The sequence below is a fragment of the Caldicellulosiruptor acetigenus genome (assembly GCF_026914305.1).
Lineage (GTDB): Bacteria > Bacillota > Thermoanaerobacteria > Caldicellulosiruptorales > Caldicellulosiruptoraceae > Caldicellulosiruptor > Caldicellulosiruptor acetigenus.
This window is the reverse complement of sequence record NZ_CP113866.1, coordinates 115,343-173,013: the sequence shown is the minus strand read 5'-3', so window position 1 is coordinate 173,013 and position 57,671 is coordinate 115,343. Positions and strand designations below refer to the sequence as shown.

General features: G+C 34.6%; 43 protein-coding genes (2 of these 43 running past the window's edge). 14 read left to right on the top strand and 29 right to left on the bottom strand.

Annotated elements, in window-relative coordinates:
* Positions 1-1,392, top strand: the 3' portion of a protein-coding gene (locus tag OTK01_RS00650) for a response regulator transcription factor (protein ID WP_029228938.1). 144 nt of this gene lie to the left of the window's left edge; the window shows 1,392 of its 1,536 coding nt (coding positions 145-1,536); its start codon lies off the left edge, out of view; the stop codon is at positions 1,390-1,392.
* Positions 1,393-1,408: 16 nt separating this feature from the next.
* Positions 1,409-2,452 (top strand): sugar ABC transporter substrate-binding protein, encoded by a 1,044-nt coding sequence (locus OTK01_RS00645; protein WP_029228937.1) that lies wholly within the window; start codon positions 1,409-1,411, stop codon positions 2,450-2,452.
* A gap of 42 nt (positions 2,453-2,494) precedes the next feature.
* Here the strand turns inward: OTK01_RS00645 and OTK01_RS00640 are convergent, their stop codons facing one another.
* The 3 genes from OTK01_RS00640 to xylF all read right to left on the bottom strand — a co-directional run bounded on the left by OTK01_RS00640 (position 2,495) and on the right by xylF (position 6,289).
* Positions 2,495-3,616 (bottom strand): sugar ABC transporter permease, encoded by a 1,122-nt coding sequence (locus tag OTK01_RS00640; RefSeq protein WP_029228936.1) that lies wholly within the window; start codon positions 3,614-3,616, stop codon positions 2,495-2,497.
* Between the two features lie 2 nt (positions 3,617-3,618).
* Complete coding sequence (locus OTK01_RS00635; protein WP_013433583.1) at positions 3,619-5,136, bottom strand: xylose ABC transporter ATP-binding protein; 1,518 nt, start codon at positions 5,134-5,136, stop codon at positions 3,619-3,621.
* A 100-nt stretch (positions 5,137-5,236) separates the two neighbouring features.
* Complete coding sequence (gene xylF, locus OTK01_RS00630) at positions 5,237-6,289, bottom strand: D-xylose ABC transporter substrate-binding protein (RefSeq protein ID WP_084694644.1); 1,053 nt, start codon at positions 6,287-6,289, stop codon at positions 5,237-5,239.
* 214 nt (positions 6,290-6,503) lie between these two features.
* Here xylF and OTK01_RS00625 point away from each other — a divergent pair, with 214 nt between their 5' ends.
* From OTK01_RS00625 to OTK01_RS00605, 5 genes are all read left to right on the top strand, one after another.
* The gene (locus OTK01_RS00625; RefSeq protein ID WP_029228934.1) at positions 6,504-7,478 is read left to right on the top strand and encodes a sugar ABC transporter substrate-binding protein; all 975 of its coding nucleotides are present in this window, start codon (positions 6,504-6,506) and stop codon (positions 7,476-7,478) included.
* A 10-nt stretch (positions 7,479-7,488) separates the two neighbouring features.
* Positions 7,489-8,976 (top strand): sensor histidine kinase, encoded by a 1,488-nt coding sequence (locus OTK01_RS00620; protein ID WP_029228933.1) that lies wholly within the window; start codon positions 7,489-7,491, stop codon positions 8,974-8,976.
* Positions 8,973-10,526: a response regulator transcription factor gene (locus tag OTK01_RS00615; RefSeq protein WP_029228932.1), complete on the top strand. Its 1,554-nt coding sequence runs from the start codon at positions 8,973-8,975 to the stop codon at positions 10,524-10,526. The genes OTK01_RS00620 and OTK01_RS00615 overlap by 4 nt, the downstream gene beginning before the upstream one ends.
* 23 nt (positions 10,527-10,549) lie before the next feature.
* Positions 10,550-11,644 (top strand): sugar ABC transporter substrate-binding protein, encoded by a 1,095-nt coding sequence (locus OTK01_RS00610; protein WP_029228931.1) that lies wholly within the window; start codon positions 10,550-10,552, stop codon positions 11,642-11,644.
* A 92-nt stretch (positions 11,645-11,736) separates the two neighbouring features.
* Positions 11,737-12,477, top strand: a complete 741-nt coding sequence (locus OTK01_RS00605) for a DUF72 domain-containing protein (protein ID WP_029228930.1) — start codon at positions 11,737-11,739, stop codon at positions 12,475-12,477.
* Between the two features lie 171 nt (positions 12,478-12,648).
* Here OTK01_RS00605 and OTK01_RS00600 read toward each other — a convergent pair whose 3' ends face one another.
* The 10 genes from OTK01_RS00600 to OTK01_RS00555 all read right to left on the bottom strand — a co-directional run bounded on the left by OTK01_RS00600 (position 12,649) and on the right by OTK01_RS00555 (position 24,253).
* Positions 12,649-13,989 carry a glycoside hydrolase family 30 protein gene (locus tag OTK01_RS00600; RefSeq protein WP_029228929.1) on the bottom strand — a complete coding sequence of 447 codons (1,341 nt, stop codon included), beginning with the start codon at positions 13,987-13,989 and terminating at the stop codon, positions 12,649-12,651.
* A gap of 216 nt (positions 13,990-14,205) precedes the next feature.
* The gene (locus OTK01_RS00595; protein WP_029228928.1) at positions 14,206-15,750 is read right to left on the bottom strand and encodes a DUF3502 domain-containing protein; all 1,545 of its coding nucleotides are present in this window, start codon (positions 15,748-15,750) and stop codon (positions 14,206-14,208) included.
* Between the two features lie 80 nt (positions 15,751-15,830).
* Complete coding sequence (locus OTK01_RS00590; protein WP_029228927.1) at positions 15,831-16,742, bottom strand: carbohydrate ABC transporter permease; 912 nt, start codon at positions 16,740-16,742, stop codon at positions 15,831-15,833.
* A gap of 42 nt (positions 16,743-16,784) precedes the next feature.
* Positions 16,785-17,717: an ABC transporter permease gene (locus OTK01_RS00585; RefSeq protein ID WP_029228926.1), complete on the bottom strand. Its 933-nt coding sequence runs from the start codon at positions 17,715-17,717 to the stop codon at positions 16,785-16,787.
* A 25-nt stretch (positions 17,718-17,742) separates the two neighbouring features.
* Complete coding sequence (locus tag OTK01_RS00580) at positions 17,743-19,203, bottom strand: glycoside hydrolase family 30 protein (protein WP_051129964.1); 1,461 nt, start codon at positions 19,201-19,203, stop codon at positions 17,743-17,745.
* A 170-nt stretch (positions 19,204-19,373) separates the two neighbouring features.
* Positions 19,374-20,384, bottom strand: a complete 1,011-nt coding sequence (locus OTK01_RS00575; RefSeq protein ID WP_029228924.1) for a LacI family DNA-binding transcriptional regulator — start codon at positions 20,382-20,384, stop codon at positions 19,374-19,376.
* Between the two features lie 208 nt (positions 20,385-20,592).
* Entirely contained in the window at positions 20,593-20,979 is a 387-nt protein-coding gene (locus tag OTK01_RS00570) for an S-layer homology domain-containing protein (RefSeq protein ID WP_029228923.1), read from the bottom strand.
* A gap of 117 nt (positions 20,980-21,096) precedes the next feature.
* On the bottom strand, positions 21,097-21,939 hold the full coding sequence (locus OTK01_RS00565; protein ID WP_029228922.1) for a carbohydrate ABC transporter permease: 843 nt from the start codon (positions 21,937-21,939) through the stop codon (positions 21,097-21,099).
* A 21-nt stretch (positions 21,940-21,960) separates the two neighbouring features.
* Positions 21,961-22,848: a carbohydrate ABC transporter permease gene (locus OTK01_RS00560; RefSeq protein ID WP_029228921.1), complete on the bottom strand. Its 888-nt coding sequence runs from the start codon at positions 22,846-22,848 to the stop codon at positions 21,961-21,963.
* Positions 22,849-22,930: 82 nt separating this feature from the next.
* The gene (locus tag OTK01_RS00555; protein ID WP_029228920.1) at positions 22,931-24,253 is read right to left on the bottom strand and encodes an ABC transporter substrate-binding protein; all 1,323 of its coding nucleotides are present in this window, start codon (positions 24,251-24,253) and stop codon (positions 22,931-22,933) included.
* A 322-nt stretch (positions 24,254-24,575) separates the two neighbouring features.
* Between OTK01_RS00555 and OTK01_RS00550 the strand changes: the two genes are divergently transcribed.
* Both OTK01_RS00550 and OTK01_RS00545 read left to right on the top strand, forming a co-directional pair.
* Complete coding sequence (locus tag OTK01_RS00550) at positions 24,576-26,366, top strand: sensor histidine kinase (protein WP_029228919.1); 1,791 nt, start codon at positions 24,576-24,578, stop codon at positions 26,364-26,366.
* Positions 26,367-26,404: 38 nt separating this feature from the next.
* Positions 26,405-27,994 carry a response regulator gene (locus OTK01_RS00545; protein ID WP_029228918.1) on the top strand — a complete coding sequence of 530 codons (1,590 nt, stop codon included), beginning with the start codon at positions 26,405-26,407 and terminating at the stop codon, positions 27,992-27,994.
* Positions 27,995-28,001: 7 nt separating this feature from the next.
* Here OTK01_RS00545 and nagA read toward each other — a convergent pair whose 3' ends face one another.
* From nagA to OTK01_RS00525, 4 genes are all read right to left on the bottom strand, one after another.
* Complete coding sequence (gene nagA, locus OTK01_RS00540) at positions 28,002-29,144, bottom strand: N-acetylglucosamine-6-phosphate deacetylase (protein WP_029228917.1); 1,143 nt, start codon at positions 29,142-29,144, stop codon at positions 28,002-28,004.
* A gap of 34 nt (positions 29,145-29,178) precedes the next feature.
* Positions 29,179-30,813, bottom strand: coding sequence for a beta-N-acetylhexosaminidase (locus OTK01_RS00535; protein ID WP_029228916.1), 1,635 nt, complete (start codon positions 30,811-30,813; stop codon positions 29,179-29,181).
* A 39-nt stretch (positions 30,814-30,852) separates the two neighbouring features.
* Positions 30,853-31,821, bottom strand: coding sequence for a GNAT family N-acetyltransferase (locus OTK01_RS00530; RefSeq protein WP_029228915.1), 969 nt, complete (start codon positions 31,819-31,821; stop codon positions 30,853-30,855).
* Positions 31,822-31,991: 170 nt separating this feature from the next.
* Complete coding sequence (locus OTK01_RS00525) at positions 31,992-33,725, bottom strand: glycosyl hydrolase family 18 protein (protein WP_029228914.1); 1,734 nt, start codon at positions 33,723-33,725, stop codon at positions 31,992-31,994.
* Between the two features lie 631 nt (positions 33,726-34,356).
* Between OTK01_RS00525 and OTK01_RS00520 the strand changes: the two genes are divergently transcribed.
* From OTK01_RS00520 to OTK01_RS00510, 3 genes are all read left to right on the top strand, one after another.
* Entirely contained in the window at positions 34,357-36,756 is a 2,400-nt protein-coding gene (locus OTK01_RS00520; RefSeq protein ID WP_029228912.1) for a glycoside hydrolase family 94 protein, read from the top strand.
* 42 nt (positions 36,757-36,798) lie between these two features.
* The gene (locus OTK01_RS00515) at positions 36,799-38,214 is read left to right on the top strand and encodes a phosphoglucomutase/phosphomannomutase family protein (protein WP_029228911.1); all 1,416 of its coding nucleotides are present in this window, start codon (positions 36,799-36,801) and stop codon (positions 38,212-38,214) included.
* 124 nt (positions 38,215-38,338) lie between these two features.
* On the top strand, positions 38,339-40,117 hold the full coding sequence (locus OTK01_RS00510) for a sensor histidine kinase (protein WP_269011627.1): 1,779 nt from the start codon (positions 38,339-38,341) through the stop codon (positions 40,115-40,117).
* A gap of 28 nt (positions 40,118-40,145) precedes the next feature.
* On the opposite strand, the gene OTK01_RS00505 is transcribed toward OTK01_RS00510, so the two are convergent.
* The 5 genes from OTK01_RS00505 to OTK01_RS00485 all read right to left on the bottom strand — a co-directional run bounded on the left by OTK01_RS00505 (position 40,146) and on the right by OTK01_RS00485 (position 45,247).
* On the bottom strand, positions 40,146-40,934 hold the full coding sequence (locus OTK01_RS00505; RefSeq protein ID WP_029228909.1) for a response regulator transcription factor: 789 nt from the start codon (positions 40,932-40,934) through the stop codon (positions 40,146-40,148).
* An 86-nt stretch (positions 40,935-41,020) separates the two neighbouring features.
* Positions 41,021-42,058: an SIS domain-containing protein gene (locus OTK01_RS00500; RefSeq protein WP_029228908.1), complete on the bottom strand. Its 1,038-nt coding sequence runs from the start codon at positions 42,056-42,058 to the stop codon at positions 41,021-41,023.
* A 63-nt stretch (positions 42,059-42,121) separates the two neighbouring features.
* The gene (locus OTK01_RS00495; RefSeq protein WP_029228907.1) at positions 42,122-42,967 is read right to left on the bottom strand and encodes a carbohydrate ABC transporter permease; all 846 of its coding nucleotides are present in this window, start codon (positions 42,965-42,967) and stop codon (positions 42,122-42,124) included.
* 20 nt (positions 42,968-42,987) lie between these two features.
* On the bottom strand, positions 42,988-43,860 hold the full coding sequence (locus tag OTK01_RS00490; RefSeq protein ID WP_029672190.1) for a carbohydrate ABC transporter permease: 873 nt from the start codon (positions 43,858-43,860) through the stop codon (positions 42,988-42,990).
* Between the two features lie 106 nt (positions 43,861-43,966).
* On the bottom strand, positions 43,967-45,247 hold the full coding sequence (locus tag OTK01_RS00485; RefSeq protein ID WP_029228905.1) for an ABC transporter substrate-binding protein: 1,281 nt from the start codon (positions 45,245-45,247) through the stop codon (positions 43,967-43,969).
* A gap of 184 nt (positions 45,248-45,431) precedes the next feature.
* Between OTK01_RS00485 and OTK01_RS00480 the strand changes: the two genes are divergently transcribed.
* Together OTK01_RS00480 and OTK01_RS00475 are read left to right on the top strand one after the other, a co-directional pair.
* Complete coding sequence (locus tag OTK01_RS00480) at positions 45,432-46,721, top strand: response regulator (RefSeq protein ID WP_232841708.1); 1,290 nt, start codon at positions 45,432-45,434, stop codon at positions 46,719-46,721.
* Positions 46,711-48,444, top strand: coding sequence for a sensor histidine kinase (locus tag OTK01_RS00475; RefSeq protein ID WP_029228903.1), 1,734 nt, complete (start codon positions 46,711-46,713; stop codon positions 48,442-48,444). Before OTK01_RS00480 ends, OTK01_RS00475 begins: the two co-directional genes overlap by 11 nt.
* 2 nt (positions 48,445-48,446) lie before the next feature.
* On the opposite strand, the gene OTK01_RS00470 is transcribed toward OTK01_RS00475, so the two are convergent.
* The 7 genes from OTK01_RS00470 to OTK01_RS00440 all read right to left on the bottom strand — a co-directional run.
* The gene (locus OTK01_RS00470; protein WP_029228902.1) at positions 48,447-49,454 is read right to left on the bottom strand and encodes a cache domain-containing protein; all 1,008 of its coding nucleotides are present in this window, start codon (positions 49,452-49,454) and stop codon (positions 48,447-48,449) included.
* Positions 49,455-49,582: 128 nt separating this feature from the next.
* The gene (pgmB, locus tag OTK01_RS00465; protein ID WP_029228901.1) at positions 49,583-50,257 is read right to left on the bottom strand and encodes a beta-phosphoglucomutase; all 675 of its coding nucleotides are present in this window, start codon (positions 50,255-50,257) and stop codon (positions 49,583-49,585) included.
* Positions 50,258-50,261: 4 nt separating this feature from the next.
* Positions 50,262-52,541 (bottom strand): glycosyl hydrolase family 65 domain-containing protein, encoded by a 2,280-nt coding sequence (locus tag OTK01_RS00460; RefSeq protein WP_029228900.1) that lies wholly within the window; start codon positions 52,539-52,541, stop codon positions 50,262-50,264.
* A gap of 8 nt (positions 52,542-52,549) precedes the next feature.
* Positions 52,550-54,847, bottom strand: a complete 2,298-nt coding sequence (locus OTK01_RS00455; protein WP_029228899.1) for a glycoside hydrolase family 65 protein — start codon at positions 54,845-54,847, stop codon at positions 52,550-52,552.
* 54 nt (positions 54,848-54,901) lie between these two features.
* Positions 54,902-55,780, bottom strand: coding sequence for a carbohydrate ABC transporter permease (locus tag OTK01_RS00450; protein WP_029228898.1), 879 nt, complete (start codon positions 55,778-55,780; stop codon positions 54,902-54,904).
* A gap of 25 nt (positions 55,781-55,805) precedes the next feature.
* A complete protein-coding gene (locus OTK01_RS00445) occupies positions 55,806-56,705 on the bottom strand; it encodes a carbohydrate ABC transporter permease (RefSeq protein ID WP_029228897.1) in 900 nt (299 codons plus the stop codon).
* Positions 56,706-56,823: 118 nt separating this feature from the next.
* On the bottom strand, positions 56,824-57,671 hold the 3' portion of the coding sequence (locus OTK01_RS00440) for an ABC transporter substrate-binding protein (RefSeq protein ID WP_029228896.1). The gene runs 574 nt beyond the window's last position; 848 of the gene's 1,422 nt are visible here — the last part of the coding sequence; the start codon falls outside the window, past its right edge; the stop codon is at positions 56,824-56,826.

Sequence of the window (57,671 nt, the reverse complement as noted above, 5' to 3'; positions counted from 1 at the left end):
TATCATGTAGTTTTCATAGACATACAAATGCCAGACATGAGCGGAATAGAAGTAATGGAAGAAATCCGAAAAGTAAAAAAAGAACCTTTTCCTCTTTTCATTATTATCTCAGCCCATGACAAATTTGAATATGCAAGAAAATCGGTTGAACTTGGCGCTTTTTCTTATATACTAAAACCCTACTTGGTATCAGACATTGTTAATGTTACCAAAAAAGCTTTTGAAGAGATTGACAACATTTTGTCTAAGCAAAAAGAAGAAATGGAGAGGAAAAAAAAAATTAAAGCTATGCAAGCTTTAATAGAAAATGGGTTTTTGTTTTTTATCTTGAACAACAAACTATTTTTTGATTTTAACTTAAAACAATTAGAACAGTTCCTTGATATTCAAAACCTTCAGTATGGTATTGTTGCAATTTTGAAGGTAGAGCAGGAAAATTCGTTAAATAATATAGACATTTTAAGTGAACTTAAAACTGAAATTAAATCAGCTTTCTCAAACAAATGCATTGTATCTTTTTTATCGCCAAGCTCTCTTTTATGTATATTTTCAGCCGAAAGTGAGACTTACAAAGAAGTTTTAAAAGATAAGTTAAAAAAGACAATCAAATCTAAAACAGATACCGAAATACAAATAGGTTTGAGCAACTTATGTAATCTTTACGATGATTTTGAAGAAGCATTTTATGAAAGTTACAGTAATATAATCTCTGAAGATAACCAAGAAACAACAGATTTATATGTGGAGCTTGAAATATTGGAAAAAAGATTGCTAAATTCACTTTTAAAGACCACCAATATTATTCAAAAACAGCAGCAGATTTCAGAGCTTATAAAAAAATATATTTTGGCATATGGAATTAACCAAGCGCGATACAAGATAATTTTGTTTGTCATCCAGTTATTAATTGAAATTAACATTAAAGAAAATGCAAAAGTCATATACGCAATGGAAAAATTTTTAAAAGATATTATTTCAATTGACAATGAAATGGAGATAATCCAAAAATCATTTGAAATAATCCAAATAATTATCAGCGAAGCAGCAATACAAAAGAAAACATACAGCTCAAGCAATATAGTTTCACAAGCTCTTGAATACATTAAAAACAATTTTAAAAGAAATATCTCTTTAGAAGAGATGAGCCAAGTATTAAATATCAGTCCTTATTACTTTAGTAAAATCTTTAAAAAATCAGTTGGTATAAACTTTAAAGAATACCTAATAAAACTGAAAATAGAGCACGCACAAAAACTTTTGACACAAACAGATATGCTAATAAAAGAAATAGCATACGAAATTGGATTTGATGACCCTAATTATTTCATCAAAGCATTTAAAAAATACACTGGTTTTACACCTGCTTCGGTTAGAAATAACAGAAATAAATAAAGGTGAGGAAACAGTAATGAAAAAGATATTAAATTTTAAAGTAATCATAATAGGATTAGCTATTGTATTGACATCTATTGCCATCTTTTTGTTTGCTTATATTCACTTTTTAAAAAAGAACAATTTCAATCGACCGTTTAAAATTGGATTTGCAATGAGCACACTAAAAGAAGAAAGATGGTTTTTTGACAGAAAATATCTCATTGATGCTGCAAAAGAGAAAGGTTTTGAAGTAGAGTGGACCAACGCAAACGAAAATGATATGACCCAATATCAACAGGTTAAATATCTTATTTCAAAAGGTATAAACTTGCTTATTATAGTTCCCAGCAGTTATGACTCTGCAAAAAATGCAATTGAACTTGCAAACCAGAAAAACATCCCTGTCATATGTTACGACCGAATAGCTTTAGATGCAAACATAGATGCCTATGTAGGATTTAACAATCAAAAGATTGGCGAAATTATGGCAAAATACTTACTAAAACAATCACCTTCCGGCAACTATGTTTTTATTCTAGGAAATCCAAAGGATTATAATACCCACCAAATAAAAGAGGGATATAGAAAAATCTTGACTCCATATATAAACTTAGGTAAAATCAATATCCTTCTTGAAGACTATTGTTACAAATGGAAAAAAGAGTATGCATATGAATATGTGGCAAAGCTGCTTCAGGCAGGAAAGCGTATTGATGCAATTTTGGCACAAAATGACTCTTTAGCAGAAGGAGCTATTTCTGCTCTGGCTGAAAAAAGGCTTGCAGGGAAAATTCCGGTTGTTGGGCAGGACGCTGAGCTTAGTGCTTGCAGAAGGATTGTAAATGGATATCAGCTCATGACAGTATACAAACCAATTAGAAAGCTTTCTGAGCTTGCAATAGAAATTTCTGAAAAGCTTATTAAAAAAGAAAAACTGCCTTCTTCAAAAAACTTCATTAATAATGGTTACAAAATGGTTCCAGCGTATTTGGTCGAACCGATTGCTGTTACAAATAGAAACATGAAGTTAATAATAGAGGAAGGCTATCACTCATATGAAGAGATTTTTGGCAAATAAAAAAGGCTGCCCCACAAAGCTTTTTTGGACAGCCTCTTTTTTTTACGCTTTCTTTCTTGACATAATATCAAGCCATACTGCAAAGACAAGTACAAGACCTTTTACAATCAGCTGATAAGAATACTCTAAGTTCAAAAGGCTCATGCCATTGTCGATACTTGCCATAATTAAAGCACCGATTATAGCACCTGGTACTGTTCCTTCACCACCCAAGGTACTTGTTCCACCGAGGATTGCTGCCGCAATAGCATCAAGTTCCATGTTCGTTCCTGCACCGGATGTTGCAGCGTCAAGTCTCGATGTAAGCACAATCCCTGCAAGTGCTGATAAAAATCCCATCAGAATAAATATCTTCATTGTAACATTCTTTATGTTAATACCTGAAAGTTTTGCAGCTTCTTTGTTTCCACCTATCGCATAGACATACTTACCAAAAGTTGTGTTCTGTGAAACAAAAGTCAGCAGTATTGTAAATATCACTAATATAAGAACCGGAATTGAAATACCCTCATAGCTTATCATGACACCTGTAAATGCTGCAATCAATGCAATTACAACGGCTGCTTTTGCTACTTCCAATCCTATCGGCAGAACCTCTAAATTGTATTTTTTTCTTCTATTTCTCTGACTGATTGTCAGCAGTAAATATCCTACTATCAGTACGGCACCAAATACCACACTCAATGCTTTGTTAAGATACCCTTGCCCAATAAAAGTAAAACTCTCTTTAAAAGGTGAGATTGTAATACCTCTGCTTGCTAAGAGTACTCCACCTCTGAACACAAGCATTCCCGCCAAAGTAACAATAAACGCTGGAACACCTCTGTATGCAACCCAATATCCTTGCCATATTCCAATTAAAATACCAATTATCAAAACTGCAATGACTGTAGCAGGAGTTGACCAACCATTCCACACCTGAAGCACACCAGCAATTGCGCCTGTAAAACCAACAACAGAACCTACTGAAAGGTCAATGTGCCCTGCAACAATTACAAATACCATTCCGATTGCAACAAGCGCTGTAATTGCCATCTGTCTTGCAAGCATTGAAAGATTTCGCGGAGTCAAAAAGTTTCCATCGGTTAATATTGTGAATATTGTCCATATAAGAAGAATGGCAATTATAAGAGTATATGTCCTCAAATTCTTTTTCCAATTCATCCTTACCTTCCTCCTGTTGCCAAAGTCATTATCTTTTCTTGTGTTGCTTCATCTGCAAGAAGCTGCCCGGCAATTCTGCCTTTTTGCATAACAAGAATCCTGTCGCTCATACCCAAAATCTCTGGTAGTTCTGAAGAAATCATTACAATACCCACGCCCTGTTCTACAAACTGGTTCATCAGATTATAAATCTCATATTTTGCGCCAACGTCAATACCTCTTGTTGGTTCATCCAAAATCAAGATTTTAGGATTTGCCAAAAGCCATTTTGCAATAATAACCTTCTGCTGGTTACCACCGCTTAGGTTTTCAACCCTTTGAAAAGGCGAAGCTATTTTTATCCTCAGTTTCCCTACATAATCTAAAGCAGTGCTGAGTGACTTTGGTATATTTATGATACCTCCATTTGCAAACTTTTGGTAATTTGGTAGGAGGATGTTGTCTTTAATATCCATCATGAGCACAAGCCCATATCGTTTTCTGTCTTCAGATAGATAACATATTCCATATTCAATTGCCTGTCGGGGATTATCTATGTTAATTTTTTTGCCTTCAAGCCAAATCTCTCCTTCTTTTCTGCCAGGATATGCTCCAAATATGCTCATAAACAGCTCTGTTCTTCCAGCTCCCATAAGCCCTGATACACCTAATATCTCGCCCTCTTTTATCTCAAAACTTACATTGTCAATTATCTTCTTTTCAGGATTGTCTTTGTCATATACAGAAAAATTTCTAACTTCCATAATTGTTCTTTTTGCTCTGTGAGGGACTTTCGGATATCTTTGAGTAAGTTCACGACCAACCATTCTTTTTATTATCTCATCCTCTGTCAAAGCTGATATTGGATCTGTTGATATTGTTTTGCCGTCTCTTAAAACTGTTACTGTGTCTGCAATTTCAAAAATTTCTTCCAATCTGTGAGAGATATATATGCATGTAACACCGTGGTTTTTTAAATCTTTCAAGATTCTGAAAAGCTGTCTGGTTTCGCTTTCTGTTAAAGCTGCTGTAGGTTCGTCAAGAATTAAAATCTTACTGTCTTTTGAAATTGCCTTTGCTATCTCAACCATCTGCTGCTGACCTATTCCTAAATTCTCTACTTTTTCATACACATCTATTTCTATATTTAGCTTTTCAAAAAGCTTTTTCGAATCAGCATAAACCTTATTCCAGTTTATAATTCCGTTCACAACCGGCTCTCTTCCAAGAAAAATGTTTTCGCCAACAGTCATTCCTTTGACAAGCGTAAGCTCCTGGTATATTATAGCTACTCCCGCATGCTCACTGTCTTTAATGTTTCTAAAGTGCTGTTTTTTTCCTTCTATAAAGATATCACCGCTGTATGTGCCATGCGGATAAACCCCGCTCAAAATCTTCATAAGCGTTGATTTGCCTGCACCATTTTCACCAACAAGGGCGTGAATTTCTCCTTTTTTCACTCTAAAAGTTACATCATCTAATGCCTTGACACCTGGAAATTCTTTTGTTATGTGAACCATTTCAAGAATATATTCGCTCATTTCAAAAACCACCTTCACCCCTTCAAAATTAAATTTCTGAGAAGGGGCACATACCTCCCCTTCCCAGAAAATTCAAACCCACATCTTTTCAAAAAAGCGATTATTTCTTTCCATATACCTGTTCTCTTGTGAACCAACCACTCTGAATCAGTACTTTGTCAATGTTTGACTTGTCAACTGCAACAGGTGTGAGGAGTATAGATGGAACGTTCAGCTTACCATTGTAAACTTTTCCGTTAACGTCTTTGAGCTGAGAAACTTTCTTGCCTTTTGCAAGTTCAACTGCAACCTCAGCAGCTTTCTTTGCAAGGAGTCTTACATCTTTAAACACTGTCATTGTCTGTGTTCCTTCAATAATTCTCTTAACAGCTGCAAGGTCAGCATCCTGACCTGTTACAACAACTTTTCCTGCAAGTCCTTGAGCTTTGAGTGCCTGAATAATTCCACCTGCTGTTCCATCGTTTGGTGCCAAGATTCCTTGAACGTTGTTCTTTGCTGCAGTGAGTGCATTTTCACAAAGTCTTAATGCCTCTTCTGGTTTCCAGTCTTTTACTGGCTGGTCAAATAATACTTTTACTTTGCCGCTCTTTACAAGTGGAGTGATGTATTTCATAGCACCTTGATAGAAGAGTGTAGCGTTGTTATCGGTTGGAGCACCTCTGAAAACAAAGTAATTTCCTTTTGGAACTTTTGTTGTGAGATATTTTCCTTGCAACTCACCAACTTTAATATTGTCAAACGAAATATAGAGGTCAACATTTGCGTTTCTTATCAATCTGTCATATGAAATTACTGGTATTCCTGCCTTGTGTGCTTCATCAATTATTGATGTGAAAACTTCTGCATTGTTTGGAACAATAACCAAAACGTCTACACCTTGGCTAATAAGATTTTCACACTGTTCTTTTTGTTTCACGTCGTCCATATTTGCAGCTTGCACATATACTTTTGCACCCAGTTTTGTAGCTGCCTTTACAAATTCATCTCTGTCTTTGTGCCATCTTTCCTCCTGCAATGTTGCAAGAGAAAGTCCAATTTTGATCTGTTTTGACGATTTAGCTTTTGCATATTTTGGAACAACCGCAAAGCCTATACCAATCACAAATGCAATCGCAACAAAAATGGCAATAAATCTTAATAGTGACTTTTTCATTACAACCTGACCTCCTTAATCAATTTTTTTGTTTGTTTTGCAATATCATTTTAACAATAAACATTTACATTGACACTATTATTTTTTGTCTTGTTAGTGGAATTATTAAATATGTCTTATAAAGTGAATAGTAATTTTTTGAAATCAAAAAATTACTATGGGTAAGTTGCAAACAAAATGTTATAATGAGACGTAAGGGAGGCAGCAATAAAAGATGAGGACAAAACTGCAAAAATTCAGTTTTCGAATCATGGTGGCTGTTAGTGTAGTAATATTTGTAGCAATTGTTTTATACGATATCTATAATATACGATTTATAAATACCTCTACCAAAAAGGTTAATTTAAAAAGCTCCACACGTGTAATGATGATACTTCCTCAAAACCAAACATATTGGAACTGGTTTTTGGACCAATTTGAAAAGATGTCCGAAAAACAAGGAATATTACCTGATATTGTGTTTTACAACACTTCCTCAGAGGCGTATAAGTTTTTAAAGCTCGCTGAGGTAACAAGACCGGATGCTATCGTAATGTGCAATATATATAACTCTAAAGAAATAGCCCAGGCTCTATCTTCTTTGAAAAATAAAGGAATTTTTATAGCTTCTCTATTTAACGATATGTTATTTAGATATGAAGATGTATTTGTTGGTATTGATTATTATTACAAAGGAAAAATTGCAGGGAAGATTATATATAAAGTACTAAATGAAAAGAAAAGTATTCCATCTAAATTGAAAATTGCAATTGTAAACCCTCTTTACACAACCATTGGTGGCGCTCTTGAGGTAAAGGGACTTGTAGATTTTTTAAAAGCAAAAGGTATAAAAGACATAGCAATAAAAAACTTCAATTTTGAGTATCCCTCTTTTCCACCTGAAGAGGTGGCAAGACAACTAATACTTGAAAATGCTCAGAAATTCAATGTCATTTATGTTGGAAGTGAAACTGATACCATGACGGTAGCTCAGAACATTTTAACATTCAACAAGCTTGACCAATTTATAGTGATTGGTGCTGGAACCAACGAGAAGTTACAAAAGTATGTAAGAGAAAAAATAATCAATGGAATTATAAACGATAACGGACAGCTAATAGCCCAAAAGCTATGTGAAGCTCTGCTGAGCTGGAAAAAGTTTGGTCATGCTTCTTCTTACATCTCAACTAACTTTGAAGTGATTGAATAAGGTGAGAAATATGAAGTTTTTTTCTGTTCAAAGCAAACTGCTTGCGTTTTTCTTTATTTTAATAGCTTCTCTGTTAGCAATAGATATTTTAATTCAATACAACAATAACTATCTCATAAGCTTAGTAAATGAAACCTTTGACACCATTAATACCATTAATAGAACAAAACAAGATATAAATATGCTCAACTCTAATATCCAGAGGTATTTAGTTGCAGGTGATTCAGATTCAATGCTTGCAGTTTACGGCTGCATAAACTCAATAGATGAAAAACTTTCTATGCTGGAAAACAAAATACTTGGAAAAGAAGAATATCTATACTACACAAATCTTTCTGCTATTTTTGAGTATTTAAGTAAATTAGTTGAAAAACTTGTGATTTACAAAAAAGGTAATCTCCCTCTTGCAAAAGTCTACTCTGAATATTTGGATTTTTCGGGATTTTTTAAGGAATACCTTGAAAAGTTCAGTGAACAAAAAGTAAAATTTACCATGGAAATTCATATCAAAGTGCAGCAGCAGCTAAATACCATAAGAAAAATCAACATAGCCGTGATTCTCATATGGACATTATTTGCTTCACTTTTGAGCATTGTGTTCAGCAGCACATTTACAACTCCTATAATAAATCTTTCAAAAGTTGCCAACAAGATAGCACATGGCAATTTGGAAGTACAGCTTCCTTCTTATTCTGCCAATGATGAGGTGGCTATTTTGTATAACTCATTCTCTAACATGATATCTAACATAAAAGAAATGGTGAAAAAGCTGGAAGAAAAAGCTGATTTAGAAAGAATGTATGCTCAGCAGAAAATTGAAGCAATCAAATACAAGCAGGCTCTGCAAGAGGCAGAACTCAAAAATCTTCAAGCGCAGATTAATCCTCATTTTCTCTTTAACACTTTAAACACAATCCTCCAGATAGCAATGTTCGAAAATGCTAAACAAACATATGAAATTCTTTTGAGAACTTCTAATTATCTGAGATATGTGGTACACAACATAAACAGAGTTGTAAAGCTGCAGGAAGAAATAGACAATGTAAAGAATTATATGTATATCTATTCGATGAGATTTGGTGATAGAATAAGATTAGAGATAGAAATAGAAGAGGAATTAAAAGATCTTCTTGTTCCATGCATGATATTGCAGCCACTTGTGGAAAATGCTATTATTCATGGGTTTAAGGAGAAGGAATGTGGCGAAATTAAAATTAACGCCAAGAAAATACAAGACCAAGCAGTGATTGAAGTTGTAGACAATGGTCAGGGAATTGACATTGAAACCATCGAAAATCTCAAAAATTCGTCTTTCGAAAAAAACAAAACCACGGGAATTGGACTTAGTAACATTGCCAAGCGGCTTTCTTTCTTTTACAATATTCAAAATCCATTGTCTATAGAAGCAAATCCACAGGGCGGTACAAAAGTAACAATAAAAGTGCCCTTTATAACAGAAATTTCCCAGCTTCCAAAACAAGAGGTGGATACTATATGATTTATAAAATCTTAATTGCTGATGATGAAAAAATTGTTGTAGACTCAATTAAATTCATTCTTGAAAATAACCTTAAAGAAAATATCGAAATTACAACATTCCTATCTGGCCGGGAAGCTTTAGAAAATTTATTATTTTATCAATACCATATAGTATTTATTGACATAAAAATGCCAGATTTGGATGGTCTTGAACTTATAGAAGAATATCGCAAATTGAGAAATTCTGAATTTCCTCTTTTTATAATAGTCTCTGCTTATGATAAATTTGAGTTTGCCAAAAAAGCAATAAAAGAAAAGGCTTTTGCATATATCCTTAAACCTTACTCAATAGATGACATACTATCAACCATAAAATTAGCCATGTCTCAGGTAGAACAAATATTAGCAAAAACAAGAGAGAATATAGAAAAAAATGCTCAATTGATTGTGATGAGAAATCTTCTTGAAAATAGTTTTATCCCCACCCTTATTTTTAAAAATGCTTTTGATATAGTTGACATCAACCAGTACGAAAAAATTTTTGGGATAAATTTGAAAAGTGGATTTTTGTGTGTTTTAACGCTTAAGGATAAAAGTGATTTTGTATTGAACTTTCGGGAATTAGACAATATAAGAAAAGATATGAGGATTTTATTTGAGCACAAAGCTTTAATTTCAATTGGTATGGGAGAATATTTAATATGTTTTTTCCCAGCAAAAGACCAAAAAGAAGCAGATCTTCTAAAGGAAAAAGTTCAAGAAATTCTAAAACAAAAGCCTTACTGGAACAACATAAAAATTGGGTTCAGTGACCTTTATTACTTAGAAGAAGGATATGAGAATGCTTTCTGGGAGGCATATTATAACATCCTTGATTTAGATACACCAGATGACAAAGAAGAAAATGAGCATTCATTGCTTTTGATTGAAAACTTGGAAGCAAAATTAATACATTCCATCAACAATCCTACACAGGTTCCACTAATAGAAAACTACATCAATCAACTTCACAAACTTTATGTTGAAGTGTTTGGTGAAAATAATTTAAAATACAAGATGATAAAATTAATTATTATGTTACTTCTCGAAACAGGGGCAACAAACAAGGAAGAGTCTTTCGATATAGAGAAAGTAATTACTGAGATACTAAATGCCGATGCTCACCGCATTCTTGAAATATCCAAAAGGGCAATACTTGCTCTTTTTGGTAAAGCAAAAGTAAACCACGAGCAAATTATAAATAACGATTCAATAAACAAAGCCATAGATTTCATCAACCAAAATTACAATCAGGAGATATCTCTTGCACAAATAAGCGCTACTTTTAACTTCAATCCATATTATTTTAGTAAACTTTTCAAAAAATATGCTGGCGTGAGTTACAAGACTTATCTTACAAAATTGAGAATTCAAAAAGCCTGTGAACTTTTAAAGAATTCATCAAAAAGTATAAAGGAAATAGCTTTTTTGGTTGGATTTTCAGACCCAAACTACTTCATTAAGGCTTTCAAGAAATTTGTTGGCGTTACACCCTCGGTCTTCAGAAACATGCCAGAACAACTAATTTAATTTTTATAAAGAGGGATGATTTTATGAACCGGACACTATTTAAAAAAACAAATAAGATAATCAGAAAAAACTACCTAAATACTATTGTCTTGATATTAATCTTTATCACTTTACTGGTAGTATTTGCTATTTATATGTTATACTTTTTAAAGTTTGGTAATAAAACACAAACCACTGTTAAACCATCGAAAGTTGTAATTGGCTTTGCAATGGGAACATTAAAAGAGGAAAGATGGTTCAAAGACAGAGACATCCTAATTGCCAAAGCTCACGAGAAAGGCTATGAGGTTGAATGGGTGAATGCAAACGAAAATGATGTGGAACAAATAAACCAGGTGAAGTACCTTCTCAGTAAGAATATCAATATTTTGATAATTGTACCTAACAATTATGAAAAGTGTAGTAGTGCTGTAAGCTTGGCTAAAAAGCGCGGTATCAAGGTTATTAGTTATGACAGGCTTGTAAGAAATAGTGATATAGATGTATATGTGTCGTTTAACAATTATAAGGTCGGAGAACTCATGGCAAAGTGGCTTATAAAAAAGGTTCCTCAAGGTAACTATGCATTTTTGCTTGGTGACCCAGGCGATTACAACGTTCAGATGATAAAGGAAGGATATCACAAAGTTTTAGACCCTTTCATCGAAAAAAAACAAATCAACAATGTGCTGGAGAAGTATTGTTACAACTGGAGAAAAGAATATGCTTACAATTATATCAACAACCTGTTGGAACAACACAAAAGAATCAACGCCGTCTTAGCATCCAATGATTCTCTTGCGGAAGGAGCCATTATGGCACTTTCTGAAAAAAGATTAGCTGGAATTGTTCCTGTCACTGGACAGGATGCAGACATATCTGCTTGTCAAAGAATTGTCAAAGGTACTCAGCTTATGACTGTCTATAAGCCCATCGATAAACTTGTCGATTTGACCCTTGAAATAGTAGATAGATTGATTAATAATAAAAGCCTTAAGCCATCTTTAATGCTGAACAACGGTTATAAAAACGTCCCTACCTTTTTTATTGACCCAATTGCTGTAGATAAAAACAACATAAATGAGACGGTTATAAAGGACAATTTCCATACATGGGAAGAGGTTTATATTGTAAAATAAGTTAAAAATAGAGCTGCCAGAAGGATGATGACCAGTCCCTTAAAAATATACTTTGAGGCAAGGCCTATAAGTTCAATGGGAGGAATAGAAGGATGGGTAAAAAACTTTATATAGGAACATCTGGCTGGTCATATTCTCACTGGAAAGAAATTTTTTATCCTGTTGACCTTCCTTATGAAAAAAGGCTTGAGTTTTATTCGAAACACTTTGCTACTTCTGAAGTAAATTCTTCATTTTACCATCTGCCACAGGAAAAAACTATAATAAACTGGTATAATTCTACTCCAGAAGGTTTTATATTCTCTGTTAAGGCTTCACGGATTATAACACATTTAAAGAGGCTATCTGATGTAGATGAAGAATGGGAGAACTTTATAAAGAGGATAGATTTGCTCAAAGAAAAACTTGGTCCTATTCTCTTGCAATTCCCTCCAAGCTTTAAAAAAGATGAGGAAAATCTGCAAAGATTAATAAGCTTTTTAAGAGGAAAAGAAGCGTATAGATTTGCGCTGGAGTTCAGGCATAAAAGTTGGTGCGATGAAGAAGTATATGAGATTTTGAAAAGTTTACACACGGCTTGGGTAATAGCAGATTCTTCCCGATATCCTAAAGCAAAAGTTATAACAGCAGACTTCGCATATATCAGAATGCACGGCCCTGAAGCCTTATTTAGTTCTTGTTACTCAGAAGAACAACTTGAAGAATTAGCAAAAGACATAGAAGAATATCTTAAAATCTGCAATGAAATTTACGTGTATTTTAACAACGATGTAAATAGCTGTGCGGTTCAAAATGCCAAAACTTTAATAGAGTTTACAGCGCATATGCTTTAAAAAATTTTTTCTTTCTTTAGATCTATAATCATACATTGACTTTTTTGTTTTAAGAATCACCTTTTAATTTTGCCTATGTTAATAATTCTCAAGTATTTGATAATACAGAACTTTTTATAATTCTCAAAATTAAAAGTGGGCTTTTAACGCCCACCCTTTTTATTTCATATTTTACCTTTCCAGAACAATGGTCAATATAGACCTTGCTGGAGACTTTCCACAGAATATTTTCTCTCCAATGACCATACAAAACTCTATTTCCTCTGGGTTTTTATTAAAGACAACCACTGCTAAAGTATCGTCCTGGTTCTTTGCTGCCAAAACCTCAAGTCTTGCATCACTGCAGCTGCTTTTGACTATTTTAGATCCCGGCCTTATGAATTTTGAAAAATGCCCTATATAATAATATGCATTTTGATAGTAAATTTTTTTCTGGTCTTTATCAACTATTATTGGAGCGTCGCAAAAGTTCCCTACATGATTAGGTCCACCCATTGTGTCAAGGACAATATTCCAATCCATAAATCCAATTGTGTAACTGTTAAAATCACCAATTATCTCATGAGCATACCTTTCTCCAAGCTCCCAGGAACCAAGCTTTACTCCACCTTCCTGACAACCTTCGGTAAACACCAAATTGACATCAGGAAACTCTTCTTTTATTTTTTTGAGTTGGTCAAAATGGTCTCCTCCATACCAGTGGAATGCAACTCCCCACACATACTTGGCAGCGTCTTTGTCACTCAAAATTGTTTTTACCCTGTCATATATGATGTCTTTGTTGTGATCCCAAATAAGTATTTTTATATCGCTAAGTCCTTCTTCCTCAAGAGTCGGCCCCAAATAATTCTTCACAAAATCTCTTTCTTCTTCAGCTGTGTATATGCACGACTCCCACACTTGAGTTGCCATCGGCTCATTTTGAACTGTTACAGCCCATATATCAATCCCTTCTTCTTTGTATGCTTTTATGAATTTGCAGAAAAACCTTGCCCATGTTTTTTTATACTCATCTTTTAGCTTTCCACCATGGCACATATCACCATTTGTTTTCATCCATGCAGGCGGACTCCATGGCGAAACGAGGATTTTGAGGTCTTTGCAATATTCCTTTATTCTTTTTAAAAGAGGAATTACCATCTTTTTGTCTCTTTCAATGTTAAAATGTTTTAGATCGGTATCACCTTCAACATCATCACAGCTGTAGCTGCCTGTACAAAAATCACAGCTGTTCATGTGGATTCTACAAAGCTTATAGCCAAGCCCTTCTTTGGGGTCAAAGTATCCTCTTAAAATCTCTTCTTGCTGGTGTGGTAAAAGTGACAGTATATTTACCGCGGCAGCCTCTGTAAGTGCTCCACCAAAGCCTATTACCTCTTGAAATGTACTGGATGGCTCAATTGTTATAACAGACTCTTTTGCTACTTTTTCACACTCTTTTACATTGTCTACTTGCTGAAAAGGACTATTGTAATCCTTTGCGGTTATGTAACATGCAATTTTTTTGAACATCTTTAATTCTACCCCCTTTTGGATTTCTAATTAAATGAGTTAGTGCTGGAATATATATTCATTCTACTTCAAGAGCTTTTTTCGAGTAAATACACTGAATTTTAGAAAAGGTCTCAATTTTGTTGAAAAAAATAGGCACGGGACACCCGTTAAAAGTGTCCCGCTACAAAACCAATTAATACCATTTGAATGTAATTGCTGATTTTGCCGGGACCATTATTTGCCTGTTTCAAGTTTCTTAAACTCTAATAGCTGGCGTTGAATTTCCTTAAATACCTTATCATAACCTGCTCTTTTGAGTTTTGCTCTATATTCTTCTACAGCTTTTACTGGGTCATTTACCTTTCCAAAACTTATAGCTGTTCCCAAGGTGCTTGTTACATTAGACAATGCAGCAATTTGGGGTTGAATTGATTTTAAATCAAGTACAAGTCTTCCATATGGATATGGTTTTGCAATTTTGTTGTATCTTGCATAGTACTCCTTAAGACCTTCCCATTCATTTATTGACGGTAGCACGAAAGCATCTATCCTTGTTCCCCATGCATTTGTCCAAAAACCATATTTATTTGAATCAAAGTTTGGAGGAGTATAATATTTCCCATCTTTAATCCAATAGTTTACACCTTCACGGCCATAGTGCAAAAGCCTATAAACCTTTTGATTAGTTCTAATTTGTTCAAGCACCATCAATGCCCTGTCTGGATACTTGCTATATCTTCCCACTGCAATAGCATCCTGGGTTATTGGCTGTTTTACAAGGTTGTTTCTTGTATCACTAAACGCGAAGAACTGCAAATCAGAACCAGGTTGCCTCTTGTCCATTTCTCGCCTTAAACCACTAAATGAATCGGGATGAGCTCTTTCAGCACCGGTCTTACCTTCATATAGCAGCTGTGTAGTATCACCCTTAAAGTTCAAAACATCTTCGCGCCAGAATCCTTTGCTTGCCCACTGTTTCATAAGTTTTGCATATTCTTCAAATGTCTTGTCAAATACTGGTGAATAAAGGGTATATTTATCCTTATACGACTTGCCCCAAAATAGTTTGTGACCACCTGTGTCAATTGGAAGCTCAACTGCATCTGTATTTGATATTACCCAGCCGCTAAATAACTCAGACGCTTTGCTTGAATTTCCAGTTACATCATAAGGAATTACACCAGGTAGATTTTTCTTTATACCTTCTAAGTACTTTCCAAAAGTATACCAATCTTTGATAGGAAGCTTGATGCCAAACTTTTTAGCCCAGTCTCCTCTGTAGACAAATCCATTGTTGACATAGTGAGTAAATAAATTTTCTGGCACAGCAATTATTTTACCTTTATACCTTACCTGGTCCCACTCTTCAGGCTTTACTTGCTTCCATAGTTTTGGAGCATATTTTGGAAGTAAATCATCTAATTCTTTAAAAGCACCTTTTTGAGCATTACCCCACATATTAAGCCATGTTGAGGAAGTATAAACTAAATCGAGAGGTTCTCCTGATGCAAGAAGCAGATTATATTTTGTGTACCAATCAGCCCACCCAATAAATTTAATTTCCATTCCAGTATTAATTGTCTGTTTCAGTATCTTGTTCCACTCTTCCTGAGCTTTTTGCACCTGGTCATTTTGAGGTGGGTCGCCCATTACGTAATACTTAATTACAACATAGGTAGAAGGTTTTTTAACACTTCCCAAAACATTGACATTTGACAATACAACTATAGTCAAAAATGCTAAAACAACGAAAATTCCCACAAGCTTTTTAATCTTCATTAAATAACACCTCCTGTAAGTATTAATTTTATAATTTATTTTCAATTCCCTCAGCCATTCAGGGAATTGAAGCCAATACCTTAACCTTTTACAGCACCAATAGTAATACCTTTTATGAAATATCTCTGAACAAATGGATATGCAAGCACAATCGGACCTGTCGCAATAACAGCAGTTGCCAATTTTGCAGTTTCTGTCGGTAGATTTTGTGGTGGAATATACTTGCTTGCAGGTGTATTTCTGAGCATATCTGCTTTGGTGATAATTTCATATAAGTAAAGCTGCAAAGGCTTGTATTTCATTGTTGTGGATAAAAAGAGCATTCCATTGAACCACTCATTCCAATATCCCAGTGCTAAAAACAGTCCAACAGTTGCAAGAGCAGGTTTAGCAAGAGGAAGTATTAGCTTGATAAATATTGTAAAGTCTCCTGCCCCATCAATTTTTGCCGATTCAGTTATTTCATGTGGAATTGACTTCATAAAGTTTTTCATTAGAATAATAAGCCATGGATTCATTAGACCAGGAATTAAAAGCACCAAATAATTGTCTTTTAGATGCAATCCTCTTGTTATCAGCAGATAGTATGGTACAAGTCCACCTGAAAAAAGTGTAGTAAAATAAATGTAAAATGATATAGCATTTCTATATGCATAGTCCGGTCTTTGTAGAACATATCCTGTCATTGATATCAAAAATAGTCCTATTGTAGTCCCAAGCAGGGTGTTGCAAATTGTCAAGATATAAGAACCAATGAGTCTATCAGGGGCACTGAATATTACTTTATATGCTAAGAGCGAAAACTTGCGCGGAAATAAACAATATCCGTTTTTTATAATGTCGCTCTCTAAATTAAAAGAAGATGAGGTCATAACAACAAATGGAATAAGGCATATCAATGCAAAAATTCCCACAACTGTATATGCTAAAATTTTTAAGTTTATATCTGATGCTGACATTTTATATGATGCAGATTTTTCTATTCTCTCCATTTTTATTTTCCTCCTGACCAAGAGCTAATAAAGATTTTGCTCTTAGAACAACGCATAATCAGGTTCAATCTTTTTAACAAGCCAGTTTGTAAATACTACTAAGAAAAATCCAAATACTGACTGGAAAAAACTTACTGCACTTGCCATGGAAAAATTGAAATCATTGACCAATGATCTAAAAACAAATGTTTCAATAATATCTGTTTTTTCATACAAAAGCGCATTTGTAGCACCTACAACATTATAGAAGAGTCCAAAATCTCCCCTCAAAATCCCACCAAGAGAAAATAAAAGTAAGATAACAAAAGTAGGTCTGAGCAATGGAAGCAAAATATATCTTATTTTCTGGACATGAGATGCACCATCAATCATAGCAGATTCGATAATCTCTGGATCAATAGATGTCAATGTTGCAAAATAAATAATAGAACCATACCCTGCATTTTTCCATAGATTTACTGCAACAAGCACATACGGCCATATATCTGGATTAGAATAAGTAGGAATAGGATTTAAACCCACTTTCTTTAATAAAATGTTTAACAGTCCATAATCATAATTCATAACATTGTAGACAAAAAGTCCTACCAGCACATATGAAATAAAATGCGGAAGAAGCATAAAAGATTGTGTAATCTTTCTATACGTTCTATTATTTATTTCATTTAGAAGAAGTGCCAAAAATATTTGAAATATATTACCCACTAATATAAAAGCAATGTTATACAAGACTGTATTTCTCACAAGTCTCAATAAATCTCCTGATTCAATCAAAAACCTGAAATTTTCAAATCCAACAAATGGGCTTTTAAATATTCCAAGGTCATATCTATAGTCTGTAAAAGCAATGTAAATGCCTGGCATTGGTATATAGGAAAAAATGAAAAAGAAAACTATTGCGGGAAGGCTCATAATAACTAGTGTTTTATTCTGTTTAAATGTTTTCCAAGCATTAGATTTGCTTTTAGAACTCATCTATATATACCTCCATATCAAACTATTACTTCCAACACAAAGTCATGGCTGCTTTTGCTGGAATATATATATTAAAATTTTTGTTCAAGTATTGAACTGTTGCAATTTTATTTTCAGATGTTCTGTTGGATATTATAAGCACTACAGATTTATCAGGATTTAAAAATGCAACATTTTCTAAATCGTTTTGGTAGGTATTTGAATCTATTCGAACAGCTCCAGGTTTCACAAATTTACTTATATGGCCAAGAGTATAATAATCTACATTGTATATGACCTTCTTTGTTTTCTGCTCAATTTTAACTAAACCGCGGCAAGTACTATGTGGTAAAACTGTTGGTCCGTTATTTTCATCAAGTGCTATGTTCCACCACACCACTGTCTCTGCCCAGTTTCTTGGTGCACGTATAACATGCATCATTTGGTCAAGAAAAGCCTTTTCAAATGCTGGTATCCATTCACCACCTGATGCTTCCGTAAACCAAATCTCTTTGTCTGGAAAAAGGTTATGAATTTTGGTCATTGTCTCATGACTTCCTGCATAGCAATGCCAAGCAGAACCTGAAATGTATTTATACGCCTCTTTATCCTTATAAACTGTCATAACATATTCTGGAACATCCCAGTTATGGTCATAGCATAATATCTTAGTTTTTATATTATTTTTCTTAAAAGCTGGACCAAGATAATTCTTTATAAATTCTGCCTGTTCTTCTGCGCTCATGGACATCCCCGGATAGTGAGGTGGCACATACAATGGCTCGTTTTGTGGTGTAATAGCATATATTTCTATTCCTTCTTTTTTGTACTCATTGATAAACTTAACAAAATAATTTGCATATGCTTCGTAGCAATCTGGCCAAAGACTACCTCCTATCATACTATCTGTAGTCTTCATCCATCCTGGCGGACTCCAAGGAGTTGCCATAATCTTTAACTGTTTATTAATTTGCACCGCCTTTTTTAAAAGTGGGATTATGTATTCCTTATCATGATTAATGCTAAAATGTTTCATTTCAAAATCACTTTCACCTTTTGGCATATCATCGTAAGAATAGATCTTTGTTGCATAATCACTTGCTCCCATAGGTTGCCTCAAAAAAGAGATTCCTATACCTTCTTTGTAATCAAAAAGTTTTTTTAAGACTTTTTCTCTTTCATTCTCTGGTAATACCTTAGCAATAAGATATGCAGATGCATCTGTTAATGAGGCACCAAAACCTTCCATGGTTTGATATTTCTTTTTGGGGTCAATCTTAATAATATACTTTGATTTGTTAACATTTTTCTTAACAAAATCACTTGTGTTTTGCTTTTTAAGAAGATTTTTTTGGTCAACCGTGGTAAGCCAAATTTCTAAATTTTGGGGACTTGCTTGCACATTGCTTAAAACCATATTAGTATCTCTCCTCACTACTAAAAAGTAAAAGCTAATTGCAACTACAATTAAAAAACACAGAATTTTTCTACAAACTCTCTTTTTCATTACATCACCTCTTTTTGTTTCTTTACTTTTCGCTGGTTTTGAACTATAATAAAAATTAAGATGGGGTTTTGTGTGTATATATAAAATTTGATTTTGACTATCATTTTGAAAGAGGGGTTATTTTTCCCTCTTTTTTTGTTTTTCTTAATAAAACTTAAACAAACTTTTTATCAGCACGATTCTCTTTCAACCAATTTTGTAGGAATTAATATTGTTTTTGTTTTACTATCCTTTTTTATGATTTCCTCTATAACTTTTTTGCCTATCTGCTCATAGTTTTGGTTTACAGTAGTTAAAGATGGTGAAAGATATTTCCCTATTTCAATATCATCAAACCCTGTTATTTTTATGTCTTCAGGGACTTTGAATTTTTTTTCTTGAAGCTTTTTCAATGCACCTACTGCAACAATATCATTCACACACATAATTACTTCAGGAATTTCTGCTTGACTTGTAATATAGTCAGCGCCTTTTTTCCCAGCTTCAAATGTAAACCCCGCTTCTATCAACCATTCCTTTCTTGTTCTTAAATTAAACATTTCGGCATATTCCAAAAACCATCTTTTTTTATCTTCTGTTGCACTTATATTTTTTTCGCCCAAAATAAATCCAACTTTTCTGTATCCCTTCTTAGATATGAGCTGCATTAATTCTTCTAATCCCTTTTTTTCATCAGTAACTATATTGCAATTACAGACATCCTGATATATACCATTTATTGTAACAATATAAGTTCTTTCTTTCGCTAAAACTAATTCTTCTAAGTACTTTTTTTTAAGCTTGTAGTTTGTTATTCTGCCCGCCATGAATACAATTGCATCTACTTGTTTTTCAAGCAAAGATCTTATATAGACTGATTCCAAATCATAATTGCTAAATGAATTACAAAGGATAACATTGTAACCATGTCGATGAGCATTCTTTTCGACTTCTATACATAGTTGGTTAAAAAAAGGATTTATAATATCTGGTAATATAACACCGATTAGTTTCGTTTGATTGGTAATTAAACTTCTTGCCAACACATTAGGAGTATAATTATACTTCTGGATAATTCTCAATATTTCTTCTTTTTTCTCTTTTTTGACCGGACCACTATTATTGATAACTCGTGACACAGTCGCAACTGAGACATTTGCTTCCTTTGCTATATCATAAATGGTGACACGATTTTTTTTCATTTCTTAAGACCTCTTTGCAGATCATTTGTTAATGTTGATTAATAAAATTAAAACTGTAACCCATTACAGTTATCATTATATCATAAATAACTTCCTTGTCAAGTATGTTTTTAAAAAATTTTTTCAAGTTTAAATTAATGAGGAGCACCTGTGGCAATTGGTTGTTTTTAAAAGACTGTGCCACAGATGCTCCCTTCACAAATCTATATTAATTTAGGAGGAGGTTTACTAGCCTGTATATTACAACTGCTGCTTCAGCTCTTGTAGTGATAGCTTTGGGTTTTATATTATTTTGTGAACCTTTTATAATCCCATTCTTAATCAAAGTTGCAACATCTTCAATTGCATATTCACTTATCATATCCCTATCGTTATAAATTGCCAATTCGTTTTTGTCTCCTTTTTCGACTTTAGCATTGCAGATATTAAGTACCCTGCTGATTATAACCATCATTTCTTCTCTTGTAATTGGATCTTCTGGTTTAAAATTATTGTTCCCTGTTCCTTTTACAATACCCAACTTTTTAGCTATACCTACTTCATTGTAATAATATGCATCCTTAGATACATCACTGAAATTATCATCTACAGCCATATTTATACCTAAGGTTCTTACAATAAGCGCTACAAAATCTGCTCTTTTTATTTTTGATCCTGGTTCGAACTTGTCTTTAGTTACTCCCTTGATAATTGTTAATTTTTAATTCAATTTTTACCCCTTCACAGCACCCAAGGTAACCCCTTTTGTGACCTGTTCATTTAATGCAATATATACAATCAATGATGGAAGAGCTACTATTGTCATTACAGCAAACTGAACTGCATAGTTAGATGCATATTGACCTGCAAAGTTGTAGACTGAAAATGGCAGGGTTCTGAATCTGTCAGATGTCAAGTATGTTGCTGCCATAATAAATTCATTCCATGTATTTAAAAAGGTTGTAACGGTTATAGTTACAAGAGCAGGTTTTGAAAGAGGCAGAATAATCTGAAACAGTATTCTAAATATACCGCAACCATCTATGATTGCCGACTCTTCTAAAGCTCGTGGAATACTTCCTATAAACCCCGTCATCAGGAACACTGCCTGTGGCAGCGAAAATGCAACGTATGGAATTATTAGAGCAAAATATGAATCCAGCATCTTAAGCTGTCTGAAAATAACAAAGTTTGGCAGAAGTGTTGCATGAATTGGTATCATAAGTCCCAGCAAAACATATGTTAATACCTTGTTGCTCCACTTCCACTCCATCCTTACAAATGCATACCCCATCATCAGTGAAAACAGAACAACAAGTAATACCGATGCCACATTTACAATTACACTATTGATAAAAAACTGCGGGATTTTACCATCCTTCCATGCAACATAATAGTTTATAAACTGTGGGGGATTGGGAATTTTGAGAATATTTGCACCATATACATCTCCACTTTTACAAAGTGAAAAGTCAATCAGCCAAACAAGTGGAAACAGCTGTCCAATTGAAAATAGTCCCAGCACAACAAGAAGCACAGCTCTGCTTTTTTTGTTGAAACTACTTTCCCTTGCCACGTCAAAACCTCCCATGTCTTGTTAAAACTCATAATTTTCTGATTTAAATATCTTCTGGAAAAGAACATTGACAGCCAAACATGCTATAACAAATAGCACTGAAATTGCATTTGCGTATCCATACTGGTATGAGTTAAATGCTCTGATATACAGGTAGTTTGCCAAAAACTGGCTTGCATCGCCGGGACCACCGTTTGTTGTCAAATAAACTGTTTCCATCTGCTTTAAAGCATATATTATAGCTATTGTAAAATTAACCTTGATAACGGGCTGAAGCAGTGGTACAGTAATCTTTGTATAAAGCTTAACACCTGTTGCACCATCAATTCTTGCCGCTTCGTAAAGTTCTTCTGGTATGCCTTTTAGACCCGCGTAGTAAATCAAAAGCGCCCAGCCAAAACCCTGCCACATACAGATTATAATGACTGATATTAAAGCTGTTTTAGTATCCCCCAGCCATTGTTGTTTCAAAAATCCCAAGTGTAAAAAGTCAAGTATCTTGTTTATAAGCCCGTATTGAGGGTCATATAGACTTACCCACATGCGCGATGTTACAACAACTGGTATTACGCAGGGTATGAAGAATATTGTTCTGAAAATCTTCTCTGCTCTGCCACCAACTTTATCAATGAATATGGCAAACGCAAGGGCTATCGGGTGCTGAACAAATACATATGCCAGAGCAAGAAGTATAGCATTCCTGAGCGACTTCCAAAAAGTTGTGTCTGTAAAGATTATCTTTTTGAAGTTTTCAAGTCCTATAAAATTTGGCCGACCAATTCCTGACCAGTCTGTCATTCCAAGATATACACTGAGTATAATTGGAAACAGAATTGCAAACGTGTATATCAATAGTCCCGGCAAAACCAGCAACAAAATGGTTCTTTTGTCTGACAAAACCCTATGCATACTGTCACCTCTTGTGAATAAAATTCCTGCTCCCAAGACATTCTTTTCAACATCTTGGGAGCAGGTGATTTAATTTTTTAAACTACTTAACCTCTAACTTTGCAAGCTCTTCTATCTTTGCTAAGAACTTTTCAGGTGTAATTGCTTTTGCAACAAGCATCTGGCAAAGTGTTTCTGCCTCTGTCTTGAAGTTTGGAGTGAATGCGTCCTGCCATACTGTACCGCTTACAGATGTTGCACTGCTAAATATTTGTGTGAGCTTTTTCTGAAGAACTGTTTCTTTCCCTGTCATAAACTTCTCCCAGTTCTGTCCTGGAACAACAAGTCCCTGCTGCCAACCAATCTTTGCCCATCTTGTTGGATGCATCATGTAAAGAAGAAGTTTCATTGCCTCATTCTTAACCTTTGAGCTTGCAGAAACTGCATAGCCGCCGCCATGCCATGCTAAAATGTCTGTCTTCTTACCCTTGCCACCAGAAATTATTGGGAAGTATGTTGCATCCACATTTTTCTTGAACGACTCAGAGAAGTTTGGATTTGCTGCCATTCCTACTTCCCATGAACCCATATAATACATTGCTGCTTTTTCCTGAGCAAACAGATTGTTTGCTGCACCGTAGTCTGCTGCAACAAATGCATCCTGGAATCCGCCCACATTCACAAGATTTACAAGGTCTTTTGCTGCTTTCAAAAGAATCTGGTTCTTAGCAACAGACTTTTTGGAGATTGCATCATAGATGAGTTTCTGGTCTCCACTTTCTTTCACAACAAGCTCCTGATACAGTATTGCCAGTATCCACTTATCTTTTCCGTTTATTGCAATTGGAGCAATGCCATTTTTCCTGAATACTTTTGCTGCGTTCAAAAGTTCATCAAACGTTGTTGGAACTTTTACTTTGTACTTGTTAAACAAGCCCTTGTTGTAGTAAAGTACCATGAAGTCTGTGTTTCTTGGAAGACCATAGAGTTTCCCATTATACATAAAGTCCTTAAGAGAAGATGTCTTGAACCCGTAATCCTTTATCTGATCAAGTTTTATCTCGGCTGCATAGCCTGCTTTCATGACTGGTAAGAAGAATGATGGCTGCCCCCATACCATGAAGATGTCTGGCATTTGATTTGTTGCAACATATACTTTGAATTTTTGTTTGTAAGGCTCATCCTGAAGTGCTTCTACTTCAATCTTGACGTTTGGATTTGCTTTCATGTAGCTGTCAATTAACATCTGCTCAAGTTTGCCCTGGTTAGAGGTTCTGTCTGGCAGATTTGATAGGAACTTGATTTTTACTGTTTTCTGGGTTGATGCTGAAGCTGTCAGGTTCCCTTGGACAAGTCCAAATACGCTTACAATCAGTGCTGCGATAAGCATGACTGAAACAACCACTTTTAAAGCTTTCTTTGACATCCTTTTTTCCTCCCTTTTTTGTTTTTTAAGTTTTTCAAAAGCTTTCTTGGGGCGCCCCAAAATCAAAGGTAGAATTGATTCTGTCTTGGTTAAATTATATCAGCATACTTTCACAATTTTAAGGTGACAATTTTTAAATTTGGTTTGCATTTTTTATGGATATTTTGAGCATGCAAGTTATTAATTGTTATTAAAATTATGATGATTGATAGCAAGATGCATTTCTAAAAAAGAGTATCTTGTGAATTTTATATATGAAGTTGTATAATATACTTTGACTTGTAGAATAAAAGAGAGCTTCAAAAGAAGGTGTTTTGGTAAAATGCTTTTAAAGCTCAAAAATCACTTTTTAAGGCTCAGCATAAAATACAAGATACTCATTCTCTTTTACAGTATAATAGTAGTAACCTCCTTGGTGCTGGCTTTATTTTCATATACCATTTCAACAAACCAGCTAAAAGAAGAGGTCGGAAATCTACTTTTAAGAGACACAAAAAGAATTGCTGCCAGCATAGATTTTCTTCAAAGAGATGTAAATGAACTGTCATCATTCTTGTTTTTAGACCAAAGAGTGCAAAACTTTATCAGCCCGCGCCCCGATTTTGCCAAATACTCCTTAGAACCATTGGCAAGCCTTCTTGCTTCCAAGGATTATATAAGTTTTATCATGCTTTACTCTTTTCAAGGTGATAAATATTACTTTTCAAATGACAATAGCACTGGAGTTGCCGATTTTTATGAAATAAAATCTACAGATTTTTTCAAACAAATTATTAAAAACAAAGGCGCACCTATGTGGTTGAGTCTGAATAGCTTACCTTTCACTCTAATTGCAAAAAACAATTACCCCAAGATTGCCATGGCAAGGCTTTTGCTGGACTTCAATACATATGAACCTGCAGGAGTGCTTATAATATGTATAAACATACCAACCATTGAAAAAATCTATATGGAAGATTTAAAGGAAAAAGAAGCATGCTTTTTTATAGCTGACAGTAGCAACAGAATTATTTCTCTTGAGAGCACAACACCGCAGTTTACAGCCACATTTGCTCAAAAGCTTCTAAATGAAAACATCCCAAGTAAACAAAATGAAATAATCACTGCCAATTCATCAAAACTTTTAATAACATCAAGTTACATCCCGACCTCAAACTGGCGGCTTGTGAGTATAGTTTCGTTAGAAAATGCCATAAATGCCATTAGAAATTCGTTCGTCCTTCTATATATTAGGGTACTTATACTCTGTTTGATCTTTGCTTTTATAATCTCCATGTATTTCTCCTCCATGCTCACAGCACCTCTCCAAAAGCTGGTAAATTCTATGAAAAAGGTGCGCCAGGGCAACTTTCGAGAGCAGGTAAATATCGACCCGCACGCAAGTGATGAAATTGCAATACTTGTTTGTGAATACAACAACATGGTAGAAAAAATAAATCAGCTGATAAACAAGGTATTAAAATTAGAGATTCACAAAAAAGAAGCAGAGCTGAAAGCACTTGAGGCTCAGATAAACCCTCATTTTCTTTACAATACTTTGGATACCATATTTTGGAAGGCAGAAAAATCCCATGATAGTGAAATAAGCGAAATGATATACTCTCTTTCAAGGCTTTTTAGACTTACCTTAAACAGGGGAAGTGAGTTCATTCAGGTAAAAGGTGAAAAGGAACTAATTGAACATTATCTTTTCTTGCAGAGCAAAAGATATAAAAATAAACTTCAGTATTCAATTGAAATTGACCCTGAGATATTAGACCATTATATCCCAAAACTGATTCTGCAGCCGTTTGTTGAAAATGCCATCGTTCATGGTATGGAAAACTCAACAAATCCAACTTTTATTCAAATAACAGGCAAAAAAGAAGGCGAAAATTTATGCTTTACCATCAAAGACAATGGAATAGGAATGTCAAAAACACAGCTTGATGAAATCAAAGAACTTTTAGAGTCAGGGAAAGAAAGCAGCGTAGGATATGCTATCAAAAATGTCAACGAAAGATTAAAACTCTACTATGAAACACACTACAAATTGAATATACAGAGCCAGCCGGGACAAGGTACAGAAGTAAAATTGATACTTCCTATAAATTATATTTCAGTAGAAAATTGACCCAAAAATATTAGAAGCAAAAAGGAGATGAAAAAAGAATGACAAAGTTACTTATTGCAGATGATGAACCAGAAGTAATTGAAGGCATCTCAACCCTTGTTGACTGGGAAAGTAATGGAATTAAGATTGTTGGATGTGCAACAAACGGCGAAGAGGCTCTTGAGAAAATCAGGATGCTCTGCCCTGACATTGTTTTGATAGATATCAAAATGCCCAAATTAGATGGACTGCAAGTAATTGAAAATGCCAAAAAAGAAGGGTATATTTTTGAAAGTATAATCCTGAGCGGGTATGATGATTTTTACTTTGCTCAAAAAGCGCTTGAGCTAAGGAGCCTGAACTATTTGCTAAAGCCCTGCAAACCAAAAGAAGTTTTGGATGCAGTACTGAAGGCCAAAAGTGTTCTTGAAAAAGAAAGGGAAAAAGAAGCTCTGATAAATAGGTTTATAGAATATTACAATGAAACTTTGCCAATTTTAAAAGAGAGAATCTTAAATGAGGTTATATTCGGCATCCGCAGTAAAGAAGAAATAGAAAAGCTTTCTGAAAGGTACAATATAAAACTTTCATCTGGAAAATATTGTGTTGCTCTTGCCAAATTTGATATTGAAAATGCAATTGATACTTACCCCTCTTCTCCTGTAAAACATGAAGCGTACACCCTTGCTTGTGTGAATCTAATTCAAGAAGAATTAGAAGACTTGAGAGCAGAAGTTTTCAGAGGTAGAAATGAAATAGTCATATTAATTAATTCTGACTCTGAATTTGATAGAGAAATGATGGATGATATTCTTACAAAAGTCAAAAGAATTATTGATGAAAAACTTGGACTAAAACTTTACTTCGGAGTTAGCAGGTGGATTGATAAAATTGAAAAAATTAACTCTTCTTATGAACAAGCTTTAAATGCCTTAGAGCTCAAATTCTTTGCAGATGATATTGACATATTATATTGTGATGATATTTGCCTTAACAAAAATACCCTGCTTTACCCAATCGATGAGGAAAAAGCAATAATAAATAGCCTCTTGCTGTGCCAGAAAGATACTATTAAAGATAAAGTTGAAAACTTTATAAATTCATTGTATGCCATCAATACATTCAACAAATGGTTTATAAAGTCAGCCGTTTTGGCATTACTGGGCAGTATAATCAAAGTCTGCCATGAAAAATGCATTGATTTAAATGACGTAGTAAATAGCAAGGTTTTTGAAAACATTTTGAAAACCGAAAAAAAAGATTTGCTCAAAGCATCGCTACTCAGTTTTTTAAATGCAGTAGTAGATAGAATTGATCAGAGTGAAAACAAAAATCTAATCGTCAAAGCAGCCATTAGCTTCATTGAAAAAAACTATAACAAGAACATCACATTAGAAAGTGTTGCAAAAGAGGTATATGTAACACCTGCGTATTTGAGCATTCTATTTAAAAGGGAATTGAAAATTAATTTCATTGATTACCTGCACAAAATTAGAATACAAAAAGCTCAAGAACTTCTTAAAAATCAAAACTTAAAAACATACCAAGTTGCAAATATGGTTGGTTTTTCTGATGAGAAGTATTTTTCTCAAGTTTTTAAAAAGTATACTGGGCTTACACCAACGCAGTATAGGGAGAGCTTGCTTTGAAAAATCCTCAAGCCTTATACACAAGCTCTCCCTCAACATATACCTCCTTTACATTTAAATCCTCATCCATCAATACAAAATCTGCCCTAAAGCCTTCTTTTATCGCACCACACTCAAGAGAAAGAAGCCTTGATGGATTGTAAGTTGCTGCCCGCAGTGCATCTTCTAATCTAATTCCAATTTTTGTTAAGTTCTTTACTGCCTTATCAATTGTCAAGGTGCTGCCAGCTATTGTGCTATCTGCTAATTTACAAATTCCATTTTCAACTTTCACATCTAAGGCCCCTAAACTATACTCACCATCAGAAAGGTCTGTTGCAGAAATAGAATCGCTAATTAATATAATATTCTCAGGACCTTTTAGCTTGTAGGTAAGCTTTATAATCTCAGGAGACAGGTGAATAAAATCGCAAATCAGCTCCACTTTGATGCTGCTCAAAAGCGCATATGTGGTAATAGAATTCTGTCTGTGATGTAGCTGTGGCATTGCATTGAAAAGGTGAACAATACTTTTGGCACCAAGCATATGTGCCTGTGCTGCCTGCTCAAAGCTGCTGTTTGTGTGCCCAAGTGAAATATTAATACCTCTTTCTGTTGCCTTTGAAATAAATTCATTGGGATTTTCAAGTAGCTCTGGAGCAAGCGCAATATCAATAATTTTTTCTTCACAATTAGAAATTAATTCCTCTAACTTCTCAGCTGTCGGACTTTGCAAAAACCTCTCATCATGTGCACCTTTCTTTGCAGGATTTATAAATGGCCCTTCTAAGAATATTCCGGGGATATTTATCTTGAAAGCTGGGTCTTTCTTTGCTTCTCTGATAGCTTTTGCAAGCTTAAATATGTTTTCAAACGGAGCTGATACAATTGTTGGTACAATGGTTGTAACACCATGTTTAAAATAGTAGTTTTGGATAGTTTTTAAATCATTTGCTGTTGCCTCAAAAAAATCAACACCACCAATACCATGTGTGTGTTTGTCAACAAATCCAGGTGAAAGAATAAAATCTCTTTTGTCTATAACTCTATCTTCTGCAGTATCAATTCCTTCTTGCGTTCCCAAAATTATCCCATCTTCCACAACTAAAACATTGTCCCTGATAAATGAATGCCCATCAAAAATCTTTTTGACTAAAAACTTTTTTTTCATTTTTTAAAAACACCTCAAAATATTATCTGATTTTTTACAACCCCAAATCGACTCTGCCAGCAGCTGCCCAGAATCTGCTTATAATCCTCTCAAGCCCTTCCTTTTTCCTCTCAGAAAGCCACAGTCTGCAATAACAATTGCCAAGTTCGATTAAATCAGCTGCAGTCACGGTATTCTCAAGCCTTTTTATTGCCACTCTTATAGCCTGTCTTATAAACCCTAAATCCTCTGGAAGGTTCACATTCATAGTTTTCTCAAGCACCTTCTCTAAATGACCTTTTACTATTTGTTTTTCACTTTCTTTCATGGAAGTATAACCATAGCTACCATACAATAACTTTTTCAAATTGTTGGCAACAACAGTTTCACCAAAAGCTTTTCGACTATCTAACAATTTTTCATCTTCACCTGATAGCTGAATTGTGCTTTCTTCCCACTTTCCATCACCTTCAGCAAGCTCAATGGTAGCAACGAGCAACGGATATAAAAAACTAAACAAGCACTCCTGACCATCATCACCCCAGGCTGTCACCAAAAAGCCTTGAATACCTTTTGTCTTTGCTGCATCAATAAAATTTTTTATGTTCTCAATTGCTACTTCAAAGTCAGGATAAAACCTGTCCCAATTAGAAAAACCTGGACACACTATTTGATTTGATTGATATTTCTCTCCAAAGCTTTCAATTCTATTTATAAAATGCTCTTTGGGCATTGCTGCATAATCCCAGTTGGCTAAAATCACCCTTTGCCATATATCGCTTTGCAAAAGTTTTCCCCATACCTCTTTTTCATTTGGCTTGAGAAACACGCCTGTTAGCATATCTCCCCACATGATAGGTATCTTACCATACTTTTCTACAATATCTATCATGTTCTTATGATGTTCTTCGTATAGCTTTGGTCCTTCAAATGCCCAATTCTTTTCTAAGCTTTTCCCTCTGCCGAGCGCCCATGTCTCATCTCCGCCTATGTGAACGTACTTGGATGGGAAAAACTCTAAGACTTCTTCTAAGAGGTCATAAGCGAATCTCTTTGCTTCTTCATTCGACAAATCAAGACATCCTTCTCTTGGCAAATACCATTCACTATATTTTGAGTACTCTGGAATTGATAAAATATTCTCCATATGACCTGTTAACTCTAAAGATGGAAATACTTCAATTCCAAGATTTTTGCCATACTGTGTGATTTCTTTCAGCTCCTCTTTTGTTAATCTTCCTCTACCTACCCCTATCTTAGGGTGTTTTTCCCATGGAAAAAGATCTTCAAAGTATATTGCAAAGTAGTTGTATTTGAGCAAAAATAGCCATCTTAATATACTTTTAAAGGTTGACAGACTAGGCACTCCGCCTCTTGCAATATCAAGATGATAGCCTCTAAAAGAAAATCTAAATTCCTCTTCTATTGTGACTTCTGGCAGTGCATCTCTTCTTTGGATTAAGAGCTGAACTAATGTGGCATAAGCAATATTAACATTGCCCCAAATCTTTACTTTTTTGTCTTCTATTGAAATGCCTGTTCCAGGCCTTTGGAGAATCTCTATCTTCCATGAGCCTCTTGGTATTGAAAACTCCCTTGATATTGATGCTGGAAAGTTCAAAAAACCATCAAACTCAAACCATCTTCCTGTAAAATTGAGTTTTTTGGGTTTAGGGACAATTTTGAACATTTTGTGATATCTCCCTTCTGCAGACAATTTTATATCTTGTTAAAAATTATCAGTACCCCAAAATAGAAATTTGTGTGGCTCTCTTGTTAGGATATTCATTAGCTTTTCTGTAGAATCGATAAGTAAGCCCTCCAGCTTGAAAGGAGTAATAAGATTTACCATCAAACTATTGTCCTTAAGCTCAGCACACCCAGTAAGCTCTGAGTAGATTGCCTTGGGATATCTAATGGTCTGTGCATCTTCATCGTTCATAATAAATCTTGTAAACTCCATCAAAGGTATTTTTTTGCTTGATGAGTCAGAGCAGCCATATTCCAGTATGATTACTTCTTCCCCATTCTTCCTATAAAACAAATAAGCAGCCAATCTGCCATCAATAAAATATCCCAAGCTTTTTTTAGGCTCAAACTTAACCCAGCTAAGCCAATATTCCCTGTTTCTAACAACAGGACCATTAAAATTAGCTGAATAAAGCCTGTAGATCTCATCCATAATTTCAATATCGTTGTCTGATAATTTTATTTCTTTTACTTCTCCTGCCTGAGCAGTTTTAGATTCATAATATTTACGAAAGGTATTTCTGTCAAGTAAACAAAATTCCCTCGTCAATACTTTATAGCCAAGTTTGCCATAAAAATTATGAAGTGACGCAAAAAGAATTGAAATAGAAAACTTTTTCTCTCCCATTGTATCTATTGCCATGCGAAGTAGGGTTGATGCAAGCCCCATTCCTCTGTACTGAGGTTTTGTACTGACCTCTCCTATTCCACCAACAGTTATTTCTTTACCATGAAAATATACCCTTCTGTAAAATAATCTTACTGTGCTTGCTATAATACTATCGTCTACCGCCACAAAAATGCTGCTAAGATCCTTGAAAGGATCATTGAAATAATGTCTTTTGAAATAATCCAGCCAGTACTCTAAATTTTGGTTATCTCCAAAAACACTCGCACAATGGTAAAACCATTTTTCAAGCTCTGGTTCTTTTAAGGTTCCAAATTCCATAGAAATACCTTCCTTTCATAACTTTTACAACAGTCAATTTTTTCTATCAATATTATTTTAGCATAAAATATAGCACTTACATAAAATATAGCACTTACTCTGAATGATTAAGCAGACATCCAGAGTAAGTGCTTGTTGACTAATAATAGAATTCAACCTTTGAATTTGTTCTACTCCTCTCCTGCAGTCCAGAGCGATTCTACTATAGTATCCAACAGGGTCCCACTAAAATCATGGGTATATTCCCAAAACATAGCTCCACCAAGATTATTCTTTGCTATAAATGCGACCTCCTCAGCAATCGCTTCGGGATCTTCATATGTTACAAATATACCCTTTTCTTCATTCCAAAGATAAGCAGCTTTAGCTTTTTCATCCCAGTATCTTTTGAAGCCATTTTCTTCGTTATATTTTGTTAGAATTTCTTCATATGGCACATCTCCACTCTTCCCATTAACTTTCTGATATAATCCGTTATTATTTTTCTCTACATCTGTCCAATAATAACCATAGAATGGAAATCCATAAACAAGCTTATCAGGAGATGCACCTGCTTCGATCATCCCTCTTATGCTTGATGAACCGCAAATGCCGGTGTTATCTTTATCAGACAATTCAAGAGCAGATAAATGCCCAGTTACTTTATCCCATGGACCATGAACATCATATTCCATTACATTTACATAGTCTGCTATTTCAACCACCTTGTCAAACTCTGTCCATTCCTTATAATATGATGGGTTAATGCTTGCCGCAAAACTTAAAATGTAATGTTTATTATCTTTCTCTCCAGCTTTATCTAATTTCTCTCTTAAAGTTTTCATTAATAACGTGAAATTGACCTTATCTTCTGGTCTAGCTTTAATTGCTCCCCAACCACCATTTACAGGATATTCCCAATCGATATCAATTCCATCTAAATTATGAGCTCTTAGATACTCTACTACACTATCTGCAAACCTATTTCTTGATTCTTCGGTTAAGGCTGTATCTGAAAACCCTTCTGCACCCCAACCGCCAACAGCAATAAGTATCTTCAGATGTGGATATTTTTCTTTCAATTTCTTTAATTCTTTGAAATGCTTCTCATTTATATCCTTCCCGTTGTCAATAACCCCATCTTTTATAGCGGCAAATGCAAGATTTAAATGAGTAAGCTTATCGCCCATAATCTTACTTGCGTCCCATTCTTTCCATGCGGGTATATATCCTACTATTTTGTAGCCAGGTGGAAGAATAACAAATCCACTTTCTCTTGCACTATTTACTGAAATAATATTTATTTTTGTAAGTTTTGTAGCTAAATTCATCTCAGTTCCTTTTACATTTAACTTAAGCGCCTGGTAAAGCGATACTATTACATCTTTATTAGTAACTTTCTTTGACTCTGTCAGATGCGTAATTCCAATTGAGTTTGCAAACTCAATTACATTGTTTTCATCAAAATCTACGCCTGCCTCGTACTCCAGCGCTTGTAATAACACTGTGTATAAATCTTCAGTAGTAACTTCTTTTAGTGGTTCAAAATTCTTATCCTTTGCCCACCCCAAATCAGGATTATGTTTTAAATATAAAAGAATTGCTTGATTTTGAGGACTTAAGAGCTTTGCATCGTTGAAGTTATCATTCTCAGCTGAGGTATAGTTTATCGCTTCATTCTCAAGACCATTCAATCTTAAAAACAAAATTGCCAATTGGTACTTTTTTGTCGTTTTATTTAGATAAGAGTCTGTAATACCACTGCTGTCTCCTTCAATCAATCCTACATTTGAAATAGCTTCGATTGCAACCGTTACATTCTCATTTGCTGGCTCGTTTGCAGCAAACGAAACAAAACAAATACCCCATTGAATTATTATAAAAATCATCACCCAAACAGTTATCTTACTTAAAGACTTTCTCATTACTTTGGTTCCTCCTTTCGTTACATTAGGAATAATTGATAAGAAATTGATAATAAGTGAATGCTTCATTATTACTATAATAAAAAATTAAAATGCGGGGGATATAAAAGTATTGCCTTTTGCTGGACTATATTGCTATTTTATTGTTTGTGGTACAAGCATCTGCATATTGCAAATTTTCGCTTTAAATTCATATTAGGTGGTTTGATTTATTAAAAATGGCTTGATGCAGTAAAATGTGTAAAAATTATCTTTTTTATTGATCAAGCTTTGCTGGAATAAACTTCTTTTCCATCTTTTTATACACTTTATTTCCCTCACCGTTTCACTTATATTTTCTACTCTTACAATCTCATCCTTATCTTGATTCAACAAACAACTTCTCAGCTAGCCTTCTTCCGGCTATAGTTGAGTTAAAAAATTTCTTCCCTAGCCGGCATAACTACCAATTTGACAGTTTTAGCCTTCAGATTATATTGTTTAATCTTGACTTTTTTTGTCTTTTATCGTTCTTTATTGTCATATTAAAAAGTTCATTCATATCCCATACTTAAAAACGAGCAAAATGTAATATACAATCGTAGTAGATATGCTCTGGAATAACGCATCTTAAAGAAGGAGCGGTGAGAAAATGAGATACGGTTACTTTGACAACCAAAATAGAGAATACGTAATCGAACGCCCTGATATCCCCGTCTCCTGGACAAATTATCTGGGTGTCAAAGATATGTGCACAGTAATCTCACACAACGCAGGCGGTTATAGTTTTTATAAAACGCCTCAATACCACAGAATAACAAGATTTAGACAAAATGGTATTCCACTTGACAGACCCGGTCACTATGTTTACTTAAGAGATGATGAGACAGGAGATTATTGGAGCATTTCATGGCAACCAGTGGGAAAAAGCTTGAGCATTGCAAAATATATTTGCAGACACGGTCTTTCCTATTCTAAGTTCATCTGCGATTACAATAATATTCATGCTGAGCAGTGGCTTTTTATACCTCTTGATGACGCAGTTGAAATTTGGGATGTTAGAGTAAAAAATACAGGAATTAGCAGGAGAAAGCTTAGCATTTTTACTTATGCTGAGTTTTCATATCACCATATAGAAATTGACAATCAAAATCTTCAGATGAGTCTTTATGCAAGTGGTTCAAGTTACAAAGATGGTATTATAGAATACGACTTTTTCTATATACCCGACATGTACCACTTCTTTGCTTCTAACTTTGAACCAGATAGCTTTGATTGTGTAAGAGATATATTCATAGGTAATTACAGAACAGAAACAAACCCAATTGCTGTTGAAAAAGGTATGTGTTCAAACAGTGAAGATCTGACAGGAAATCACTGTGCTTCTCTGCACAAGAGATTTGTATTAGAACCAGGTGAAGAAACAAGATTTATATTCATGCTGGGCGTTGGGGATAGAAATAAAGGCAGGGAAATCAAAGAAAAATATAGTAAGTTTGAAAATGTCGACAATAGCTTTTACGAACTTAAAAAATACTGGGATGATAAACTTTCTGTTTTTCAGTGCACAACACCTCATGAAGGCTTGAATACAATGATAAACATTTGGAATTTATATCAAGCCGAAACATGTGTTGTATGGTCAAGGTTTGCATCTTTTATAGAAGTTGGTGGAAGGACAGGACTTGGGTTTAGAGATACTGCTCAAGATGCAATGTCAATTCCTCATACAAATCCTCAAAAGTGCAAGCAAAGAATTATTGAATTATTAAAAGCACAGACAAGTGAAGGTTACGGTTTGCATCTTTTTGAACCAGAATGGTTTGAAGAACAAGAATCGTCAAAACCAAAATTTAAGTCTCCAACCATAGTGCCCAAACCCAAAAAAGATAGTATAATCCACGGAATTGAAGATGCCTGCTCAGACGATGCACTGTGGCTTATTCCCACAATAAGTGAATATATAAAAGAAACTGGCGAAATTGAATTTCTCGATATGATAATTCCTTTTGCCGATAAAGGCCAGGCTTCAGTTTATGAACACATGAAGCGAATTATTGACTTTACAGCAAAACATGTAGGGCCGCATGGAATAGCCAAGGGATTGAGAGCTGATTGGAACGACTGCTTAAACCTCGGTAGCGGTGAAAGTGCAATGGTTTCAATGTTGCATTACTGGGCTGTGCAATCCTTCATTGAAATTGCCAGATATCTTGGAAAAACAGAGGATGTTGAAAAATATTCGGCTTTGGCAGAAAATATCAAAAGGATTTGCAATGATGTTCTATGGGATGGCAGATGGTATTTGCGAGGAATAACAGCAAATGGCTTAAAAATTGGAAGTAATGAATCTGAAGAAGGAAAAATCTATTTAGAATCAAATGCATGGGCAGTAGTATCTGGTGTTGCAGACTATGAGCGGGGAATATCAGCAATGGATGCTGTGTATGAATATCTTTTCTCTAAGTATGGGCTGCACCTTTTGCATCCTCCATACTCAAAACCAAATGATGAGATTGGTTTTGTAACAAGAGTTTATAAAGGAATTAAAGAAAATGGAGCTATATTCAGCCATGCAAACACATGGGCATGGGTTGCCGAATGTAAGCTTGGTCGGGGCAGCAGAGCAATGGAGCTTTATAATGCACTCCTTCCCTACAATCAAAACGACATCATTGAAATTCGTGAAGCTGAACCATACAGCTACTGTCAATTTGTTTACGGAAAATATCACAAATCTTTTGGCAGGGCAAGACATCCTTGGCTTACTGGAACAGCTGGATGGGCTTATCATGCAGTTACACATTGGATCCTGGGCATAAGGCCTACCATCGATGGATTAATTATTGACCCTTGCATACCAAGCAGCTGGGACAAATTTGAGGTGATTAGAAAATTCAGAGGAGCAACCTATAAGATTACAGTGCTTAATCCAAACAGAGTGGAAAAAGGAGTAAAGTATATTACATTAAATGGTAAAGATCTTGAAAAAAATTTTGTTCCTGTTCAGCCCAAGGGTAGCATAAATGAAGTTATAGTAGTAATGGGGTAAAAGTTAATTTTTGATAAGACTAATTTGAGGAGGAAAAACTACATGATTAAGTTTGGGACAGGCGGATGGCGTGCCATCATAGGTGATGATTTTACGAAGGAGAATATTCAAAAAGTAGCTCAGGCAGTTAGCATTTATATGAAAGAAAAAGGTATTGATTCGGATGGAATTGTACTTGGATACGATCGCCGTTTTCTTTCTGATAAAGCTGCTCGATGGTTCTCTGAAGTGCTTTCTGCAAATGGTATAAAGATTTTCTTTATCAACAAAGTTGCCCCCACACCCCTTGTAATGTTTACAGTTAAAAAGCTCAATACAAAATTTGGTGCAACAATAACCGCAAGTCATAATCCTGCAGATTACAATGGTATAAAACTGTTTATAGAAGAAGGAAGAGATGCTCCTCAAGAGGTAACCTCTGAAATTGAAACCATAGCAAATGGTTTGCCAAGTGATTCAGTAAAACATCTTAAATTTGAAAAGGCTATTGAGAATGGTTTGATTGAGATAATTGATCCATTTGATGATTATATAGATGCTATCCTTAGTATGATCGATATTGAGGCAATAAAAAAGAGAAAACTAAAAATACTCCTTGATCCGATGTATGGAGTATCAAGGACTTCTTTGCAAACAATATTAATTACCGCAAGATGTGATGTAGACACTATACACGAAAGACATGACACCTTATTTGGTGGAAGATTGCCCTCACCCACAACCTCTACGCTCTATCGTTTAAAACATTTAGTTGTTGAAAAAGGATACGATTTAGGAATAGGAACAGATGGCGATGCCGACAGAGTAGGTATAATAGATGAAAAAGGCAATTTTATTCATCCAAATGATATATTGGTCCTGCTTTATTATTATTTCCTGAAGTACAAAGGATGGAAAGGTCCAGCTGTCCGCAACTTAGCTACAACACATTTGCTTGACAGAATTGCAAGTTCGTTTGGTGAAAAATGTTATGAAGTACCAGTTGGCTTCAAGTATATTAGCGCAAAAATGGAAGAAACCGGTGCGATAATAGGTGGAGAGAGCAGTGGAGGACTAACAATCAAAGGACACATAAAAGGTAAAGATGGTATCTTTGCAGCAACTCTGTTAGTAGAACTTATTTGTAAAACTGGAAGAAGAATATCTGAAATTCTTGATGAAATACATCGAATGTATGGGTTACTGTATATGGTAGAAAATGATTTTTGTTTTGAACCTGAAGAAAAAGCAAAAATCTGGGAAATACTTTTTGACAAAAAGCTTCTTCCTGAGTTTCCTTTTGAAATTTCTGATGTTAGTTATATTGACGGTGTAAAAGTATACTTTAAAAATGGTGGCTGGGTGCTGGCAAGATTTTCTGGAACAGAACCCCTTCTCAGAATATATAGCGAAATGGAAGATAAAGATCAGGCAGAAGAGGTGTGTAGGATATTTGCTGAGTTTTTGAATCTCAAATAAGGTTTATCACAAATAAAAATGAGGTATTCTTTTGGATTATTCAATAATTCTAAATGAGAATACCTCATTTTTTTCTTCCATGTTAAAATTAAAGTATACATTGTTGAGCAAGGAGACATATGCAATGATGAAATACATCAAGTCTCTATTTCGTTTGACATCAATAAAGTTTAAATTACTTTTTGCACTTGTTATTATAACCTGTATACCAACCCTTATACTGGGATACATAGGATATCTCAAATATGCTGAAATATTAAAAGACAAATTTTTAAAATCTCAAGAAGTAAATATAATTCAAATTTCAAGCATCATAGAATACTATACTCGAAACATATATAACTTTACCCAGGAAGTCTTATATGATAACTCCATCTACAATTTTTATAAGGCATTGATTGACAGAAACGATGACTCAGAACTTTTTGATTATATCTTCAAAAAAGATTTTGAAGGATATCTGAATTCTTTACTTTTATCAAGAAATGATATAAATTTAATAGCCTTTAATTTTTCAGCAAACAATAGTCTTTACTATGTTAGTCGTGAAAATGAAAAGCTTGACAGCCCAGATGTTTATGCAATTTATCAGAAAGCTAAAAAAACAGCCGGAAAGCCAATTATATATGTAAAGCCAATTAATAAACTCTATTCTGATGTTTACATAGGAAGAATAGTATATGACAGAAACACTTTAGATGAAATTGGATTACTTATTGTTAAAATGAATTTAAACAAATTGTATGACTCTATAACAATATTAAAGATAAAAAACTATGATGCCATCGCTTTTGTTTACCGAAATAAGCTAATTTATGTTAATTTTTCAGATTCAACTAATTTATTAGGCCTTGAAGATTTAATTGTTAATAAACACAAATTTGAGCTTAGCAGCAAGTTTAAAAATAATTACTATTTTGTCAAGTCTGATGTGCCTATTTCAGGTTGGACATGTTATATGTTTTTTTCAAAGAAGTTTCTGTTAAATGAAATAAATTTAGTATCTAAAACGCTTTTTCTTCTCTTCATCATTACCGTGTTCTTATCATTGCTACTAATTAATTATATTTATCTGGACATAACCTCTCCAATCAATCAACTAATTAAATACATGAAAAAGGTTGAAAATGGAGAAATGCAGATAAAAATTGAATCGAACAGAAAGGATGAGTTTGGTTATTTAATCTCTTCGTTTAATAGAATGACCGAAAAGATAAACCATTTAATCAACCAAGTATACAAAGCAAGGCTTATTGCAAAGGATGCACAAATAAAAGCTCTTCAAGCGCAAATAAACCCGCACTTTTTGTTCAATACTCTGGATGTTATCAATTGGAAAGCTAAATTTTTAGGAGCAGAAGAGATCTCTGAAATGATCACAGCGTTAGCTACCCTTTTGGAGTACAGCATAAACCGTGAAGACTCAACCTTAGTGCCACTGCAAAGAGAATTGGAATATATTGATAGCTATATATTTCTGGTCTGCAAGAGGAATAATCATCTAAGAAATCTAAATTTCATAAAAGATATAAAGAGTGATGATTTGTTAAATTACAAAATACCATTCATGACGTTGCAACCAATAATAGAAAATTGTATTAAGCATGCTTTTGACTATAGTATAAAAGACCCTACAATTATAATAGAAATTGAGGAGTACAATAATAATCTTATCATAAAAGTGAAAGATAACGGCAAAGGTATCGAACCAGAGAAGCTTGCGCATATTAACAATAAGCTCAATAAAATACCTGATTTTTCAGAAAAAGATGGTTGTGGAATTGGCCTTTTAAATGTTCATAGACGTCTTAGACTTTTGTTTGGAAATCAATATAGGCTTTCATTAAATAGCATAGTCGGTAGTGGCACAGAAATTGTATTGACAATTCCTATTACTAAGTAGACATATTCTTAGTACAAGATCCATATGCCTAACCTGCAAAATATTTATTTCTATATTCTTGAGGTGACATACCTGTTAGCTTCTTAAACACTCTGCAAAAATAAGTGTTATCGTTATATCCAACCATGCTCCCAACTTCATTGACGCGATACCGTGGAATAGCTAAGAGCCTTTTTGCTTGCTCAATTCTGATAATATTGATTAAATCAGTATAGTTCAAACCAAGTTCTTTTTTAATCAATTTGCTGAGGTGCCAGTGACTGATATAAAATTCTTCTGCCAGTTCCTGAAGAGAAATTTCTTTATAGTAATTTTCCAAAAGGTAGCTCAAGATTCTACTTGCCATAAAGCTTAAAGGTTTTTCCTCTTTCTCGTCTTTTTGCATTTTTATAACCTGCAGTACACTCTGCCTTAAAGCTTCTTTATCATCAGCAATTCTTTCATATTCCATCTCCTCAATTGCTTCTTGCACAGCCTTTTCAATTTCATCTGTTTTGGCTGGCTTAAAAAGCAATCGAAAAACCCCAAGTTTAATTGCTTCTTGAGCATACTCAATGTTGCGGTAAGCTGTAATAATTATAATTTTGCTTTTCTTATTTTTCTTTTTTATTTCCTTTATCATCTCAAGCCCATTCAAGCCAAACATTCTAATGTCAGTGATAATGATGTCTGGCTTATATCTTTCCACTATGTATAATCCCTCAGTACCATTCTCAGCTAAAGCTACAACCTCACAATTTAATTTTTTCCAATTAATAAAAGTTTTCAGACCTTCTCTTATAATTTCTTCATCATCTATTATTACTACCTTTTTCATGCTTACCTCTCCTATTGATGTTTCAAAACACTCAAAGCTACAATTTTTAATAAATCCGCCCTCGCAGATAGAAAAGGGCGGACTTTTTATTTCGTAATGGTCACCTTACTTAAATGTCGTGGTTTGTCTGGATCATTTCCTTTCAACATACACAAATAATATGAAAAAAGCTGCACCAGGGGCACTACAAACAACGGTTTTATAAATTTATTCAAATCCTTTCTTATTTCTACGTATTTACATGCTTTTTTATTTAGCTTATCCGAATCACTAAAGGTTATTATATCAATGCCTTCCCGTATTAATCTTTCTGCAATCTCTATATTATCTTCAATAGTCTCATCACTTGGTGCTACAATAAACACAGGTATGTTTTTATCTATCATAGCCAAAGGTCCATGTCTAAAATCAGAAGTTGAAAATCCTTTTGCCCTCACATAACTTGTCTCCTGAATTTTTAGGGCAAATTCAAGTGCTATAGGGAAGCTCACACCTCTACCAAGAATAAAACATTCGTTCATATATCTAAATCTTTCGATATTTTCCTTAATTAATCCTTCTTTGCTCAGCGCATCTTCTATTATGTTTTCAATATTTGATAGTTCAAAAACCAATTTATCGTCTTCGGCCAAAAATGCTGCAAAAAGCTCCAAAAGCACTATTTCTGCAGTAAAACTCTTTGTGGCTGCAACGGCTTCTTCATCCCCAACATTCATATTTAATTTATACTCTGCAATAAGCGATAATTTAGAAGTCGGATTGTTTGTTATAGCAATAGTCATTGCTCTATTTTTTTTTGCCATATCCAGAAAACTACAAATATCTTCTGATTGGCCAGATTGAGATACACCTATCACACAGGTTTTTTCTAATTGAAGATCTCTTTTATAAAGTGATGCCACAGATGGTGCTGCAAGCCCTACAGGAATTCCTGATAATATTTCAATTATATACTTTCCAAATGTTGCTGCATTGTCAGATGAACCCCTTGCAACAAATATGATATTGTTTATGTTCCTATCTTTAATATTTTTTGCAATAAGCCTTATAGTCTCAACGTTACCTTCATAGCATCTTTTCATAGCAGAAGGCTGCTCATAAATCTCTTTTAACATCTTATGCATTGCAATATCCCTCTCCTACCTTACTATTTTAAGCTTTTTGTTTACTTGCTTTCAAGCTAAAAATCAACCTTTCACTGCACCTGCTGTCATACCCTTGATTACATATTCTTGCAAAAATACATATAAGATTAAAACCGGCAAAACCGTGATAATTAAAGCTGCCATCATAGCTCCATAATTGGTTCCATAAACACTCGAAACCAAAGATAGAAGAACACATATAGGCTGCTTTTCTCGAACAGGTATAAATATGAGCGACATAAATAAGTCATTGTATGACCATAGAAAAACAAAAATTGCTGTTGTTACTAAACCTGGAATTGATAAAGGAACAATTATTGTGAAAAATATTCTAAGCACACCGGCACCATCTATTATAGCTGCCTCTTCAAGTTCAACTGGCAAGGTTCTCATAAATCCTGCTAAAGTCAAAGTTGCAAAAGGCAAAAGACCGGCCGTCTGGGGAAGTATAAGTGCCAAGTAACTACCATTTAAACCCAATTTTCTTAATATGACCAAGGAAGGAATCACTATTGAAAACGCTGGCACTAACATAGCGCCTGTGAAAAAAATCTTAACAATTCCAGTTAACTTGAAATCAAATCTCGCAATCACGTATGCGGCAAACCCACCAAAAAGTAAAACCAACAAGACTACACTGCCTGAAATAATTAGGCTGTTGAGAAAACCTCTAAATATATTCATGTTTCCATAACTTATTAATTGACTGTAGTTGAAAAATGAAAGTTTTGATGGTAATTTCATTGGATTTAAAAGAATCTCATTGCTTTCTTTAAAAGAGTTATTCAAGACCCATAAAAGTGGTAAAATAGTTGTACACGCCCACAGGATAAGGATAAGATATTTAATTACATCCATAAAGGTGAATTTTCTTGCCATTCCATTCATTTTATATGCCCCTTTCATTTCTAATAGGTTATTGTTTCTCTTTCTGTGAGTTTGTTAGAAATTGTCGATAAAATTATACCAAGAATTATTATTAAAACACCTATTGCAGAAGCATAACCCTGATTTTGACCTGTAAATGCTACTTTATATAAATAAGTGCCCAAAACCTGGCTGGCATCCATAGGACCACCACCAGTTATAACATACACTATGTCAAATACCTTGAATGTTCCAACAATTGCAAGTGATATACACACCGCAATAACATCCCATATAAGCGGAATTGTTATATAAACAGCTTTTTTTATTCCTGTTATTCCATCAATCAAAGCAGATTCGTATATATCATGAGGAACTTTTGAAAGCGCTGCAAGAAAGATAACAAAATAAAAGCCCACATACTGCCATATTACTGGTATTAAAACCATAGTTAAAGCTGAATTTTCAGTAACCCAGACCTTTTTCTGTCCGCCAAAAGCAGTTATAATTGCATTCAAAAGACCATAGTCATACGCATATGCTAAATAAAACATCAATCCTATTGCAGTGCCAGAAATTACAACAGGGAAAAAGAAAACTGTCCTGAAAAATTTATACCCTGATTTTATACTGTCCACTATCAAAGCCAAGATAAGGGCAATTCCAACCTGAAAAACAATTACACATACCATCATAATGAGGGTATTGATAAGTGCTTTTCTTACAGCATAATCTTGAATCATCTGAACATAGTTATCAAGTCCCACAAAGGTTTTATAGTTAGAAAAATCTCGCCAGTCAAAAAAACTGTAATAAAATGTTGCGAACAATGGATAGTAGATAAAAATACCTACTAAAATTAATGCGGGAAGCAACAACAAAATGGCATATTTTTTATTTTTCAGCACCTGCATTTCCTATCCTTCTCCCTATTTAAATTTATGTACATTTTTATTTATCTTTAACGATTAGGGAGATTAGCCCGACGGCTAATCTCCCTATTTAAAAGCCTGCTAATAATTATTTCTTTACTCTATCTTGAATCTTCTTAGCTTCAGCCAAAAGCTGCTTTGCGGTTTTCTTGCCTGTTACAACATATGCCAAGTCCGTTCTAATCTTTGTAAATGCTTCTGGTAATATCTGAGCATCAATTGGCATCGAAACAGAGTTAGCCTTTGCCATCATATCATAACCGCTCTGCGCAACTGGAGTAACATTTGGAACCTTACATTTAATTGCCGGAACTCCGCCAACTGCTATAAATTTAGCTTCAACTTCAGGAGATGTAATGTATTTTACAAATTTTACTGGCCAGCCATTCTTCTTTGCATTCAAATCTTTGCTCACATACCAGCCAGAACCAAAACCACCAATTATGTCGGTCGGATGCGCCTTGCCGCCAGGTACAACTGGTACCGGCATTATCTTTGTATTAACCTTGTCTTTTAAGCCACCGACACACCATGAACCATTTATCATCATTGCAGCTTTCTTGTCTGCAAACAGTGCCTGTGCCTGAGCATCCTGAAGCGTCAATGCATCCTTTGGAAATGCTCCCATCTTGTACAGATCCTTTATTATATTCAATCCTTTTTCCCAGCTTGGATGGAACGGAGTATTGTGCCCCTCTGGTCCACCTGCAGAAAGGATAAACGTCTCTATTAAGTAATAAGATTCAAGTATGGAGCCTGCAATTGGAATAATGCCTTTTGCTTTGAATGTGTTAACTGCTTTTATAAACTTATTCCAATCGGTTGGAAGTGGAAGATTGTATTTGTTGAATAAATCCACATTTACATATAATCCCTCATAAAAACCTATGGTTGGTATTGCATATACTTTTCCTTTGTATTCTTTAATTGGACCGTTGTAAGTTGTAAATGCAAGAGCGCTCTTGTAAATGTTGCTGCTCCATTTTGTGTCTTTCTTTAATTCATCGTCCCAAATAAATACCTTGCCAGACTTCAGCAGAGGTTCTGCATCTGCACCAACAAAGAAGAATGTTACATCCGGTTCATTGCCTGATGCGAAATCTGTTTTAATCTTGGTTCTGATTGCATCATTTGCAGCAGGAGTAGCTTCGTCAACAATTTCTACATTCGGATTCTTTGCCATGAAATCTTTAATAGCCTCTTTCCATGTGTTTGTCCATGGGTCTGCACCTGTAAAGTATGTCACTGCTCTGATTTTAACCTTTTCTGTAGTCTTTGCGTCTACCCCAGTGTTGCCAAGCATTCCTACTATACTTACTATAAAAGCAACCAAAACAACAAACGCTAAAACCTTTTTTAAACTTTTCACTGAAAATACCTCCTTTTATCAATTTGATTTTGTGTATTGTTTGTAATTATAATAAATCAAAAAACGTCCTTTTGAAATCTAAATATCTTGTTTTGAATTTAACTTTTTTGGCATGCGCGCCTTTTACAACTTTCTATTAAACCAGCACCTTGTTTATGGTAAAATATTATTTGGGTGATTTGAAATGTATAAAATGATGATTGTGGATGATGAGTACTATGTTAAGGAAGGGCTCAAACAAACAATTGATTGGAATAAATATCAAATAGAAATAGTTGGAGATGCTGAAAATGGAGAAGATGCTCTAAACCTTGCCAAAACGCTCAATCCCGATATTATCATTACTGATATTAGAATGCCTATATTAGATGGTGTAGAATTTATGAAAAGATTGAGAGAAAACGAAATCAATTCTCACCTGATAGTAATAAGTGCGTATGACGATTTTGAGTACGCAAGAGCAGCAATAAAGTATGGTGCAACAAATTATATACTAAAGCCCATTGATAACAATGAACTAATCGAGACAATCCAAAAGGTAATTAAGAAAATAGAAAGTGAAAGAAATTTTATTGACTCTTACAATAGCTTTAAAAACAATATTTCGGTTTTAAAACTTGGTTTGCTGAGAGAAATTGTATATGGAAAGGTTTCAGATAGCCATTTGATTAAAGAAACTCTTTCTTATTTCAAAGTGGATTCAAACAATATAACAGTAATAACTATTAGAATTGCAAATTATGATAAAACTGCTTTAACTGCAAACGAACATTTACGCATGCTAAAAGAATACATAACTAATCAAATATTAAACAATGTATTTGCACGCATTTCAAATGGTGGTATTAATCTGGAAAAAGATGAAGATGAATTGGTCATCATAATTGGTCTTGATGGTGATACAACTACTCTTTATGAACAGCTTAAAAATGAATTTTGCTACCTTGTTAAAAAAATCAACAAAAAATTTCAAGATGATAACTTTACTGTAGCAGTGGGAATCAGTGATATACACCCGTGGGATAGTATATCAAAAGCTTATAGAGAAGCTACTTTAGCTTCAAACTACTCTCCTTTGCCAGAACTAAACATAATTGGCTGTGCGCGTGATAAGGATTTAATTGGCATCAGAAAAGAAGTAAAAGATGCTCTAAAAATGATTGTTGAAAACTACAACAGGGATATCACCATTGATGAAGTGGCAAATAAACTTCACATCAGTACTTCCCACTTGATGCATTTGTTCAAAGATGAACTTGGAAAGACTTTCTATGATTGCCTTGTCGAATACAGAATTTCCAAGGCAAAAGAATTGCTTTTATCAACAAACCTGAAGGTCTATGAAGTTGCAGAAAAAGTGGGATATCAAGACGCTAAATATTTCAGCCAGCTATTTAAAAAGTATACAGGATTTACTCCAAAAGAATATGTGGATTATCACTCTTTTGCAGGTGATTTGAAAGATGAAAATTAACTTTCTGCGAAAATTCAGACTAAAAAGTAGAATAACCTTCTTTTTAGTGCTGGGTATAGTGATTTTCACATTCATTATAATCTCTTTTTCGCGAATGTTCAGTGAGTTCATAATCCAAAAATACTACTACAAGCACCTCAAGGACATTCACAGTGATATCCAGGAAGGTATCTACTTGCTTCTTACCAATATAAATCTTACTTCGGTGAGACTACTTCAAAACCAGGATATATATGACCTTTTATCCAATGAAAAACTGTCATACAATGAAAAAAAGAAAAAATTAATAGCATACCTAAACACATTGAGAATCAATGATTTTATTGGTGATATTATAATTGTTACTAAGAAAGGTGAGGTGTTTAACTTCAACACTAAACTGAATCCTTCTGTATTTATCACAAAAGACCTGCTTCTTCAAATAGAAGATAGAAGAAACTTATTCGTATGGGGACCTATAGTAAAAGATAACGGAAACAACTATATAGTTCTTGGAAAAAGATATTATAATTTTTATACCGGTCAGTATTTGGGCTACCTTCTGATGCTGATTGATGAAAACAGTATTGCTAAGATATGTAACAAAAGCAAGTCATCAGATATGGTTTCCACCTTAGTTATAGACCAGCAAAACAAAATCATCAGCCATCCTGAAAGTAAGTATGTGGGTAGCATCATCTTTGAAAACTGGCTTTATGATAGCAAAAAAGAATTTAGTTACTCATTGAGAACAATAAACGAAGGGCAGTTTCTTGTTGCAATCAGCAGACCCAGCGAAAATCTTGAACGTCTTAATTGCAGATGGTTTATTGTAAGCCTTCTACCTCTATCCAACTTGAAAGAACAGCTTACAAAAATCAACGTTGTAATAATATGGCTTGTAATCATTACATTGATATTGTGTGTTATAATAGCAATCAAGGCGGCTTCTTCTTTGACCAATCCCATTAGATTTTTATTAAATAGAATCAATTCTATAGGTCAAACAAAAAATGTAAAACCCTATATATATAAAAACTTACATGATGAGATATGGGAGTTAGAACTTGCGTTTGAGGAAATGACCAAGCGAATCAGCAACCTGGTTGAAACAATCAACCATGATATGGAAAAACAAAGAGAGCTTGAACTGACAGCATTGCAGTCGCAAATAAATCCCCATTTTCTTTATAATACTCTTGACGCTATAGCATGGATTGCAAAAATTAAAAAGCAGCCTGAAATTGAAAATATTGTTATGGCTTTAGCAAAGTTCTATCGTATAAGTTTACACAGAGGTGAAAAGTACATACGATTATCTGATGAAATTGAGCTTGTAAAAAACTTTGTTGCTATCGAAAAGATTAGATTTCCCAATAAATTCGATATTGAATTTGAAATTGCTCCTGAAACAAAGGATTTGAAAATTCTCAAGTTCACTGTACAGCCGCTTGTTGAAAACTCTATCAAACACGGAATCTTGCCTAAGAAAGAAAAAGGTCTTATTATTATAAAAAGCATGTTAGTTAATGAGAATTTGCATATTGAAGTTTCAGATAATGGAGTGGGATTTGACCTTTCGGAATTAGATAATTTAAGCAAAAACAGCAGAGGCGGTTATGGGCTAAAAAACGTCGATGAAAGACTTAAAATTGAATATGGTAAAGAATACGGTTTGTTTATTTCAAGTGAAAAAAACAAAGGTACAACCATTTTAATTAAAATAAAAGCTAAAAGTGAATGATGTCAGCTGCTATAATTGTATTTCCTTATCTTGTCCACCAAATTTATTAATGGTTTGTATATTGTTTGGGTTAAAATGGTACTTGATAAAAACGACATTCCGATTAAGAAGCTACTTACTATCACTATCAGAATTGTATAAGTTAAAATATCCCTGCCAAATTCACTTATGTCATATAAAATGACAATATATCCCGACTCAAAAATACTGACTATATCAAGTAACGTGTTATCGTCAATTCTTATCAACGAATTTTCTTTCTTTAAAGTTTTAGTGTCTATTTTTCTATTTTTTATAACAGAGGAAAGTTTTAAGAGGGTTTGAGTCTGTTCATCCTGGCGTGGTAGAAGACCAATATGTTCATCGTAAAGATAAACTGAAATGTCACCGTGCTGAGAAACTCCAAAGTGCCGCTGGTAAAAATATTTAGGGTCTATATCAATTATAAGGTATCCACATAGCTTTCTATTTTCATCATATATTTTAGAAATAAAACTTACAACGCCATAGGCGCTTTTGTAATACGTGTTGTTGTAATATGGAGCTAACCCTCTATTTCTAATCAACCACAAGCTTTGCTTTTTATCATTGGCAACAAACTCCTTTATTCTTTTATCCTTTAAAAGATCACTCAATGTCGGATAGTCTACAACATAGCTTGAAGTATAATATCTTCCATTTGTATCATACAATACAACTGCCAATATTCTTGTATTAGATAGTTTGATTCCATCTAAAATCTCTGTTATATTGCCTTCTGCATTATTGTTTTTTAACAGCTCAAATACTTTACTATTTGTCCCAATCTGTTTTGCAGACTCTTCTATTAGCGTTACATAAATTTTATAATTATTGATTATGCTCTGGTCATTTTTTTGTAATAGCTGGTAGTAATAATCCATTAAAAAATCTTTGAATATAAAGTTCGAAGCCAATGCCACTAAAACTATAAACCCGATGAATATGATGGAGGTTACAAGTGTTATTCTATATTTTATGCTCTTATACACTTAATAACACCTCTAAGTAAATTATCATCATTTTTAATTATACCACATTATGAATATTCTCCTCTATGATGCTAACTTAAAGACCAACAGCTTAATTTTAAATACTTACATTCCTTTTTACTAAAATATCATTTCCAATTTAATTTCTTCACTAACTGGGTCAGGTTACCAACAACTATATCAGCCTCGCTCAGCGTTTCTGGCGAACCTACACCAATAGCAAACATCCCCGCTGCTTTAGCTGCTTTTATACCCGCTGCTGCATCCTCAAACACAATACATTTTTGCGGGGCTACTTTGAGCTTTTGAGCACATTTTAAAAATATTTCAGGGTCAGGTTTTGCCCGGGATATCTGCGTACCGTCAACAATTGCGTCAAACAAATCTTTTATCTTGAGCCTTTCAAGTATCAACATTGCGTTTTTGCTTGCTGTTGCTAATCCCGTTTTTATACCTTGTTCTTTCAAGGTCAATATGGTCTCTTTTGCGCCGGGAAGAAGATCATCTTCAGTCAGCTTGCCTACATACTCCAAATACCAGTTATTTTTTATGTCCATCAATTCTTCTTTTTGAGCTTCACTAAACTCATTTTCCTTGCCACCTATTTTGAGAAGTATTTCAAGCGACTCTTTTCTGCTGACACCTTTGAGCTTTTCGTTGTCTTTTTCAGTAAATTCAAAGCGCAACATGTTTGCAAGCTTTTTCCATGCAAAATAGTGATATTTTGCTGTGTCTACAATGACACCATCCAAGTCAAATATTGCACCTTCTATACTTTTTAGAAGAACTTCGATAGCAACCAATGCATCATTCCCCTTTCAAATTTATTTCAAGCAGCTGTCCTATTTCATGTATAAATTCCCTTTTATTTGCTACAATTTTGTAATTATTGTTTATTGAATCCTTCAATCTGGTGCTTTTTATCAACATTTTGCTATTTGAAATCTCAAACTCAAATAGATTCCCATGAATTATTAAATTAAATTTAAGGCTTTCCCAATGTGAGGGAAGATGTGGTTCTATCTCAATTTTAGTCCCATCCACCCTAATTCCACTAAAACCAAACACTGCTGCCATCCATGCACCACCGTTTGCAGCAGGATGTGTACCTCCAATGTACAAGTTCCCAACATACTGCTTGTAATTTCCTTCCAAGTCTATCAGTGCTGTTTTCAAAAAGTATTCATAAGCATTTTTTAGCTTACCAAGTTTCGCAGCTAAAAGCCCGTACATGCTGTAACTGAGGGTAGAGCCATGTTCCGTGCGTCTATTATAGTACTCCCAGTTTGCTTTTAAGATTTCTTCTTCATATTCACTTTCAAATAAATTCAAAAGCACAACTACATCAGCCTGTTTTATCACCTGAGTTTGAGTTGCCAAACCATTTCCACCGCCAAGGTACTCATAAGGATGTAGCATCTTCTCTTTTAGCTTTTCTACTTCTATGTCTTCTAACTTAAGGTAACCATCAAACTGTTCAATGATTCCTTCTTCATTTGGCTTTTGCAAGAATATCTTTTGCTCAGCTTCTTTAATTTTCTCAATATATTGAGAAATACTTGTTTTTGAGTCAATTTCTTGTAAGATATTTGGATACTTCTCTTTTAGGATGTCATATAACCATATAGCTTTTTCAAAGACAAACTTTGCTATTCTGTTAGTGTAGGCATTGTTATTTACTCTTTCATGGTATTCATCAGGTCCTGTAACATCTAAAATTTCAAATCTATCTTTTAGTGGTTTATAATACGCATAAGAGTAATAGAACTTTGCACACTCAAATACAGCTTCAGCTGCACCTTCTAAGAAGATTGAAAAATCGTCTGTTGCATTGTAATAGGTAAAAAATCCATAGACGACATCTCCACTTATGTGTATTTGTTTGTCCCGAAAATATGTCCTTATGGGTCTTTGTGTAATCACATCTGTGACGTTGAAAAGACTGCATGCGTCATCCCCAGTCTCCTGGCTTTCCCATGCATAAAATGCACCTTCAAAGCCATACTCTTTTGCCTTTCTTCTTGCTCCATCCAAGGTATGTACACGATACATTACTAAATTCCGTGCAACATCTGGAAGTGTATACGAGAAAAAAGGAAGCATAAAAATTTCTGTGTCCCAAAATACTGCACCTTTGTACATCTGTCCCGAAAGTCCACGAGCAGGAATTGAAAGTTTTTCAGAATGATATGGAGCAATACTTAGAAGATGATACATGGAAAATCGAAGAGATAACGCTGCCTTTTCATCGCCATCTACACTGATATCGCATATGCTCCATCTTTCTTGCCATTTTGATTTGTGTTTTTCAAAAAGAGAGTCAAAACCTGAGTTTTTAGCCTCAATTATTCTTTTTATTGCTTCATCAAACGGTTTTTCAAATTCAATTGAGTGAGTAACACACATGTATTTATAGAACTTAAACTCTTTATCTCTTGCCAATTTCACCTTGCTTTTTCTTATATATAACTTTGGACCAACATCATCACTGAAATCATCTAAGTGATCAGAAATCTCAGCAACAACAATATTTTTGTTTTCATTTGTTACAAGAGATATAGTATAAACTCTATCTTGGTTTTCAAATCTCATATCTTTAAAATGCGGTCCGTTTATCTCCCATATATCGCAATCAATCCCTGTTTGTATTTCTATCTCGCAATCAAAATTTGCAGTGATAGAATATTCTAAGCACAAAAGATGGTAGTCTGTGCTGCTTGCAAATCTTTTTGTTTGTATTCTTATCCACTTCTCTTTATCAACAAAAAACTTTGTGTCTCTGAAATAATACGCATCTTTCAAATCAAGACCATAAGTGTGAGCACAATATTGGAAAGTCATTGGAGAAAGAAGGGTATCGTTATAATACACTTTTACAAAAAGTCCATTTGGCACGTTTACTAACTCTCGCCATTTATCATCATACCTGTCGTAAACACCTGCAACAGTGCACGCAACAAGCTCATCCTTGCCAAACTCTTCTAAGGTTCCTCTGTATCCCATGTATCCATTTGCAATTAGAAATCTGCTACCGTCCAATTCTATTGAAGAGGGGTCAAACCCCTCTTTTGAAATTCTCCAGCTCAAAATCAAATTTACCTCCTTTTCTGAAGCGGGATTTTAATCTCATCTTCTGTTATGGTGTAGGTTTTATCATAAACCATTAGATCAACATCTGGACCTTTGAGCTTTTTGATAGTAACATACTGTGGGTCTACAACTATCTTTAATACCGCTCTATTATATTTGATTCTGAAAGAATAATAACTCCAGTTATCTGGAATGATTGGAGCAAGCTTTATGGGCGCTGTATCAGACCTCATACCACCAAAACCATAGACGATGTTCAGCCATGCTGCAGCCAGCGATGTTATATGAAGTCCTTCTTCAGTGTTTCTGTTGTAATTGTCAAGGTCCAAGCGTGTGGCATACTTAAAGTACTCATAAGCCTTGTCATAATAGCCAAGTTCACATGCTAAGATGGAATGAATTGAAGGAGACAGTGACGATTCATGAATACATCTTAAATCATAATAGTCATAATTTGCTTTTTTCTCTTCAAAAGAGAAGTCGCTGCTGTACAAAAGCATGCAAAGCAAAACTGCAGGCTGTTTTATCATGTCATACCTAAATATCCTGTCATACGCCCAGTTTTTGTATATTGGAATCTGATCTTCAGGAATTGTTGAAAGTTCTATATGAGGCAGGTTAAAGTAGCCTTCATGCTGTTCGAACACCTTGCTCTGAGGGTCTTGAATTATATTCATATTTTTCGCAATATCAGCCCATCTTTCCACTTCACTGTTTTCAAGCTCTGTCTTTCTGGTTATTTCATTATATAACTTTTCATCTTTGGCCTTTAGCAGTTTCAAGACCTCTATAGTAAACTCAAAAGTCTTCTTTGCCATGTAATTTGTGTAAAAATCGTTGTTTACCATCATGTGAAACTCATCTGGCCCCATCACTCCAAAAAAGCCATACTTGCCATCTTTTTGCCCAAGTTGGCACCTGCTCTCCAGCATCCTGCAAACCTCAATTAGTATCTCTGTCCCTTTTTCAAACAAAAACTTTTCATCTTTTGTGACAATATAATAGTGATAAAGTCCGTATGCGACAGCTGTACTTACCTGAAGCTGCAGATTTGCATGCTGCCACAGCGTACATGACTCTGTACCGTCAATTGTGGCGATTGGATAAAATGCTCCTTTCAAATCAAGCTCTTTTGCTCTTTGTTTTGCCTGGGGCAGGGTATAGTATCTAAACTCTAAAAGCTTTTTTGCTGCATCAATGTTTGTAAATAGGTAGAATGGAAGACAGTAAACTTCACTGTCCCAGAACGAATTGCCATTGTACACTTCACCGCTCAAACCTTTTGCGCCAATCCCAGCAACAACCTGTTGTATGCCTGAATATGCTTGCAGCATCTGAAATATGCAGAACCTTATACCCTGCTGGTTTTCGCTATCTTGACCTATTTCAATATCAACTTCTTCCCACATCTTCTCCCAAAATTTTTCATGCTCTTGTTTTAACTTTGAATAGCTATATTGACCAAATATGGACTGACAAAGTTTTCTATTCTCACTCTGCAAATTTTCATTTAATCTCTCAAACGAATTTATAACAACAACCTTTTCAATCTCTATACTTTCATTTTCTTCTATATCAAAAACCATCTCTTTTGCTATGATCTTCTCATCTTCAACAATTCCTTGCTCATATGCCTTGCTTGCCTCTATTTTAAAGTTTGCAAAGCTTATTTTGTTGGTCCTTATTGTTTTACATCCAATAGAGATGTAATCATTTTCATTTGTTTTAAATAAGCACTCCCAGTAGTTTGTGTCATATATCCTGTGCTTGTGAGAAAAATCAACCCCACTGATGATTTTTACCTTACCACTTTTATTCAACGATGTAATTTCTATCTTCTGACAGCATACATTGTTTTGAGTCATGCTAATAAATCTTTCAAACTTGAGCTTAAAACTTGAACCTTTTTGGGTGTGCCAAATAAATTCTCTTGTCAAAATACCTTTTTTAAGATCAAGCACTCTTTTATACTCCGAAAAATTAGATTGGTTCAGGTCAAGCTCCTCACCATCTGCGATAATTCTTGTGTACAGCCAGTTTGCATTGTTGACAACAAACTGGGTTCTGTTTGGCACTCCTTTGTATGAAGGTTTTTCATATATTTCTTCAAACACACCTGCAACGTAAGTACCGATGTGAGTGTCACCCGTATAAAGCTCATCAAAGTATCCTCTTGTGCCAATGTAACCGTTGCTCACAGTAAACAGAGATTCTAAAACTCTCATGTTTGATTTGTCAAAATTTTCTTCAATTATGCACCATGGATCTATTTTTACATATCTGCTACCCTTTTTGTTTATCACTCTGCCAACACCTCATCTTTTTCTATTTTGTCCGTGAAGTTCTGCAAAAAGTTCTTACTTCAAACTTCCAATTACAACACCTTGGGTGAGATATTTCTGGAAGAATATTACCAATACCACTGGTGGCAATATTGCATAAAGCACTGCTAACATCTTCATATCAGCAGACATCCATGTATTCCCGAAAGACATTTCATATATCTTTATCATAACTGTGTAGCTTTCACGATTTTTGAGAACGATATAAGGCAGGAGAAAATCCGACCATGAAGCATTTATAGAAAATATTGTCACCACCATTATTATTGGAACGCTAAGTGGCATAACAATCTTGTAAAACAGCCTCAAGTTAGGGCATCCATCAATTTTAGCAGCTTCAATTATTTCTCTTGGAATCTCATCAAAGAAATTTTTAAATAGCAGCACATAAAAAGCATTTGCACCATAGCTGAGCCACAGTGGAATGTATGAGTTGTTTAATTTAAGCGCAACTATATTTTTAAAAATAGGTACAAGATTGATGGTTGCAGGAATCATCAAACTCCATAAAATTAGATTGAATACAAATCTATACCCTCGCGGCTTGATGATTGAGATAACATATCCTGCCAAGCCATTGAAAACTATTGCGCATACCACACTCCCTGCTACTAAAATGAAGGAGTTTATATAGTACTTTGTAAAATTGAGAGTTTTCCAAGTGGTTATAATCTTTTGAGGTTCAAATGTATGTGGAATTATGGTGGGCGGTACCTGAGCAAACTCTTTTATATTCTTCAAGCTTGATAGAAATACCCACAAAGGCGGTGCTAAACACACAAAAGCAATGCAGCAGCTAATAAACAAGAGTATATAATAAAGTGCTTTTACACTTGGTTTTCTGAGGTCTAAAAAATTTATAATACCAGTTGTTTTGGAATCTAATCTACTCAAGTTTCTGAGCCCCCTTGCCAACTTCTTAAACATTATTATTTTCTTTTGTAGCTTTCATATATATGAAGGTAAGACACATTAGAATCAAAGTAACCAGTACACTTACAGTTGCAGACTTTCCAGCAACAAAATCAACAAAAGCATAGTTGTAGCTCAAAAGCATCAACGACAGCGATGCGTTGTTTGGTCCACCACCGGTTAAAACAAGTGGTTCGTACAATACCTGGAAGACAAATATTATCTGCATTATTAAAAGCATTCTTGCTGTGGAATAAAGCTCTGGCAGTGTAATGTGAATAATTCTTCTAAAAATCCCTGCCCCATCAATGCAAGCAGCCTCATACAGCTCCTGGTTTATCCCCTGAAGCCTTGCAATGTAAATTAGTGCTGTTGAACCTGCCGATTTCCACGTCATGATGAATATTAAAAGAGGAATTGTAAGTTTGGGATTTTGCAGCCAGTCAGAAGGCTGAAGACCAAGCTTTATCCTGATAGCATTCAAAAGCCCGCCTTCGCTTGGGTCAAACAAAAATCCCCACAGAACAAGCGCGGCAACACCAGGAACCATATTGGGAAAGTATATGGAAAACCTGAAAAATGAATTTAGGTATACCATTTCATTAACTATCAGTGCGACTATAATGGGAACTAAAAAGCCTATGATGAGTGACCAGATAACATAAAAGAATGTATTTATCAGCGCTTGATGAAAAACACTATCTTTTAGAACGTCTATATAGTTTTGCAATCCTACAAACCTTTCCATTCTGAAACCTTTTGTCTCGTTTAAAGAAAGTATCAAGCTATAAATCATTGGCTCCCAAATGTAAAAGGTAAAAAGAACTATGCTTGGCAGCAGAATTAACCACCCAGAGATATTCTCAGATAATCTGTTGGATAGTTTCCCGCTCATTTTTTTATTCACAACCTAACCCCACCTTTTTAAAAGCTTTACATCCGCATATGATGTCCAAACAAAAAATTCAATTATGGGAGGAAGCAGTTTTTTCTACTTCCTCCCCAGGATGAAGCTAACTTAAGCCTTATTCTTTAACCTTATCCAAGAACTTTGTTTGGAACTCTTTTCCTGCTGCTTGCAGTATCTTCTTAGGATCGGCATTCTTGTTTGTCAAAACTTGCTGGATGCATCCATCTAATATTCTGTAAAGATCTTGAGTGTAGTAAGGCTCTTCTGGTTTCAAGTGTTTGAATGCTTCATCATAGTATGGTTTGAAGAATGCCATGTTGACATTTGTATATTTCTTGTAGATAGCATCTTCTGCCTGAACTCTTTCTTTGTTGACCCAAACAGGAAGTGCTCTTGGCCCAACTGGTAAGCCCTGAGCTGCTTTTTCCTTGAGGCTTATCTCAATAGCATTGAGTGTTTCCTTGTCAACCTTTGGTGACATACCTATAACTTCCAGAAGCTTAAAGCATGCATCAATCTGTGCAGGTGTGCTATTTGATGAGAACATTATTGCTGTTCCGCCCATTAATGTGTACTGTCCTTTTGGTCCCTTTGGAATTGGAACAATTGCAATTGCGTCCTTACTCATCTTGTAGTCCTGAACAGGAAGATTAATAACGTCTGGTGCTGCCAGAACCATTCCAACCTGGTCTGTACCATAATACTTGATCCAATCGCCCCAGCTGAGCAGTGTGTTCGGCAAAAGTACATTGTATTTCCATTTCAAATCTTTGATGAACTGCAATGCTGCAACTGCACCTGGGCTGTCAAGCCCTTGTACCCATTTGTTACCCACTTTCTTTTCAAATTCTGCGCCAAATGACCATGCAATAGCTGTGAAGTGCCAGCCACCTACATTGTCCTTGCTTGGCATGAAAAAGCCTGCTTTTCCTGTCTTTTGCTTTATAATTTGAGCTGTCTTTG

What these genes read in the sequence shown, in the direction of transcription:
- OTK01_RS00535 (WP_029228916.1), bottom strand. Translation starts at nt 30,813, where the DNA reads ATGTTCAAAATTGTCCCTAAACCCAAAAAACTCAATTTTACAGGAAGA.
- OTK01_RS00555 (WP_029228920.1), bottom strand. Translation starts at nt 24,253, where the DNA reads ATGTCAAAGAAAGCTTTAAAAGTGGTTGTTTCAGTCATGCTTATCGCA.
- OTK01_RS00510 (WP_269011627.1), top strand. Translation starts at nt 38,339, where the DNA reads ATGATGAAATACATCAAGTCTCTATTTCGTTTGACATCAATAAAGTTT.
- OTK01_RS00490 (WP_029672190.1), bottom strand. Translation starts at nt 43,860, where the DNA reads ATGCAGGTGCTGAAAAATAAAAAATATGCCATTTTGTTGTTGCTTCCC.
- OTK01_RS00590 (WP_029228927.1), bottom strand. Translation starts at nt 16,742, where the DNA reads ATGGAGAGAATAGAAAAATCTGCATCATATAAAATGTCAGCATCAGAT.
- OTK01_RS00615 (WP_029228932.1), top strand. Translation starts at nt 8,973, where the DNA reads ATGATTTATAAAATCTTAATTGCTGATGATGAAAAAATTGTTGTAGAC.
- OTK01_RS00570 (WP_029228923.1), bottom strand. Translation starts at nt 20,979, where the DNA reads ATGGCTGTAGATGATAATTTCAGTGATGTATCTAAGGATGCATATTAT.
- OTK01_RS00515 (WP_029228911.1), top strand. Translation starts at nt 36,799, where the DNA reads ATGATTAAGTTTGGGACAGGCGGATGGCGTGCCATCATAGGTGATGAT.
- OTK01_RS00480 (WP_232841708.1), top strand. Translation starts at nt 45,432, where the DNA reads ATGTATAAAATGATGATTGTGGATGATGAGTACTATGTTAAGGAAGGG.
- OTK01_RS00545 (WP_029228918.1), top strand. Translation starts at nt 26,405, where the DNA reads ATGACAAAGTTACTTATTGCAGATGATGAACCAGAAGTAATTGAAGGC.
- OTK01_RS00495 (WP_029228907.1), bottom strand. Translation starts at nt 42,967, where the DNA reads ATGAATGGAATGGCAAGAAAATTCACCTTTATGGATGTAATTAAATAT.
- OTK01_RS00525 (WP_029228914.1), bottom strand. Translation starts at nt 33,725, where the DNA reads ATGAGAAAGTCTTTAAGTAAGATAACTGTTTGGGTGATGATTTTTATA.
- OTK01_RS00505 (WP_029228909.1), bottom strand. Translation starts at nt 40,934, where the DNA reads ATGAAAAAGGTAGTAATAATAGATGATGAAGAAATTATAAGAGAAGGT.
- OTK01_RS00550 (WP_029228919.1), top strand. Translation starts at nt 24,576, where the DNA reads ATGCTTTTAAAGCTCAAAAATCACTTTTTAAGGCTCAGCATAAAATAC.
- OTK01_RS00625 (WP_029228934.1), top strand. Translation starts at nt 6,504, where the DNA reads ATGAGGACAAAACTGCAAAAATTCAGTTTTCGAATCATGGTGGCTGTT.
- OTK01_RS00530 (WP_029228915.1), bottom strand. Translation starts at nt 31,821, where the DNA reads ATGGAATTTGGAACCTTAAAAGAACCAGAGCTTGAAAAATGGTTTTAC.
- OTK01_RS00620 (WP_029228933.1), top strand. Translation starts at nt 7,489, where the DNA reads ATGAAGTTTTTTTCTGTTCAAAGCAAACTGCTTGCGTTTTTCTTTATT.
- OTK01_RS00580 (WP_051129964.1), bottom strand. Translation starts at nt 19,203, where the DNA reads ATGAAAAAGAGAGTTTGTAGAAAAATTCTGTGTTTTTTAATTGTAGTT.
- OTK01_RS00500 (WP_029228908.1), bottom strand. Translation starts at nt 42,058, where the DNA reads ATGCATAAGATGTTAAAAGAGATTTATGAGCAGCCTTCTGCTATGAAA.
- nagA (WP_029228917.1), bottom strand. Translation starts at nt 29,144, where the DNA reads ATGAAAAAAAAGTTTTTAGTCAAAAAGATTTTTGATGGGCATTCATTT.
- OTK01_RS00585 (WP_029228926.1), bottom strand. Translation starts at nt 17,717, where the DNA reads ATGAGTTCTAAAAGCAAATCTAATGCTTGGAAAACATTTAAACAGAAT.
- OTK01_RS00635 (WP_013433583.1), bottom strand. Translation starts at nt 5,136, where the DNA reads ATGAGCGAATATATTCTTGAAATGGTTCACATAACAAAAGAATTTCCA.
- OTK01_RS00645 (WP_029228937.1), top strand. Translation starts at nt 1,409, where the DNA reads ATGAAAAAGATATTAAATTTTAAAGTAATCATAATAGGATTAGCTATT.
- OTK01_RS00520 (WP_029228912.1), top strand. Translation starts at nt 34,357, where the DNA reads ATGAGATACGGTTACTTTGACAACCAAAATAGAGAATACGTAATCGAA.
- OTK01_RS00610 (WP_029228931.1), top strand. Translation starts at nt 10,550, where the DNA reads ATGAACCGGACACTATTTAAAAAAACAAATAAGATAATCAGAAAAAAC.
- OTK01_RS00640 (WP_029228936.1), bottom strand. Translation starts at nt 3,616, where the DNA reads ATGAATTGGAAAAAGAATTTGAGGACATATACTCTTATAATTGCCATT.
- OTK01_RS00605 (WP_029228930.1), top strand. Translation starts at nt 11,737, where the DNA reads ATGGGTAAAAAACTTTATATAGGAACATCTGGCTGGTCATATTCTCAC.
- OTK01_RS00575 (WP_029228924.1), bottom strand. Translation starts at nt 20,384, where the DNA reads ATGAAAAAAAATCGTGTCACCATTTATGATATAGCAAAGGAAGCAAAT.
- OTK01_RS00475 (WP_029228903.1), top strand. Translation starts at nt 46,711, where the DNA reads ATGAAAATTAACTTTCTGCGAAAATTCAGACTAAAAAGTAGAATAACC.
- OTK01_RS00595 (WP_029228928.1), bottom strand. Translation starts at nt 15,750, where the DNA reads ATGAAGATTAAAAAGCTTGTGGGAATTTTCGTTGTTTTAGCATTTTTG.
- OTK01_RS00560 (WP_029228921.1), bottom strand. Translation starts at nt 22,848, where the DNA reads ATGCATAGGGTTTTGTCAGACAAAAGAACCATTTTGTTGCTGGTTTTG.
- xylF (WP_084694644.1), bottom strand. Translation starts at nt 6,289, where the DNA reads ATGAAAAAGTCACTATTAAGATTTATTGCCATTTTTGTTGCGATTGCA.
- OTK01_RS00600 (WP_029228929.1), bottom strand. Translation starts at nt 13,989, where the DNA reads ATGTTCAAAAAAATTGCATGTTACATAACCGCAAAGGATTACAATAGT.